The following is a 57,671-nucleotide window of genomic DNA, read 5'->3' on the forward strand; positions in this document are numbered from 1 at the left end:
TGCGGTTCCAGTCGATGTCGTGATGGCGCGGCCGGTTAACGCGGGCGCCGCGGTCGAGGGCGCCGGTGAGGGTGGCCCGGGTGCGGGTGGCGAGCCGCTTCTCCAGGTCCTCGACGACCTTGCGCACGACGGCCCGCGCGGTCTCCTTCGTCGTCTCCGGCATCGCCTTGTTGAGCGAGAGCAGCGTGCCGACGAGGTGCACGTCCGCCTCCACCGCCTCGAGCATCTCCGGCTCCAGCAGCAGCGTGGACAGCCCGAGCCGGTCGATGGCGTCCCGCTGCATGACCTGCACCACGGAGGACGGGAAGTACGTCCGGATGTCCCCCAGCCACCGCGCCACCGACGGCGCCGAGGCTCCGAGCCCGGCCGAACGCTCCCGCCCCGTACGCGGCTTGTCCCCCGAGCCGTAGAGCGCGGTGAGCGCCCCGTCCATCGCGGCGTCCCGTCCGGACAGCGCGCATCCGGTGCCGTCGGCCGCGTCCCCGCCGAGCACGAGCCGCCAGCGGCGGAGCCGCTCCTGCGCCGGGTCCGCGACGTCGTACCCCTCCGTCCCCGCCGTCCCGTCCGCCGTCGCCCCGCTCACCGTCATCCCGCCCTCCGCATCGGCTCGTCCCCCGTGTCCGCCCGCGCTCGCCCGTCGCCGTCCAGCCCCAACAGCAGCCGTACGACCGGCAGTACGGCGTCCGCGCGCTCGGTGTCGAGGCCGGCGGCGAAGCCGGGCGTCCCGCCGGCCGTCGTGGCCCCGGTCGCGCCGGGCCGTCCCGGACCGCGCCGGACGAGCTCCCCGAGCGTTCTGCGGACCCCGGGCTCGTAGGCCGAGAAGGTGCGCCGCAGCAGCGGCAGTACGTCCGTGAACGCCTCCTGCGGCACCCCGGTCAGCCAGGCGTCGACCAGCCCGAGCAGCCGCTCGTCGTGGACCAGCAGCATCCCGCCACCACCGCCCACGAAGCCCTCGATCCAGGCGGCCGCGTCCGCCGGCGGCGTGCCCGGCGAGAGCACGAGCCCCATGAGCCGGGCCGCCCGGTCCGGCTCCACCTCCCCGTCGTCCAGCAGAAGCCGCACCGCCCGTCCTCTGACGACGCCCGGCACGGTGTCCCGTTCCGACAGGAGCCGGAGCACGCCCTGCCAGCGGGCGCGCAGGTCGCCGCGGCCGGCCTCCGGGGTGTCACCGAGCAGCCCGACGGCCGTGTGCACCGCGTCCACGTGGCGCCGCATCTCCTCGGCCGCGTCCGCGTCCAGCGAGGCGCAGGCCGGAGGCAGGCCGACGAAGATCCGCTCGGCCAGTCCCGCGGCGACCTCCGCCAGGGCCCGGGTGTCGGTGCCGCGCACGTCGCCGTAGCGCAGGGAGCGGACCAGGGCCGGCAGTGCCTGGGCGAGGTGCCCGACGTCCGTGTCCAGCGCCGCGCGGTCGGCGAGCACCCGCATCACCACGGGCAGCGCGTCCGGGAGTTCGGCCGGCAGGCAGCGTTCGGCGAGCGCGGTGACCTCGGCGAGGGACCGCGCCGCGACGGCGTCCGCCTCGGCCTTGGCGGTCGCGGCGGCGAGTACGGTCGTCCCCCACACCCCGGCCTCGGCGACCCGCACGGACAGCTCCGGCTCCCAGCGCAGCCGCCAGGTCTCCCGGAACGTGCCCGTGCTGCCCCGCGAGGCGGCGGGCTCGCCCCAGCCGACGCCCAGCATCCGCAGCCGGTGCAGCAGTCTGCTGCGGCCGGCGTCGGTCTCCTTGCGCAGGTCGAGCTCCAGCTCCCGCTCCAGCGCCTCCGGTTTGAGCCGCAGCCGCCGCTGGAGCCGGGTCAGGTCGCGCTGCAACGGCACCGCGGGCGCCGACTCCGGCACCTCGCCCAGCACGTCCCCGACGACCAGCCGGTCGTGCACCAGGGCCAGCGGGACGTCCGAACCGTCGCACATCACCGCCCGCACGGCGTCCGTCGTCTCGCTCAGCCCGGGCAGCGGGCGGCCGCGCATCGCGGCGAGCGTGCCGGCCAGCCGCACCGCCTCGATGACGTGCGCGGAGGACACGATCCGGTCCTCCTCGCGCAGCAGTCCCGCCACCTTGGTCAGCCACCGCTCGACCGGCCGGTCGGGCGCGTGGAACAGATGGGCGTACCACCCCGGCGAGTCGATGCCCGCGCCGTAGCCGCCGGCCCGGGACAGTCTGCGGTGCGTCCACGGCACCCAGGTCATGTCCACCTTGACCTTGGGCAGCCCCTTCAGCAGCGCCCGGTCGGCGGCGACGGCGGCCTTCCGGCGCAGCGCGGGCACGTGCCAGGCACCGCACACCACGGCCACACCGTCGCCGAACTCGCGCTGCGCCGCCCGCACCTGGAGCCGCATGTACGCCTCACGGACGAGATCCCGGTCGTGGCCCGCGGCGCCGAACGTCTCCCGCAGCGCCTCCATGGCCTCCTCGAGCACGGCGAACGGGGCGAACACGTCTCCCTCGCCCGCTCCCCGGTGCTCGACGACGTCCTCCCACCAGCGCTCGGGATCGTCGTATCCGGCGGCCTCGGCGAGTGCGGCGAGCGGGTCCACGCGGATCCCGGCCCCGTCCGGCCGCTCGGCGCCCCCCTCTCCGTCCGCGAAGTCCCCGGAGTCCCCCTCCTCGCTCCCCCGGCGGCCCGCCTCCTCCGGCGCACCGCTCCCCTCGCCCTGCGCCCGGCTGCCCTCCCCCGGCGCGGGGCTCTCACCGCCCGGCCCGGGGCTTCCTTCCTCCGGTCCTTGGCCGGAGTCGCCGCTCTCCCAGGCCAGCGTGTGCGTGGCCGGCAGGTCGATGAAGCGGGCCGGGACGTCGTGCTCCAGGGCCCAGCGGACGGCGACCCACTCCGGGGAGAACTCGGCCATCGGCCAGAACGCCGACCGGCCGGGCTCGTCGACGGCGTGGCCGAGCAGCGCGACCGGCGGCCGCATGGTCTCGTCCGCGGCGAGCGGGAGCAGCGTGTCGGCCTCAGGCGGGCCCTCGATCAGGACGACCCGCGGCCGCGCCGCCTCCAGGGCGGCGCGCACCGCCCGTGCGGACCCGGGCCCGTGGTGGCGGACGCCGAGCAGCAGCAGCCCCGTGCCGGGCCACCGGCCGCCGCCGGCCCGGTCAGTGCCCGCCACACCGTCCCCCTCGTCCCCCGGTCCAGCTCGGGTCCTCGCCGGAACTCGCCCTCGCCATCGCGTCCTCCCCCTCGGTGGCGCCCGTCACCGGCCTGCCGTACCCGCTCCCCCGCGACCGCACGTTCCCGCTCATGCGCTCACCTCCCGGCACGCCCGGTAGAAGTCCTTCCAGCCGTCGCGCTCGCGGACGACCGTCTCCAGGTACTCCCGCCAGACGACCCGGTCGGCCGCCGGATCGCGGACCACGGCGCCGAGGATGCCCGCGGCGACGTCAGCGGGCCGCAGCACGCCGTCGCCGAAGTGGGCTGCCAGCGCGAGGCCGTTGGTCACCACGGAGATCGCCTCGGCCGTCGACAGGGTGCCGCTGGGCGACTTGAGCTTCGTACGGCCGTCGGTGGTGATCCCGTCGCGCAGTTCGCGGAAGACGGTGACGACGCGGCGGATCTCGTCGATGCCGTCGGGCACGGCCGGCAGGTCGAGGGAGCGGCCGATCTGGTCGACGCGCCGGGAGACGATGTCGACCTCGGCCTCGGGGGTCTCCGGAAGCGGCAGGACCACCGTGTTGAACCGGCGGCGCAGGGCGCTGGACAGGTCGTTGACCCCGCGGTCGCGGTCGTTGGCCGTGGCGATCAGGTTGAAGCCGCGGACCGCCTGCACCTCGTCGCCCAGTTCCGGTATCGGCAGGGTCTTCTCCGACAGGATCGTGATCAGAGTGTCCTGCACGTCGGCCGGGATGCGGGTCAGCTCCTCCACGCGGGCGGTCATCCCCTCGGCCATGGCCCGCATGACCGGGCTGGGCACGAGGGCGTCGCGGCTCGGGCCGTGGGCGAGCAGCCGCGCGTAGTTCCACCCGTAGCGGATGGCCTCCTCCGGCGTGCCCGCGGTGCCCTGCACCAGCAGCGTGGAGTCGCCGCTGATCGCCGCGGCCAGGTGCTCGGACACCCAGGTCTTCGCCGTGCCCGGAACGCCCAGCAGGAGCAGGGCCCGGTCGGTGGCGAGGGTGGTGACGGCGACCTCGACGATGCGGCGCGGGCCGACGTACTTCGGCGTGATCACCGTGCCGTCCGGCAGTGTGCCGCCGAGCAGGTAGGTCGCGACGGCCCACGGCGACAGCCGCCAGCGGGCCGGGCGCGGACGGTCGTCCTGCGCGGCGAGCACGGTGAGTTCGGCGGCGAAGGCGTCCTCGGCGTGCGGCCGCAGCGCCGCGGACTGCGGCACCTCGGACTCTCCCTGTTCCGCGCCCGTGTTCGCGGGCGCGGAGTGGTTCCGGCGTGGTTCGGCGGACGTCGGTTCGACGGACACGGACATGGCTGAGGCCCCCTCCAGCTCGGCCGGTTCGGATCTGGTGACCACACTGCACCACCCCACTGACAATCCACTCTGACCTGCGGAAACGCTCTCGCGAGGCCGATTGTCAGTGGGGGGATCTACCTTCGATGTCATGACTCAGCAGGGGGTGCGCTGGACCGCGGACCAGGTGCTGGCACTGGCGCCTGACGACGCGTCACGCAAAGCGGGAAGCAAACTCGGCGCGGCCGGACCGTGGTCCGAGGCGGGCAGTGCGGACGAGGGGACGGTGTGGGGGCTGTGCAAGGGCAGCGGCAGCAGGCCGTATCAGACGGTGGTGGACCTCTCGGAGCCGACCGGGCCGGCGTACAAGTGCAGTTGCCCGAGCCGTAAGTTCCCGTGCAAGCACGCGCTCGGGCTGCTGTTGCTGTGGGCGGGCGGCGACGGCGCCGTACCGGCCGGGCAGGCGCCGCAGTGGGCCGGGCAGTGGCTGGCGGGCAGGCGCGGACGGGCGGAGGAGAAGCGGACGGAGGGCACGGCGGGTTCCGGGGCCGGCTCCGCCGATCCGCAGGCTGCGCGGCGCCGGGCCGAGCGCCGGGCCGAGCGGATCACCGCGGGGGCCACGGAGCTGGAGCAGCGCCTGGCCGACCTGCTGCGCGGCGGCCTGGCCGGGGCCGAGCAGGCGGGGTACGGGCTGTGGGAGGAGACGGCGGCCCGCATGGTCGACGCGCAGGCGCCGGGGCTCGCCGCGCGCGTGAGGGAACTGGGAGCGGTCCCGTCGTCCGGGCCCGGCTGGCCGGTGCGGCTACTGGAGGAGTGCGCCCTGCTCCATCTCCTCGACCAGGGCTGGCTGCGCCGTGAGCGGCTGCCGGACGGGCTGGCGGCGACGGTCCGGTCCCGGGTCGGCCTGCCCGGCACCGCGGACGGCCCACCGGTGCGCGACCGCTGGCTCGTCCTCGCCCAGTACGACACGGCGGACGCCAAGCTGGTCACCCGCCGTATCTGGCTGCACGGGGCAGAGACCGGCCGCACGGCCCTGCTGCTCTCCTACGGCGCCGCGGGCCGCGCACCGGAGCAGACGCTGCCGGTGGGGCTGGTGCTGGACGCCGAGGTCTCCGCCTATCCGGGCGCGGGCCAGGTGCGCGGGGCGCTGGGAGAGCGGTTCGCCCCGCCGTCCCCCACGCGGGCCCGCCCGCCGGGGGTGACCACGGCGCGGGCGGCCGCCCGCTACGGCGAGGCCCTGCGGGACGATCCGTGGCTGGAGTCGGTCCCGGTGACCCTCGGCCGGGTGATCCCGGTGCCGGACGGCGACTCCTGGCAGCTGGTGGACGCCGACGCCGACTCCGCGCTGCCCCTCACCCCGGCGGCCCGCGCCCGCCCCGGGCTGTGGCGCCTGGTCGCCCTGTCGGGCGGCGCCCCGGTCACGGTGTTCGGCGAGTGCGGCCACCGGGGCTTCACCCCGCTGACCGCCTGGCCGGAGAGCGAGGGAGAGGCCGTGACCTTGTGCTGATCACTGGGATACGCACCGCGACATCGCCCGATCGGCCCCGCACCGGCCGCGCGGGAGCGGCGGGAGCGGCGGGACCGGCCGGGACGCAGGGATCCGCCCGGACCCCCGGGAGCACCGGCCCCCGGGACCGCCGAGATCGCCGAGGCCCCCAGCCGCCGGAACCCGAAAGGAGGACCCCATGGCAGCACGCACCCGGCCGCCACCTGCACAGGGCGCGAGGCGGCCGCCCGTACGGGCGCGTACGACGTGGAGCCTCACCCGACCGGAGCACATGGACCGGTGCGCGCCCCGCGCGGGGCGCACATTGGCAAGCACCAGCGTTCCGCGCACCACACCCGCCACGAACGCCCCGGGCGCGTACCCCACAGGGCCCACCAATCAGCCCTTTCTCACCGGAATCACGCATTTGTTACGCACCACGGGAAACCCGATCAGCGTGACCCTTCAACCACTCCCCGGCACCCGGCCACGGAAAGGAAGCTCATGATCAGGACCTCCGCCCCTGTGGAGGCGCCCGCGTCGGGCGCCTGGGAGGAGTTGGTCACGACGGCCCTGCTCGGTACGGACCGCCGTACGCCCCCGAGCGCCCAGGGCCACGAGGCACCGGCGGCACCCCGGGAGGCACCGGTGGCGCTGCTGGACGCGGCGGCCCTGGCGACCGTACGAAGGCGGGCGGGGCTGCTCCCCGCCCCCGCGGCCGAGCGCCCCGAGCCCGCGCCCGCGGACCCGCGTCCGCCGCTGCCCGCCGCGGCGGCCCGCAGGCTCGCGATGCTGCTGGCCGACCGGCCGGGCACGGGTGGCGGCCGCCGGGGCATGGCGCCCGACCTCATGGAGCTGCTGCCCCAGTGGCTGGCCGCGGCGAACGCACGCGGGTTCGCCGCGCCCCCGCAGACCCTGCCCGCGCTGCTGGACGCGGCCCGGGGCCGTACGGACCTGCGGCCGGCGGTGCTGGCCTTCGCGGGCCCGCGCGCCCTGTGGCTCGCGCGGCTGAACGCGGACTGGCGCTTCGCCCTGCGCGCGGCCCCCGGAGGCGGTTCGTCGCTGCCGGGCCCCGAGGACACGGAACGGATCGGGCTGCTGTGGGAGGAGGGCCTGTTCGCGGAGCGGGTCGCGCTCCTCGGAGCCGTCCGCGCCCACCGGCCCGCGGCCGCGCGCGAGCTGCTCGCCGGCAGCTGGGCGGCGGAGCGGGCCGAGGACCGGCTGATGTTCCTCGACTCGCTGCGGGCAGGCCTGGGCCCCGACGACGAGCCGTTCCTGGAACAGGCCCTGTCCGACCGCAGCCGGAACGTACGGGCGACGGCGGCGGAACTGCTGTCGGCGCTGCCCGGGTCCGCGCTCGCCGCGCGGATGGCGGACCGGGCCGGGGCCTGCGTGGCCGTCGACCACACGCAGCTGACGCCGACGATCACGGTCGAGGCCCCGCACGAGTGCGACACGGGGATGGAGCGCGACGGGGTCGTGCCCAAGGCGCCCGCGGGCCGGGGCGAACGGTCGTGGTGGCTGGGGCAGCTGGTGGAGGCGGCACCGCTCGGGACGTGGCCGGCGCGGCTGGGCGGACGCACGCCGCGGGAGATCGTGGCTCTGCCGGTGGCGGACGACTGGCGGGGCGAGCTGCACGCCGCGTGGTGCCGTGCGGCGGTGCGGCAGCGGGACGCGCGGTGGGCACGGGCGCTCCTCGGGGCCCCCGCGGCACCCGAGGCGGGCGGGCCGGGCGCGGTGTCCCTGGCCGAGCGCGCCAAGCTGCTCGGCACGCTGGACGCCGGAGAACGGGCCGACTGGGTCGCCGGGTTCATCGCGGCGCACGGTCTGTCCGAGGCGTTTCAACTGCTCGGGGTGTGCGCGGTGCCGTGGACCGCACCGCTCGGACGAGCGGTCGTCGACGCGCTCAACATCGCGCGGGATGCGGGGAGTTACCCATGGAGTTTCAGTGGAGTAATGGGACTGGCCGAGCGGTGCCTGGACCCCGCGGAGGCGAGCAGGCTGGACGGGCTGCTGGCCGCGCCGGAAGAGGCGGAGGACTCGTCGCCGGGGGCCGGGGGGTACTGGGCGGAGGCGTTCCAGCGCCTGGTGACCACGTTGCGGCTGCGCTCCGCGATGACCGAGGAGCTGGGCCCGCTCCCGACCGACTGCGCCCCGCCACCGGCGGGCTGAACTCCGACCTCAGCCGACTGCGACCCGCCACCGGCGGGCTGAACTCCGACCTCAGCCGACTGAGCCCGGCCGCCGGCCGACCCAACTCCGCGCTCGGCCGACTGGACACTGCCTCCGGTCGCCTGAACTCCGCCACCGGTCGACCGAACGCCGCCCCGGCCGGGGCGAAGCGGGACGCCTACGCGCCTCCGGCGCCCCCGGACCGCCGACGCCCTCGCCCACGGACGCCGGACGGGACGACCGTGCCCGCCCGGCCCCGGGAAGCCCTACGCCTGGGCGGGCTGACGCACGTTCGCCCGGACCCAGTCCACGATCGACTGGGTGGTCGCGCCGGGCGTGAAGATCTCCGCGACGCCCTTCTCCTTCAGCGGCGCGATGTCCGCCTCGGGGATGATCCCGCCGCCGAACACCACGATGTCCTCGGCGTCACGCTCCCGCAGCAGGGCGATCACGGCGGCGAACAGCGTGTTGTGCGCGCCGGAGAGGATGGACAGGCCGATCGCGTCGGCGTCCTCCTGGATCGCCGTGTCGACGATCTGCTCCGGGGTCTGGTGGAGCCCGGTGTAGATGACCTCCATACCGGCGTCGCGCAGCGCCCGCGCGATCACCTTGGCGCCCCGATCGTGGCCGTCGAGCCCCGGCTTGGCCACCACCACGCGGATCGGACCGGCTGCCACACCCATCACTGCCTCCATGAAGCGACTACATCCATCCGTACCGTCAAGTACCGCACATGTCGAGCGCATCGAACATGCCGGGCATACCACATGTTCGACGGCTTCCGCCGCTCATCGCACCGGTTGCGCCTCTACGGCACGGGCGCCCCGCACCACATCGTCCGGGGAAGTGAACGAACGTTATCGCCAGCATCCCGCAACCGGCAGTTTCACGGTGCACACCGAGGGGGAAATCACACGGTGGGACACTCCCCCGGGCTTGTCGAGCCGGGGGGACCCCCGCGCCGCGCGGAGTTCCGCGTCCTCGCGGCCCACGGGCCGCACTCTTCCGCGGCACGGGGCCCGCAGCGGGCACAAGCGCCACGGGAGCCGCAACGAGGTCGTCGTACCACCGCGCCGCAGGCCGCGCGCCGGGGCGGTACGGCGCATCGGCGAGGGCAGGAAGGGCACACAGGGCAGGTACGGCACGACAGCGGGGGGCCTCGCCGCCACACCGGCGGGCAGCCGCGTCGAACCGGCGGCGCCACCGGCGCCGCACGCCGGACCCACCCCAGGTGCCCCTCGTATGTCCCGCCGAGCACCCTCGTGGCGGCCGCCCACGAGGACACACGGGGGACGACGCCGTCCTGCCGCGTGTCGACAGGAGGTCGGCCATGAAGGTCACCAGGGTCGCAGATCCCATTGTTCCGCTCTGCCAGCGCCTGCTCCCGATCCGGCTGGCGGGGCTCTCCCTGTCCCTCCTGAAGGCGACCGCCCTGGAGCTGGCGATCCTCGCCGGCCACCTCCTGCTGTACCCCTCGGGCATCATCCAGGAGCGCCGCGGGCCGGCCTCCCCGCTCCCAGCGCCCGACGGCGCCGCGCAGCTGCCGACGGAGGCCAAGCCCCCGGTGGTCCTGCTGCACGGCTTCATCGACAACCGCTCGGTGTTCGTCCTGCTGCGCCGCAGCCTCGCCCAGCACGGCCGGCAGCAGATCGAGTCCCTCAACTACTCCCCGCTGACCTGCGACATCCGCACCGCGGCCGAACTGCTCGGCCGGCACATCGAGGAAATCTGCGAGCGCACCGGAAGCGGACAGGTCGACGTCGTCGGGCACAGCCTCGGCGGCCTGATCGCGCGGTACTACGTGCAGCGGCTCGACGGCCACCTCCGGGTCCGCACCCTGGTCACCCTGGGGACCCCGCACTCCGGCACCCGGGTGGCACCGCTGGCCAACGCTCATCCGATCGTGCGCCAGATGCGCCCGGGTTCGGAGCTGATCGAGGAGCTGTCCCAGCCCGCGCCCGGCTGCCATACACACTTCGTGAGCTTCTGGAGCGACCTCGACCACCTGATGGATCCGCTGGACTCGGCCTGCATCGAGCACCCCGACCTGTCGGTGGAGAACGTGCGGGTGAGCGGCATCGGGCACCTCGCCATGCCGGTGCACCCGGCCGTCGCCGCCGGCATACGGCAGGCCCTCGACACCGTCCGGCCGAGGGACCGGTCGGCCCGGCGCCGGGGCGGCCTGACCGTGGCGTGAGCGCGGTGCGGCCGCGCCGCGGCACGAGTCGACCGTGCCGCGAGCACGCAGTGAGCACGCGGTGAGCACGCGCCGACCGTTCGGAGAACACGATCCGACCGCGGGATGAACCGCGGTGCGGCGCCAGGAAGACACGGCCGGCACCCGTCGGCGGGCCGCCTCCGGGGGCCGCAACCCCCGACCGCGGCGGCCGACTTCAGGCGTCCACCGCCGCCCCGACCTCGAACGAAACTCGAACACAGAGCCAAGCCGTGTCCGCACTCCCCCGAAACACGGGCGATTGCCCCCGTTTCCCGCGCGGGAAACCTGCGGAAGATTGTCGCGCCCGCGTACCGCCGGGTACAGTCGCCGCACTGCTCTGGCAGCCCCTGTTGTCGAGGCGAAAGAGAAGTCGGTGAACGACCGCCATCCGTCGGGGACCATGACCACCCCGGCTCCGGCCTCCGATGCCGCCTCGGCGCCGTACGCGTCGTACGGCGGACCGGACGCCGTCCACGGCGACTTCACCACGTACGGCGACTACGACGCCACCGGTTTCCACACCGGTACGGACCTCGCGCACGGCACGGCCGGCTACGCGTCCGACCCCCTCTTCGGCGAACTCCCGGACGGCGGCCACTCCACGGGTGCGTACGACACGGCCCACTGGACCACGGGCAGCCACCAGACCCAGCACTACGACGCGTACGCGGCCCAGCACCACGCCGCCTACGACACCGGTGCCTACGAGACCGGTGCTTACGAGACCGGTGCTTACGACGCCACCGCCTGGACGGTCGGCCACCAGCCGCTGACCGCCGTGCCCCCGCAGAGCGCCCCCGTCGACGCCCTCTCGGACGCCTCCGGCCAGTGGGACGCGAACGACTGGCTCCAGCCCGGGGCCCACCAGCCCGACCAGCCCGGCACCGGCACCGCCCTGGACGGGACGGCCCCGGACGGGGCGACTCACTGGGACTGGGGCACGCAGACCTTCGACACCGGCGCGTACGACGCCACGCAGTGGAACACCGCCGGTACCACCGCGGACGCACCGGGGGCCGACGGCTTCGACGAGGTCACCGGCGCGCCGGCCACCGCCACCTTCGACCAGGTCGCCTACGACGAACCCTCCGCCGTGGACGACGAGTTGAGCACCACCGGCGCACTGCCGCCGGTGGGCCCGCTGCTCGACGACCAGGAAGAGGCCGCTCCGGCCCCGCGCTCGGCCACCCGCGCCGCGGGCCGTTCGCGGCGCCGCACGCCGACCAAACGCTCCGCGCTGCTGACCGTGGCCGTGCCCTCGGCCTGTGTGATGGGCGTCGCCGGGATCGCCGCCGCCTCTGTCGGCGGACTGACCGACGACAGCACGGAGACCACCGCCTCCGCGTCCGACGCGCACTCCGTGCGGCCGTCCACCGCCAACAACAAGCTGGACACCCAGTTGCAGAGCCTGTCCGCCGGCGCGGACGACTTCGCCGACCGGGCCAGCCGCACGCAGGAGCGCATCGACCTCAAGGCGCAGCAGGTGGCCGAGGCGAAGAAGGCGGCGGAGGATGCGGCCCGCAAGGAGCGGCTGCGCCCCAAGTTCGTGCTCCCGGTTCTGCAGAAAGGGCTCAGCGCCTATTTCGGCCAGGCGGGCGTGAACTGGATGTCCGTGCACACCGGCATCGACTTCCCCGTCTCGTACGGGACCACGGTGATGGCGGCGACCGACGGCACGGTCCGCACCCAGTGGAACAGCGCCTACGGCAACATGCTGATCCTGACCGCGAAGGACGGCACGGAGACGTGGTACTGCCACCTCTCCAGCTACCGGGTCCCCTCCGGCACGGTGGTGAAGGCCGGCACGCCGATCGCGTACTCGGGCAACTCCGGCAACTCCACCGGCCCGCACCTGCACTTCGAGGTGCGGCCGGGCGGCGGTGCGGCGGTCGACCCGCTGCCGTGGCTGCGCAGCCACGGCCTCGACCCGACCTGAGCCGGCGGAGGGGCAGCACCCCACCCCCAGCACCACCCCACCTGATCAGGCGAGCACCCAGCACCACCCCACCCGATCCGGCAAGCCGGCACCCCACCTGATCGGACGCGGGCACGACCCGGCCCGACCAGGCGCGGGGCCTGCCCTCAGAGCTTCTCCACCGGCGCGTACCGCAGCAGCAGCCGCTTCGGCTTGGTGTCGCCGAAGTCGATCGTCGCCTCGGCGTTCCCGCCCGTGCCCTTGACCGCGACGACGGTGCCGAGCCCGAACTGGTCGTGCGTGACCCGGTCGCCGACCGCGAGCGAGACCACCGGCTTCTCGGAGGTCCGGCGGGTGGCGAAGCCGGACGCGCCGGACGCCGACGAGCGCGAGCGGGAGGACGACAGGGAGGCGGCCGGACCCGACGCCGGACCGGAGGACACCGGTGCCGCGGCACCCGTCCGCTTCCAGTCCACGTGCATGGCCGGAATCTCCTCGAGGAACCGGGAGGGCGGGTTGTACGAGGGCTGGCCCCAGGCGCTGCGCATCGCCGAGCGGGTCAGGTAGAGCCGCTCCCGGGCGCGGGTGATGCCGACGTACGCCAGGCGCCGCTCCTCCTCCAGCTCCTTGGTCTGGCCGAGGGAGCGCATGTGCGGGAAGACGCCGTCCTCCATGCCGGTCAGGAACACCACCGGGAACTCCAGACCCTTGGCGGTGTGCAGGGTCATCAGCGTGATGACACCGTCGCCGTCCTCCTCGTCGGGGATCTGGTCGGAGTCGGCGACCAGGGCGACCTGCTCCAGGAAGTCGGACAGGGTGGCCGCCTCCCCCTCGCCGCGCTCCTGCTCGAACTCCAGCGCGACGGCGGCGAGTTCCTGGAGGTTCTCGATGCGGGTCTCGTCCTGCGGGTCGGTGGAGGCCTGCAACTCGGCCAGGTAGCCGGTGCGTTCGAGGACGGCCTCCAGGACGGTCGCCGGTCCCGCGCCGGACTCGACGATCGTCCGCAGGTCCTCCATCAGCGTGTTGAACCGCTTGACCGCGTTGGTGGAGCGCGCGGCCATGCCGTACGCCTCGTCGACGCGGCGCAGCGCCTGCGGGAAGCTGATCTTCTCGCGCTGGGAGAGGGCGTCGATCATCGCCTCGGCGCGGTCGCCGATGCCGCGCTTGGGCACGTTGAGGATGCGGCGCAGCGGCACCGAGTCCTCGGGGTTGGCCAGGACGCGCAGGTAGGCGAGGACGTCCCGGACCTCCTTGCGCTCGTAGAAGCGGACACCGCCGACGACCTTGTAGGGCAGGCCGACGCGGATGAAGACCTCTTCGAAGACGCGGGACTGGGCGTTGGTGCGGTAGAAGACGGCGACGTCGCCGGCCTTCGCGTCGCCCGCGTCCGTCAGCCGGTCTATCTCGTCGGCGACGAACTGCGCCTCGTCGTGCTCGGTGTCGGCGACGTACCCGGTGATGCGGGCGCCGGAGCCGGCGTTGGTCCACAGGTTCTTCGGGCGGCGCGACTCGTTGCGCTCGATGACCGCGTTGGCGGCGCTCAGGATGGTCTGGGTGGAGCGGTAGTTCTGCTCCAGCAGGATCGTGGTCGCATCCGGGTAGTCCTCCTCGAACTGGAGGATGTTGCGGATGGTCGCGCCGCGGAAGGCGTAGATCGACTGGTCGGCGTCACCGACCACGCACAGCTCGGCCGGCGGCAGGTCGTCCTGGCTCGGCGGGACGTCCACGGGGTGCTCGGAGGTGCCGACGAGCTCCCGCACGAGGGCGTACTGGGCGTGGTTGGTGTCCTGGTACTCGTCGACGAGGACGTGCCGGAAGCGGCGGCGGTAGTGCTCGGCGACGTCGGGGAAGGCGCGGAGCAGGTTGACCGTCGTCATGATCAGGTCGTCGAAGTCGAGGGCGTTGGCCTCGCGCAGCCGCGACTGGTACAGGGCGTAGGCCTGGGCGAGGGTCTTCTCGAAACCGTCGGTGGCCTGGGCGGCGAAGTCCTCCTCGTCGATCAGCTCGTTCTTGAGGTTGCTGATCTTGGCGCTGAAGGACTTCGGCGGGTAGCGCTTGGGGTCGAGGTCCAGGTCGCGGCAGACCAGGGCCATCAGGCGCTTGGAGTCGGCGGCGTCGTAGATCGAGAAGGAGGAGGTGAAGCCCAGCTTCTTGCTCTCGCGGCGCAGGATGCGGACGCAGGCGCTGTGGAAGGTCATGACCCACATCGCGTTCGCGCGCGGGCCGACGAGCTGCTCGACGCGCTCCTTCATCTCGCCGGCAGCCTTGTTGGTGAAGGTGATCGCGAGGATCTGGCCGGGGTGGACGCCCCGCTCGCCGAGGAGATGGGCGATGCGGTGGGTGAGCACGCGGGTCTTGCCGGAACCGGCACCGGCCACGATGAGCAGGGGGGTGCCGGAGTGGACGACCGCCGCGCGCTGGTTCTCGTTCAGCCCCTCGAGGAGGGCGGCCGGGTCCACCGCCGGGCGTGGCGCGCCGTCGCGGTAGTGGGTGTCCCGGTCCGGCGGCAGGTCGAACTTCCCGCCGAACAGATCGTCCGGAACCGGTTCCGGAGCGTGATCGTCCTCGGGCGGCGGCGGAGGTTCCTCCTCGTGGCCGCGGGGGGCCTGGAGGTCCGCCAGGAAGCTGTCGTCAAAGAGGCTGCTCATCTCGCTACGAGTCTAGGGCGCCCCACCGACAACCCGGGGCCGCCCGCGGAACATCACACGATCCCGGCGCCCGGCGGCCTGCCCCGCCCACGGGGGCGGACCCGGGGCAGGTCTCGCAGGCAGGCCCCTGGGGCAGCTCCCTCACGCTGCGGAGCGACCCCGTCACGTCCACCGCACAAGTGATGCGAGGTCACGAAAATGTATCGGGCATATCGCGCATCAACCTTCACAGGAGCCACACGAGTTGGCTAGCGTGCCGTCAGGCCGCACGACCTCACCGGCGAACGACGCCGGGCCGCGCGGCCTCCGCCGAGTCCGGTCCCGCCGCCAGGCGATCCGGAGCCGGGGACCCACACCGACCTTGGGGTGAATCGGTCCGTGCCTCCCAGCGGGCGCGGACCGTAGGGCAACCCTTCCGAACCACCCGCCCGAACCCGACAGCTAACCCGGTAGGCGGACGATGGAAGGAGTCGCCTCCCTTGGCGTCGCACCGCAAGTCCCGCCCCGCCGTTCCGGGCGTAGCAGGCATACGCACGCCGGCCCTGGCCACGGCCGCCCTCACCTCCGTGGCCCTGCTCTCCCAGACGGCCGAGGCCGCCCCCGCGCCGGACGGCAGACCGAGCATCGAAGAGGTCGAGAAGAAGGTCGACGACCTGTACCGCCAGGCGGAGTCGGCCACGGAGAAGTACAACGAGGCCAAGGAGACGACCGGCAAGCAGCGCACGCGGGTGGCCTCGCTCCTCGACGACGTCGCCAAGCGCACGGACCGGCTCAACAAAGCGCGCGAGGAACTGGGCTCGTTCGCCGCGGCCCAGTACCGCACCGGTGCCGCCGCCTCCGGCACCGCCACCTTCCTGCTCGCGGACACTCCGCAGGACTACTTCGACCAGTCGCATCTGATGGGACGGCTCACCGACCGGCAGAAGGGCATGGTCGACGACTACGTCACCCAGCAGTCCGCGACCATGGAGAAGCGGCGGGAGGCCACCCGAAGCCTGGAGACGCTCACCGAGTCGCAGCGCGACATCAGGACGGCCAAGGCCACCGTCCAGAAGAAGCTCGCCGACGCCCGCGAACTGCTGTCGAAGCTGAACGCCGAGGAGAAGGCGCGGCTGGCGGCGATCGAGAAGCAGAAGCAGGAGGAGGCCGCGCGCAAGGCGGCGGAGCTGGCGAAGAAGCAGGCGGCGGAGCAGGCCGCCGCCCAGCAGCAGGCCGCCGCCCAGCAGCAGGCCGCCGCCTCGGGCTCCGGCACGTCGTCGGACTCCACCGGGTCCACCGGGTCCACCAGCTCCACGGGCACCTCGGGCTCCTCGACGTCCGGCACGTCGTACGCCACCAAGGCCGACAAGGCGCTCGCCTTCGCCCGCGCCCAGATCGGCAAGCCGTACGTGTGGGGCGCGACGGGCCCCGACTCCTACGACTGCTCGGGCTTCACCCAGGCCGCCTGGAAGGCCGCCGGCGTCTCCCTCCCGCGCACCACCTACGACCAGGTGAACGCGGGGACGACGGTCTCGCTCTCCCAGGCGCAACCCGGTGACCTGGTCTTCTTCTACGACGACATCAGCCACGTCGGCATCTACATCGGCAACGGCATGATGATCCACGCCCCTAAGCCCGGCGCGTATGTGCGCGAGGAGTCGATCTACTACGACGGCGAGTCCGCGATCCACAGCGTGGTGCGGCCCGCCTGAGGCCCCACAGCAGCCCTGGAGGCGGGGCGGGAACGGCGCACCGTGCCGTCCCCGCCCCGCACTCGTTCGACCGCCGCCCGCCCGTCGCCCTTCAGCGCGCCGTCCCGCCCGCACCCTTTCGCGTACGCCCCGGCGCGTGCCCCGCGTGTGCGGCGCGCGAAGATCCTTAGCATCGGGCCATGCCCCGCACCTCTTCCTTCGGCGCCTGGTGGGTGCACCGTCCGTCGACCGCCGGGTCCGCCGTCATGGCGACCGGCATCCTGTCGGCCGGCCTGCACACGACGGGCTACGAGGCGCTGTCCTGGATCGCGCTGGTCCTGGCGTGCGCCGCCTGGCTGGGGCTGGCGGCCGGCTTCGTGCTGCGTCTGGTGCGCGAGCGGTCGGAGTGGCTCGCGGAGGCGGGGACGCCGGGCGCACTCACGGCCGTGGCCGCCACGGCCGTGCTGGGGACCCGCTTCTCGGAGCTCGGCGCGCGGATCCTGGCCGAGGCGCTGCTCGCGCTGGCCGTCGTGCTGTGGCCGGGGCTGCTGCTGCGGGTGCTGCGCAGGGTCGGCCGCCGGATGCCCGGGTCGGTGTTCCTGGGCTGCGTGGCCACCGAGGGGCTGGCCGTGCTGGGCGCGGCCGTGGCCGGGGCGGAGACGTCGGCCTGGCTGGCGCACGCGTCGCTGGTGCTGTTCTGGCTCGGGCTGGCGCTGTACGTGTTCGCGGTCGCCCGGTTCGACCCGGTGCAGGTGATCGAGGGGGCCGGGGACCAGTGGATCGCGAGTGGCGCCGCGGCGATCTCGGCGCTGGCCGGGACGCAGCTCATGACCGCGGCCGGGTCGGGGATGTACCTGTGGGACAAGGACGACAGCGGCGTCCTGCGCACCGTCACCGTCGCGCTGCTGATGCTCGACCTGTTCCTGTACGGCGTCCTGCTCGCCGCCGAACTGGCCTGGCCGCGCCTGCGCTACGACGTGCGCCGCTGGGCGACCGTGTTCCCCCTGGGCATGACGGCGGCGGCGACGCTGTCCGTCGCCGCCGTGGTCGGCGTGCCCTCGCTGGAGGTTCCCGGGGAGCTGCTGCTGTGGGTCGCGGTGGCGGCGTGGTCGGCCGTCGGGACGGGCTCCGTCAGGGCCGCGCGGGCCGAGCTGCGGGCCGCTCGCTGACCGGCGCGCCCGTGAGGGCGCGGGGAAGGCGACCGCCCGGATCCGGAGAAGGGCGGCTACCGCTCAGGTCCACAGCACCGCGATGAAGATGTTGACGGTGGTCAGCAGGCCGACCAGGCCGAACAGGCTCTTGTCCGCCTTCTCCTCGTCCCGCTTCACGTAGACCAGGCCGAGGATCACGATCAGCAGCGCCAGCTTCACGCCGATCTTGATGTTGTCGACGTGGTGGCCGTCGGCCTGGTTGAGGCCGACCAGGACGGCACCGGTGACCAGCATGGTCAGCGCGCCGTGCAGCATTCCGGGCACGAACCGGGCGGTGCCCCGGCCCATCGCCTTCACCTGGGTGAGGAAGCCGCCGAGCAGAGCGGCGATACCGACGATGTGGAGGCCGACGAAGAAATGGATGAGTACGTCCATGAGGCCGGAGCCTAGCCAGCGGCCCCGACACCCCCGCACACCGGGTAAGGGCACCGGGAGAAACACCTTGGGGGCCGGGGGTGTGCGGGCGCTCCCGGGCCGCCCGGCGCATATGTCCCGGGCCGCCCGGCGCATATATGCGGCCCGCTCATAGCACCCCGCCCGCGCCGTCCGCCCGCGAACCGCGGCATCGGTCATCACTCCGCGTGAAGACGGCGGCCTCGCGGCGGGCCGGCGGTCACATGCGGTCACCAGGCGATCTGCTCGCACCACTTCCGTACATTCCGTCACCGGGCCGTCACGGAGAGGTTTAGCGTCCTCCTCCAGGTGACCGGCTCCCCACCGCCGCCCGGGCGAGGGCGGCAGCCGGACACCTTCGCCGAGAAGGTCCGGCGGCGGCCTGCTCCCCCCGTGTGAGCCGCCGCCGGACGCGTCTCGGTCCGGCGGTCGGACGAAGGGACGTGACGGTCCAGGTGGCAGTGCACCGCAAGCCCCGACAGCGCTCACTCGGCGGCGGCCCGGCCCGTACCGTCCGTACGGCCGTGACGATCGCGCTGGCGGGCGTGGCGACCACGACGGGCTTGGAGGGGACCGGCCACGCCGCCCCGCGGCTGACGCCGGAGCAGGTCAGGGCCAAGGTCGAGCAGCTGTACCAGCAGGCCGAGGTGGCCACCGAGAAGTACAACGGCGCGAAGGAGAAGGCGGACGCCGCCGAGAAGCGGATCAGGACGCTCGGCGACGAGGCCGCCCGCAGACAGCAGAACCTGAACGCGGCGCGCGACGCGCTCGGTTCGGTCGCCGCGGCGCAGTACCGGGACGGCGGCTTCGACCCCGCGCTGCGCCTGATGCTCTCCGACGATCCCGAGCGGTACCTCGACGGCGCCGAGTTCACCGAGCGGGCAGGCGTCCGGCAGACGGCGGCCGTGAACAGGGTGCGCCGCCAACTCAGGGAGATCGAGCAGCTGCGCGGGGCCGCGCACGTCCAGCTCACCTCGCTCCAATCGCGGCAGACGGAGCTGAGACGGCAGAAGAGGACGGTCACCGGCAAGCTGGCCGAGGCCCGGCGCCTGCTCACCCGGCTGTCCCCGGAGCAGCGCGCCGCACTCGGCGAGGGGGAGGGCGGGTACGGGGTCACGGGACGGACCTCGCGCGCCGCGACCGGAGCGCGGGGCGCGCCGGCCGCCCCCGGAGCGGTCGCGGTTCCCAACTCCCGCGCGGCGGCGGCCGTCGCATACGCCCGGCAGAAGCTCGGCAGCCCCTACGTGTGGGGCGCGACCGGGCCCGACTCCTTCGACTGCTCGGGCCTGGTCCAGGCCGCCTACCGCTCGGCCGGGATCTCCCTCCCCCGCACCACCTACGCCCAGATCGGCGCGGGCCGCCGTGTGTCGCGGTCCGCGCTGCTCCCCGGGGACCTGGTGTTCTTCTACTCCGGCATCAGCCACGTCGGCCTCTACATCGGCGACGGCCTGATGATCCACGCCCCGAACCCCTCGGCCCCGGTCCGGGTGGCCCCGATCGACCAGATGCCGTTCGCGGGGGCGACCCGGGTGGTGTGACGGTCCGGGCCGCCCGCCGGGCACCAGCCCGGCTCACACCAGCCGGCGCGCCGTCGCCCAGCGGGTCAGCTCGTGCCGGTTGGACAGCTGGAGCTTGCGCAGGACCGCCGAGACGTGGGACTCCACCGTCTTCACCGAGATGAAGAGCTGCTTGGCGATCTCCTTGTAGGCGTAGCCCCGGGCGATGAGCCGGAGCACCTCGCGTTCGCGCTGGGTGAGGCGGTCGAGGTCCTCGTCGACCGGCGGGGCGTCGGTGGAGGCGAAGGCGTCCAGGACGAAGCCGGCCAGCCGCGGGGAGAAGACGGCGTCGCCCTCCTGCACGCGGAAGATCGAATCGACGAGGTCGGCGCCGGTGATCGTCTTGGTCACATAGCCCCGCGCGCCGCCGCGGATCACGCCGATCACGTCCTCCGCCGCGTCCGAGACGGACAGCGCGAGGAACCGGACGGGCCGTTCGGCGTCGGCCGTCAACGCGGCGCAGCGGCGCAGCACTTCGACGCCGCCGCCGCCGGGCAGGTGCACGTCCAGGAGGACCACCTCGGGCCGGGTCGCGGTGATCACCGTGACCGCCTGGTCCACGTCCGCGGCCTCGCCGACGACCTCCACGCCGGTCTCCTCGGTCCGGCCGATCTCGGCCTGGACCCCCGTACGGAACATGCGGTGGTCGTCGACGAGGACCACGCGCACGCGCCGCCCGCCCGCACCGCCGTCCGCCTCCCCCGCTCCCGCCGTACCGTTCGCCTCGGTCGGGTCGCTCATCACGTGTTCTCCGCCCTCTCCATCTCCAGCTCGACCTCCGTGCCGCCGTCCGGCACCGCGCGCAGCCGCGCCGTGCCCCCGTGGCGCTCCATGCGGCCGATGATCGATTCTCTGACGCCCATGCGGTCGGCGGGTATCGCGTCGAGGTCGAACCCCGGTCCGCGGTCCCGGACGGACACGAAGACCGTCCTGCCCTCGACTTCGGCGTAGACCTGTACGGCACCCCCCTCGCCACCGTACTTGGCGGCGTTCACCATGGCTTCCCGCGCGGCCTGCATCTGCGCGCCGGTGCGCTCGTCCAGCGGGCAGTCGCCGACCACGACCACCTCGATGGGCACGCCGTGCTTGTCCTCGACCTCGGCGGCGTTGCGCTTGACCGCGTCGGCGAGGGTGGCCGGTTCGTCGGCCTCGTCCTTGCCGGTGCCCCCGGGCCTGTAGAGCCAGGCGCGCAGGTCGCGCTCCTGGGCGCGGGCGAGGCGGCGCACCTCGTTCGCGTTCTCCGCGTTGCGCTGGATCAGGGTGAGGGTGTGCAGCACGGAGTCGTGCACGTGGGCGGCGACCTCGGCGCGCTCCTGGGCGCGGATGCGCATCAGGCGTTCCTCGGACAGGTCCTGGGTCATGCGCACCAGATACGGGCCGGCGAGCAGGGTGACGCCGACGAGGACCGCCAGCGCCGCCTGGAGCAGCGAGCCGAGGTGGGCGGTGGAGCCCTGGAGGACGAAGATGCCGGAGACGCCGGCCGTGACCAGCAGGACGCCGCCGCCGGCACGCAGCAGCGTGAGCGTACGACGACGGCGGCCGACCTCGACCCAGCGGGCCCGGCGGGCGTTGTCCGCCTGGCGCCAGACGAGCGCGACGCCCGCGCCGACCAGGACGGCGGGCAGGAGGTAGGCCTTGGCGCCGCTGCCGAGGTCGACGCTGCCGACGAAGACCATGGCCACGACGACCATGAGGAGCAGTGCGACGATCTGGCCCTTGTCCGGCTTGCGGGCGACGAGTCTGCGGCGGCCGTCCGGCGAGGTCTCCGTGGCGACGAGGGACGGGGGCCGCCGGCCGCCCACGCCGCCGACGCCGCCGACGCCGAGCGGGACGAAGAACCAGAACGCCGCGTAGAGCAGGGCGCCGAGGCCGTCGGCCAGGAACAGCCCGACGAAGACGAGCCGCACCCAGACCACCGGCAGCCCGAGGTGCCCGGCGAGGCCCCGCGCGACACCGCCGAGCCAGCGTCCGTCGCTGCTGCGGTAGAGCTTGCGCGGCGGCCTCGGGTCGTCGAGGGGCAGGGCTGCGGCTTCCGGCATGTCACCGATGGTCACACGCGCGCGGGAACGGAGCATCAGGGTCGGCCCCGGATACTCCCCTGATCTCCCTCCCCGATCTTCGGCCCCGCGGCCGGCCCCCGCGCGGCCGGTCCCGGCTCAGGGGCGAATTCAGGGTTCGACCAGGGTCGTACCGGCTGCCGCGGCGGCGGCACGCCCGTCACCATGGACCCATGACGAACCACCAGCACGCCGCGCCGGGGCCGGGGCCCGGCACCGGGCCCGCGGACGCCGGGCCCGGCGGGGGCGCGGCGGCCGGGCGGGCGGAGGCCGGGGAGGAGACGGCGGCGGGCCCCGGGTCCCCCACGCGGTTCCGGCGGGACCGGCGGCACAAGATGATCGCCGGGGTGTGCGCGGGGCTCGGGCGGCAGTGCGACATGGACCCGGTGATCTTCCGGATCACCCTGGCCGTGCTCGCCGCGACCGGCGGCATCGGCCTGCTCTTCTACGGCTTCGCCTGGCTCTTCGTCCCCTTCGACGACGAGGACGAGAACGAGGTCCGCAAGCTCCTCACCGGCCGGGTCGACGGCCCGGCGCTCGCGGCCGTGCTGTTCGCGCTGGTCGGCTGCGGGGTCTTCCTGTCGATGCTGAGCAACGGCAGCGTGCTGACCTTCGCCGTCGTGCTCTCCCTGCTCCTCGCGGGCGCCGGCTACTGGTCGCGGTACCGCGGCGCCCCCGACCCCGACCCCCTGGCCGCGCAGGCCGTCGCCGACGCCCCGCCGGAGGCGCAGGCGCCCCCGGTGCCCGCCGCCCACCCCTCCTGGTGGCGCGACCCGATCGTCAAGGACGGCACCCACGTCGGCGGTACGGGCTATCTGTGGGGCCCGGCGGACACGCGGGACCAGGACATGGCGGCCGCCGCCGACCTCGGCCGCGGCGCCGGAGCCGGCCGGCCGGCCGGCGTTCCGCGCTCCGCCCCGAGCCGGCCGCGCGGCCCGCGCCGGATCGGCGGCTGGGTCTTCCTGCTCGCCCTTCTCGCCGAGGCCCTCGGCACGGGCCTGGCCTGGGACGACCACGCGCTCGGCGCCAGTCTCCAGGCCGGTCTGTCCGGTGCGCTCGTGGTGTTCGGACTGGGCATAGCGGTGAGCGCCTTCCTCGGCCGCACCGGCGCCGGTTCGGTCCTGCTGGCGATCGTCACGGCGGCCCTGCTCGCCGCGTCGGCGGTGCTCCCGCAGGACATCGGCACACGGTGGGCGCACCGGACCTGGCAGCCCGCCGCGACGAAGGACGTACGGCAGAGCTACGACCTCGGCACCGGCGAGGGCACCCTCGACCTGACCCGCCTGCACCCCGGCAAGGACCGGACGGTGAGCACGCGGGCACGGGTGGGCCTGGGACGGCTGCGCGTGATCGTCCCGGAGGGCGTGACCGTCCGGGCGACCATCGAGGTGGGCCTCGGCGACGTCCAGCTGCCGGGCGACCGCCCCCAGGACGTGGACGTCGCGCCGAACAAGCGCCAGCGGGTGATCCTGCCCCCGGCGGCCGGCGCGAGCCGTGCCGGAACACTCGACCTCGACCTGCGGGTCGGCCTGGGACAGGCGGAGGTGAGCCGTGCTGCGTCATGAGTTCCAGCCCGGGAAGCTGGTCGCCGGTCTCTTCGTCACCGCGGCGGGAGTCGCCTACGCCGGGGACGCGGTGGATGCCTGGCGGGTCCCGTGGTTCGCGGCGCTCCCCCTCGTGGTGGGCGGCCTGTGCCTGGCGGGCGCGGTGGCGGTCCTGAACCGCGGCCTGCGCAGGCGCGGGGGACCCCGCGCGGAGGGGACGGGCTGACCGACCGCACGGCCCGCCGGCCCCCGGACGCCGGGCGGCCCGCCTCTCCGCCTCTCCGCGGCTCCGGCTCCGGGGACGGGGACAGGGACGGCCTAGCGGCGCCCGGCTCCGGACTGCCTACCGGTCACCGGCGCCGGACGACCTGCTGGTCACCGGTCCCCGGACCGGCCCTCAGTCCCCACTGCAGGTCACCGATCCCCGGACCGGCCCTCAGTCCCCGGAGGCCTGCCAGCCCCCGGCCGGCCTACCAGTCCCCCGCCCGCCGCCGTCGCCGGGCGCGCAGCGCGGCGTCCAGGGAGAGCATCGGCGTGCCGGCCAGGACCAGGGGCAGCCAGGCCATCAGGTACGCGAGGTCGTTGCCGTAGTAGTAGGGGCTGGTCGCCCAGCTGACCGTGAGCCACAGGCTCAGGGATATCAGCGCGCCGCCCAGCGCGGCCAGCCGGCCCAGCAGCCCGACCAGGATGCCGAGGCCGACGGCCAGTTCACCGAAGGCGATGGCGTAGCCGAAGCCGACGGGGTTCCTGAGGGCCAGGTCGACCAGGGCCGGGACGGCGGAGGAGTCGCGGACCGCGCGCATCGTGTCCCCGATCGACCCCGCGCCACCGCTCTTCATGAACGCGCTGTCCGTGAGCTTGTCGAGCCCGGCGTAGACGAAGGTGACGCCCAGGAAGATCCGGAGCGGCAGCAGGGCGTACCGGGCGGCGGCCTCCGGCCGGCCCTCGCCCCGGTGGTCCGCCGGGAAGGTGTAGGAGTCCGTGGGAACGCCGTAAGTCATCGCTGTCAGCCGCCTCTCACCGCCGAGCGGAGTGCCCTCACCGGAACATACGGACGGCAGGGGCGGCCGGCTCACCTCCGCGGGACCGTTTTTCCGGCGAACGCGTGGTTCGTCGCCGTCTGTCCCGCCCGCCGGGCAGGCACGCGTCAGTCCAGCACGTCGATCGCGTACCGGTTGGTCTCGACGCCCGCGGCCGTCACCACCTGCACCTCCACCCGGCCCGGCTCCACGTCCGCCGGCACCGGCACGGTCAGCACCATGTCCGTGGGGTTGCTGAAGCCGCCCGCCACCGGGACCAGGGGGACGTGGACGTTCACCGGCCCGATGCGGACGACCATCCGCGACAGGCGGTCGGCGCCCTGCGCGCCCGGCGGGACGAACCCGGTCCCGCGGATCTCGATGTCGTCCCCGGTGCGGATCGGCCCGTCCAGGTCACCGGCCTCCCGGGCGCGCACCACGGAGAGGATCATCGCCCGGCCGCCCTCGGCGTACTTGCCCGCCAGATAGGTCGCCGCCGACACCAGCACCAGCACCGCCAGTCCCCAGGGCAGGTCGGGCAGTTGGTCGGGCCGCCGGGCCAGCCGTACCGCGGCGAACGCCACCGCCACGGCGCCGATCACGACGTACTGGATGTCGGCGAAGGTGCCCCGGCCGGCGTCGTCGGTCAGCAGGTCCGCCGCCCGGGGCCGGTCCGCGCGCACCTTCTGCAGCCGCTGCCCCTGCACCCGCAGCCCGACCACCCGGCGCACCAGCACCGCGATGCCGCACACCACGGCGAGCACGGTCACCACACCGGCCCCGCGGGCCAGTTCCAGGCCGGAGATCAGCGCGTCCCGCTCGGCGTGGTCCGAGGCCGCCGCCAGCCGGCCCACCAGCACCAGGACCGCGTACACGACGAACAGCACCCAGACCGCGGCCACCGTCCGCGAGGTGGAGAGCCGGTTGTCCTCGCCGACGACCGGAGCCAGCACCCCGCCGCGCGCCCGGTGGAACCACGAGGCGGCGGTCAGCGCCCCGCCCACCAGGACCGCGGCCAGCAGCCCCGCCGTCCGCGCGGCGGTCCAGCCGGCGCCGATCGCGGTGAGCGCCTGGGCCAGGAGCAGCAGCACGACCGCCGCCCACACCGCGCCCGCGGTACGGCGCCACAGCCGCGCGAGCCACGCCTCGCCCTCGGCGCGGCCGCGTGCGGCGACGAGTTCCGCGGACTGCGTCAGTTCCTCCGAGACCCACTGCCGGGAGGCCGACGCCGAGTGGGCCACCGCCGCGGGCAGCCCCTGCCCGGCGGCGAACTCGTCCCGCTTGAGCAGGAACGCGGCGACCGCGCGCCGATGCCCCGCCCGCGCCCCGTGCGGGCAGTCCCCGCAGGCGCAGCCGCCCTCGTGGGCCGACCCCGCGCCGTCTCTCGCTTCCTGGACCGCCACGCCCGACGCCCGCCTTCCCCAACACACCCGGAACAACACCCCTACGCCGAAAGCGAATTGTGCCCTACACCACCCGCCCCCACGGCCGCCAGGCCCCCTGGGCGCGGGTGAAGCCCGGGCCATCGGGTTGACCGGGCTGCGAGAATTCCCTTATGGCCGAGATCATCCAGCGTGACGGGACCTGGGCCTTCGACGGCAGCACGGTCCGGATCACGCCGGGACTGCACCGCTCCGTGCCGCTGTTCCGACAGACGTACGGCGAGGTCGCCGTGCCGCTGGAGGCGGTGGCCGACGTGGTCCACGAGCCGGAACGCAGGCGCGGCCGGCTGCGCCTGCGGCTTCGGGAGGGTGCCGATCCGCTGCTCCGGGCGACCGGGGGGCGGCTGCCGGACGCGGCCGACCCGTACCGGCTGCTGGTGGACCTCGACCGGGCCGGAGCCGCCGAGTACGTCGCGGAGGAGATCCGCCGGGCCCTGCTCCTGGACCAGATCCCCAAGGGCCCCGCCCGGACCTATCTGCTGCCCGGGCCGCCGGTGCCGGTCTCGGTCCGCTCCTCCGACGGCACCGTCTCCTTCGACGGCGCCCAGGTCCGCATCGACTGGGCCGACACCTCCGACCGGGTCAAGCGCGCCACCGGGCCGCGGATCATCGCGGTCGACGACGTCGTGCAGGTGGAGTGGCTGCCCGGCTCCGGCTACGAGGACGGCTTCCTGCGCTTCGTGACCCGCGAGACGGCGTTCTCCAAACTGCCGCCCGAGAAGGACCCCTACGCCCTCGACCTGTGGGGCAACGCCCGCCGGGACCTGCTCACGGCCCTGGTCGCCACCGCGGTCACCGCCCGGCTGCCGCACCCATCGGTCCGCGCCGGAAGTGCGGCCGCGGATCCGGGCGAGCGCGCCGGTGCCGGGGCGCCGCGCGCCGCCCACCACGACGTGCTGCTGCGCCGGCTGCGCGAGCTGGGCGAGCTGCACCGGGACGGGGTGCTCACGGACGAGGAGTTCGCCCGGACCAAGGCGGTCGTGCTGCGCGGCTTCTGACCTCCCCCGGCCGCTCCCGCGCGTCCCCGGCGCGACCCGCGCCCCCATCCGCACCCGCACTCCCCGTGCCGTACCGGCGCCTCCTCAGCTGAGCAGGTCCGGCTCGCTGCGGCTGATCTCCTGCCAGAGCGGCTGGTAGTTGATCCACGCCACCAGGTCACCGCCGAGCTGCTCCCGCGTCGCCGCCGCCAGTTTGTGGTCGATCAGGACCGGCCGGCCCGCCGCCTGCGCGGTGAGCTGCACCTGGCAGGAGCGCTCCATCGACAGGAACCACCAGGCGGCCGCGTCCACCGAGTCCCCGACCGTCAGCAGTCCGTGGTTGCGCAGCACCAGCGCCTTGCCGGAGTCCAGCGCGGCCGCGATCCGGCGGCCCTCCTCGGTGTCGACGGCGACACCGGAGTACGAGTCGTAGAGGGCGTGGTCCTCGTAGAAGGCGCAGCTCTCCTGGGTGATCGGCTCCAGCAGGCCGCCGAGCGCCGCCAGGGCCCGGCCGTGCACGGAGTGGCAGTGGGCGACCGCGACGACGTCCGGGCGGGCCGCGTGCACCTGGGCGTGCACCGTGAACGCGGCCTGGTTGACGTGGTAGCGGCCCTCGATCACCTGCCCGTCCTGGTTGGCGAGCACGAGGTCGCTCACGGTGACGTGCCGGAAGGACATCCCGAACGGGTTGACCCAGAAGCAGTCGGTGAACTCGGGGTCGCGGGCGGTGATGTGCCCGGAGACGCCGTCCTCGAGTCCGGACCGCCCGAAGATCCGCAGCGCGCCCGCGAGCCGTTCCTTGCGGTGGCGGCGTTCGTCCTCGACCGACTCGTGCATCGGCGGCATCGCGAACCGCAGCCGGTCGGTGGGCAGGGGCGGGGGCGGCGTGGGGCCGTGCATGGGTCCTCCGGCGCTGGATCGACGTACGGGCCGGAACGTACCCCCGGTCGGGCCAGGATGACAGCGCCGGTTTGTAAAGATGCCGCGCATCGGGGACGGTCCGGCCGCGATACCCGACAGAGGTTGTCCGGTTTCGGCGTCACACTCGCCGTATGGCAACGAACTGGGCGGCCTTCGCCGCCGCCGAACCCGAGCTGGCCGCGACCGTGGAGGAGCGCTTCGGCGCGTTCACGCACCACGTCCTCGCCACCCTGCGCAAGGACGGCTCCCCCCGCACCTCCGGTCTCGAGGTGCGCTTCCTCGACGGCGAGCTGTGGTTCGGCATGATGCCGGACTCGATGAAGGCGCTCGACCTGCGCCGGGACGCGCGGTTCACCCTGCAGGCCAATCCTGGGCCGGGCACCGGGATGGGCGGCGGCGACGTGCGCGTCGGCGGGCGGGCGGTCGAGGTGACGGACCCGGAGACGAAGGGCGCGTACGTGAAAGAGGTGGAACCGCCGCAGCCGTTCCACCTCTTCCGCACCGAGCTGACCGAGGTCGTGCGTACCCACGTAGAGGACGACACGTACCTGGTCACCGAGGTCTGGCGGCCCGGAGCGCCGGTGCGCACGCTCAGGCGCAGGTGAGCCGGGGGCTCACTCCCACTCGATGGTGCCCGGCGGCTTGCTCGTCACGTCGAGGACGACCCGGTTGACGTCCCGGACCTCGTTGGTGATCCGGGTCGAGATCCTCGCCAGCACGTCATAGGGCAGGCGCGACCAGTCGGCGGTCATCGCGTCCTCGGAGGAGACGGGCCGCAGCACGATCGGGTGGCCGTAGGTGCGGCCGTCGCCCTGGACGCCGACGCTGCGCACGTCCGCGAGCAGGACCACCGGGCACTGCCAGATGTCCCGGTCGAGGCCGGCCGCCGTCAGCTCCTCGCGGGCGATGGCGTCGGCCTCGCGCAGCAGGTCCAGGCGCTCCCTGGTGACGTCGCCGACGATGCGGATGCCGAGGCCGGGGCCGGGGAACGGCTGGCGCTGGACGATCTCCTCCGGCAGGCCGAGCTCCTGGCCGACCATGCGGACCTCGTCCTTGAAGAGCTTGCGCAGCGGCTCGACGAGCTGGAACTCGAGGTCCTCGGGGAGGCCGCCCACGTTGTGGTGGGACTTGATGTTCGCCGTGCCGGTACCGCCGCCGGACTCGACGACGTCCGGGTAGAGCGTGCCCTGGACCAGGAACTCCACCGCGGGACCCTGGTCCGCGATGATCTCGGCCTGCGCCTGCTCGAAGACCCGGATGAACTCGCGGCCGATGATCTTCCGCTTCTCCTCGGGGTCGGAGACCCCCTTGAGCGCGGTGAGGAAGCGCTCCTCGGCGTCGACGACCTTCAGCTGCACGCCGGTGGCCGCGACGAAGTCCTTCTCGACCTGCTCGGTCTCGCCCTTGCGCATCAGGCCGTGGTCGACGTAGACGCAGGTCAGCTGGGCGCCGATGGCCTTCTGCACCAGGGCGGCCGCGACGGCGGAGTCCACGCCGCCGGACAGGCCGCAGATCGCCCGCCGGTCGCCGACCTGCTCGCGGATGGCGGCGACCTGCTCCTCGATCACGTTGCCCGTGGTCCAGGACGGGGTCAGGCCCGCGCCGCGGTAGAGGAAGTGCTCCAGCACCTGCTGGCCGTGCGTGGAGTGCATGACCTCGGGGTGGTACTGGACGCCGTAGAGCCTCTTCTCGTCGTCCTCGAACGCGGCGACCGGGACGACGTCCGTGGAGGCCGTGACGGTGAAGCCCTCGGGGGCGGCGGAGCAGGCGTCGCCGTGCGACATCCACACGTGCTGCTCGGCCGGGGTGCCCTCGAAGAGGGTGGAGGACGTCCGGGAGACGTGCAGGTCCGTACGGCCGTACTCGCGGGCGCCGGTGTTGTCGACGGTGCCGCCGAGGACCTGTGCCATCAGCTGGAAGCCGTAGCACATGCCGAAGACGGGGACGCCGGCCTCGAAGAGCGCGCGGTCGAGACGGGGGGCGCCCTCCTCGTACACGGACGAGGGGCCGCCGGAGAGGATGATCGCCGCGGGGTTCCTGGCGAGCATCTCCGCGACCGGCATGGTGCTCGGCACGATCTCGCTGTAGACCCGCGCCTCGCGGACGCGACGGGCGATGAGCTGGGCGTACTGGGCGCCGAAGTCGACGACCAGGACGGTGTCGGTGGCGGCGGCAGCGGGGGTCGCTGATGACACGGGGTGCCTTCCGGCGGGTCGGGCGGGGGTCTTGTGCGGCCGAGTCTACCGGGGCGGCCGTGGGGGACCTCGCCTTCGTCCCCGGGGCCGCGCCCGCGGGCCCCGGCCCATGTCCACCACCCGGCACCCGGCACCCGGCTCGCTCGGACACGGAGGCACCGGCGCACCGTGGCATACTGGCCTCATGTTCGCGCAGACGACCTTCTTCTTTACCTATGGCGACCGGCCCGCCGGCTGCCATGGTCGTGCTGCTTGAGCGAACCGCCGAGCGACTTACCAGGCGCCCCGGGCCGACAAGGCCCGGGGCGCCTGTCGTTTTCCGGGTCCTGCCGTACCGGGGCACCGAGTCCGAACCGACGAGGAGCCCCCTAGATGTCCGTCACCCCCGCAGAGAAGACCGGCGCGCGCACCGACGAGGCCGCCGACGTGATCAACGGTGCGCGCGAGCGCATCGACTCGCTCGACGACCGGATCATCGGGCTGATCCAGGAACGGATCGCCGTGTCCGCCGTGATCCAGGAGGCCCGCGTCACCTCCGGAGGCCGGCGCGTGAGCCTCTCCCGCGAGATGGAGATCCTCGAGCACTACAGGGAGGCCCTGGGCAGGCCGGGGACCTCCCTCGCCATGACCCTGCTCGAACTGTGCCGCGGTCGCATCTGAGTTCGGGCCCGCACTCACCCGTACGGCGCGTGACCGTCCCGGGCGGCCGGTCGTTGGTCCCGGTGTCCGTGCCAGCCAGGGGCGGGCCCGAAAGAACCACGCGTGGCTCTCCGGAGCGATGAGACGTGCGGATCGCGCCGTGCGTCGTGGGACCTCGCTCCGGGGAAGTGGCCGGACGGCAGGGGACAGCAGCCCGGTCACCCAACTGACGGCCGGCTCCGGGGACGCCCGGGGCCGGCCGGCGGAAAACAGAAAAATGCACAAGGCTGGGTCAAACGGTTGCGGGCACCGCGTTCGTCCAGCACGATGCGTAGCAAGCCCCGGACCCCAAGTCCCCGTGCGGGCAACCGCATTGCAGTGCACCGCAGGACCGCCAGAGGTCAAGACCGGCCGCGCACCCCCGGGTGTGCCGGGGAGCCGGCCGAGGCGCACGAGACCAGCGGCGCAACCCCCCGGCGCCGCTCCTCAGGCACCGGCGCTGCCCTGACGTCGGTGCTGACGAGAAGAAGGGCCCCGCGGCTCGCCCCGCGGGGCCCTTCGCCGTACCGCCTGTGACGCAGCCCACAGAAAGCCGTCGTCGGATGCGGCACAACCCTTTGGCGCCCTGCCGGGTCACACCAGCAGAACCAAGGGCCATGCCCGCGCCCCACACGCGGAGGCCTCCCCCAGCACGTACCGCGGTGCAGCGGTACGCCGGACTCCCCGAGGTCTTCATGAAGCTCCGCCGTGTCATGGCCGCAGCAGCCGCGACGGCCGCGATAGCCCCGCTCGCACTGCTCGCGGCGCCGGCCGCGTTCGCGTCCGACGATCCGACCTCCACGGCCAGCGCGAGTGTCGGCGCCGACGAGACGGCCGCCGAGAGCGAGTCGCCGGCCACGGACACGGCCGCCACCGAGTCGCCCGCGGACGACACGACCGAGACCGCCGAGGCCGGCCAGTCCGCCCCGGCCGACGGGGACGCCGGCGCCGACGCCGCCGCCTCCAGCTCCGCCTCGTCCTCCGCCTCCTCCTCGGCTTCGGCCTCCTCCTCGGCGTCCGCGTCGGCGTCGGCCGGCGAGTCCGCCGAGCCCACCGCCGAGCCGACGCCCTGCACGGACGGGCTCGAGGACCCCGACTCGCAGCTGTCCCTCTCGGTCTCCGGCCTGCCCGGGAAGATCGTCGCGGGCAGCGGCTGGCACAACTTCACGCTCACCGCGGCCAACCACAGCAGCCAGGCCCTCGGGCAGGTGCAGTGGCTCGCGGTCGTCGACAACGACTCGATGAGCGACAACGAGAAGGACTGGCTGAGCACCTACGCCCTGGTCGAGTACTACAACCCGGCGACCAAGGCGTGGGAGTCCCTCGCGGACCAGATCGGCAACGGCATCTACTTCGGTGAGACGCCGCTCGGCCCCCGGCAGACGGTCGACATCCAGCTGCGCGTGAACATCACCGCCAAGGCCCCCGCAGGCGCCGGCTACACCGTGGGCCTCGGCGGCTACATCGACCAGGAGAAGAACTGCGTCCACAGTTCCTTCGCCTACTACGAGTTCACCGTCCTCAGCCCCGGCAGCCCCAACCACGACCCCGGCCACGCCAAGCCGGGCAAGGGCCACAAGCCGGCCGGCGGCAAGGAGCCGCAGGGCGGCGCGAAGGAGATCCCGCCGACCGGCAGCCTGGCCTCCACCGGTTCGAGCTCCGCGCTCCCGATGATCGGCCTGGTCGGCGGTGCCGCCGTCGTCGCCGGCGCCGGGACCGTGGTCGTGGTGCGCCGCCGCAAGGCGGGTGCGTGACGCGTTGCGCGTGACGCGGCCTTAGGCCACCGCAAGAGGAGAAGGACCTGCGCCAGGAGGGGGGCGCAGGTCCTTCTTCTTCGGTGCGGTGCTTCCGCGGGTCACTTCCTGTTCGGTGCGGTGCTTCCGCGGGTCACTTCTTGGGCGGTACCGCCGGCATCCCGAGGAACGGCAGCCGCAGCGCGCCGAAGGCGTCAGCCGGGACCGCCGGGGAGTTCGGCTCGACCGGGCGGAGGCGCTGGTATTCCGCGCCCTGCTCAGGACGCCGGTCGGCCTCGCCCTTGTTGGGCCAGAACGCCATCGCCCGCTCGGCCTGCGCGGTGATGGTCAGGGACGGGTTCACGCCCAGGTTCGCCGAGACGGCGGCCCCGTCCACGACCGAGACGCCGGGGTGGCCGTAGAGCCGGTGGTACGGGTCGATCACACCGGACTCGGCGGAGGCGCCGATCGGGCAGCCGCCGAGGAAGTGCGCGGTGAGCGGGGTGCCCATCAGCTCGCCCACGTTCGAACCCGCGAAGCCGTTGATCTCCGCGGCGAGCGCCGAGGCGCCCTCCGTGGCCGCCCTGATCTGCTTGGGGTTGGGGGACCCGTGGCCCTGGCGGGCGGTGAGCAGGCCCTTGCCCACGCCGTCCGGCTTCAGGTACGTCGTCAGGGAGTTGTCCAGGGACTGCATCACCAGGCCGATGATGGTCCGCTCCGACCAGCGGCGGTTGGACAGCGAGCGCAGGACCAGCAGCGGATGCCGGGCGGCGTTCCGCAGCCAGGCCGCGACCCGGGAGGAGCCCTCGGCGTACGGGACCTGGAGGATCGACAGGCCGCCCATCGAGTTGGAGCCCTTGCCGTAGCGGACCGGCTCGATGTGGGTGTTCTCGTCGGGGTGGATGGAGGAGGTGATGGCGACGCCCCGGGTGAAGTCCGCCCGCGCCTCGCCGGTCGCCTTCCGGTAGCGCCGGTTGTCGGTCTGGGCGCCCACCAGCGCCTCGGAGTTGGTGCGGGTCAGCTCGCCCAGCCGGGCCGAGAGGTAGGGCAGCTGACCGCCGGCCTTCATGCGGTGCAGCAGCGTCTGGGTGCCGTAGGTGCCGGCCGCGAGGACCACCCGGCGGGCCGTGAACATCCGGCCCTCGCCCTTCTTCCTGGCGTCCGTGGGCAGGGTCGCGATCGCGTACCCGCCCCGGGAGTCGCCGGTGACGGAGACGACCGTCGTCATGGGGTGCACGACGGCGCCCGCCTTCTCGGCGAGGTAGAGGTAGTTCTCGTTGAGGGTGTTCTTCGCGCCGTGCCGGCAGCCCGTCATGCACTCGCCGCACTCGGTGCAGGCGTTGCGCTCCGGTCCCGCGCCGCCGAAGTAGGGGTCCGCGGCCTTCTCCCCCGGCCGGGCCTTCGCGGTGCCGTCGGCGTCCTCGCCGTCGCCGAAGAACACCCCGACCGGCGCCATGTGGAAGGTGTCGCCCACGCCCATGCACTCCGCCGCCGCCTTCAGGTGCACGTCGGACGGGGTCATCGTGGGGTTGAGCCGCACACCGAGCATCCGCCGCGCCTGGTCGTAGAACGGCTCCAGCTCCTCCTGCCAGTCGGTGATGTCCCGCCACTGCGGGTCGTCGAAGAACTGCCGGGGCGGTACGTAGAGGGTGTTGGCGTAGTTGAGCGAGCCGCCGCCGACCCCGGCGCCGGCCAGCACCATCACATTGCCCAGCAGGTGGATGCGCTGGATGCCGTACATGCCGAGCTTCGGGGCCCAGAGGTAGTTCCTCAGGTCCCAGGAGTTCCTCGGCAGCGACTCGCGGGTGAAGCGGCGGCCCGCCTCCAGGACGCCGACCCGGTACCCCTTCTCGGTCAGGCGGAGCGCGGAGACGGATCCGCCGAACCCCGATCCCACGACGATGACGTCGTAGTCGTACCCGTCCTCGTCCCGGGTCTGGACAGACTTCTCCTGTGCCACGTGCTCTCCTCGTTGAGAACGGGTGCTGTCGGGGGGGTGCGCTCCAGGGGGTGCGCCCTCGGGGCCTCTCGGTCCTAGCGGAAGCGGAAGGTCTTCATCAGCCTCAGGCTCCGGCTCATGAACGCCGCGTACTTCTCGTCGTCCATGCCGAGCGAGGGGGCCATGGGCAGCAGCCGCTGGTGGGCGACGGTCTGGGCCTCGGTGTACTTGAGGATGCCCTCGGAGCCGTGCCGGCGGCCGAGGCCGGAGTCCTTCATGCCGCCCATCGGGGACTGCACGCTGCCGTACGCGGGGGCGTAGCCCTCGTTGATGTTCACCGTGCCGGTGCGCAGCCGGGCTGCGACCTCGCGTCCGCGCCGGGCGTTCGTGGTCCAGACCGACGAGTTCAGGCCGTACGGCGTGGAGTTGGCGCGGTCGACCGCCTCGTCCTCGGTGGCGAACCGGTAGATCGAGACGACCGGTCCGAAGGTCTCCTCCGTGCACACCGACATCGGCGCCTCGACACCGTCCAGGATGGTCGGTTCGAAGAAGTAGGGGCCGATGTCCGGGCGGGCGACGCCTCCGGCGACGACCCGGGCGCCCTTCGCGACGGCCTCCTCGACATGCCGGGTCACGGTCTCCAGCTGCCGCTCGCCGACCAGCGAGCCCATGTCGGCGCCGTAGGCGAGGGAGGTGCCCAGGCGCAGGGCCCTGGTCCGGGCGGCGAAGCGCTCCAGGAAGGCGTCGGCGACCGACTCGTGGACGAAGAGCCGCTCGATGGAGATGCACAGCTGGCCCGCGGAGGAGAAGCAGGCGCGGACCGCTCCCGCGGCGGCCTTCTCGATGTCGGCGTCCTCGAGGACCAGCATGGCGTTCTTGCCGCCGAGTTCGAGGGAGACGCCGACCAGGCGGGCGGCGGCGCCCTGGGCGACCTCGCGGCCGGTGCGGGTGGAGCCGGTGAAGGAGACGTAGTCGGCGTGCTGGACGATCTCCGGGCCGACGACCGGTCCGTCGCCGATGACGACCTGGAAGACCTCGGCGGGCAGCCCGGCCTCGATCAGCAGGTCCCGGGCCCACAGGGCGGTCAGGCAGGTCTCCGTGTCGGGCTTCATGACGACCGCGTTGCCCGCGGCGAAGGCGGGGAGCGCGTCGCCGACCGACAGTTCCAGGGGGTAGTTCCAGGGCGCGATCTGGCCCACGACGCCGCGCGGGTGGCGCAGTTCGGTGACGCGGGTGAGGGTGGGCATGGCGCCGGCGTGCCGCTTGGGCCTCAGGTAGGCGGCGGCCCTGCGGCCGTAGTGCCGGGCCGCCACGGCGACGGCCTGCACCTCCTCGTGCGCGTGCAGGCGGGCCTTGCCGGTCTCCAGCTGGATCAGGTCGAGGACCTCGGCCTGGCGGGCGAGCACCAGGTCGTGGAAGCGGAGCAGGACGGCGGCGCGCTGGCGGACCGGGGTCCGTTCCCAGACCGCCTGGGCGGCGCGGGCCCGCTCGAAGGCGGTGGCGACGTCCTCGGGGGTGGACTCGGGCAGGTCGGCGAGTTTCTCGCCGGTGAAGGGCGAGTGGTTGGCGGTCCGGCCGGATCCGACGACGCCCTTGGTGAGCTGCGCGACCAGCTCGGGGGTCACCACGTCGGCGGCGGTGCGAGCACCCGTGGGGGCGGGGGCCAGGGGATTCGTTCCGGTCATGGCCGGGGCCTGCGAGTCCGTCATGACGCGCAGAGTATGCCGGAGCGCAGGCTTTGTGTACCCGTCGGTAATGGGGATTCACCGAGTGCTCACACGGCGCCAGCGATCACTGGCAACGAATGCGCTGATCAGGGCGTTGGGCCGGACATCGGAGGAGACATCGGGCGGGACGCCGGAGGGTTCACCGGGCGGGACGCCGGACGGTGCACTGGGCGGGACGCCATGGCGAATCCCCCGCTCTTGCGCCGGACCTCCACAGCACCGGACCCGCCGAAGTGTGCGGGGATCACCAACTCACGCTCGTCGGCCGCCCGTTCGAGCACCCGTCGCCGGGTGTCCGCCGCCTGCCGCGGGTCGAGGCAGAAGCAGCTGCTGCACTCGGGGCGGAGGATCTGCACCGGGCTGTGCAGCAGGTCGCCCACGAAGACCGCCCGCTCGCCGCCCGACTCCAGCCGCAGCACCGACGAGCCGGGGGTGTGGCCCGGGGCCGCCTCCAGGGTGAGGTGGTCGTCGATCCGGTACTCCCCCTCCCACAGCACGGACTGCCCGGCGCGGTGCACCGGCGCCACGCTGTCCTCGTACATCAGCCGGTCGTCGGGCCGCGCCCCGCCCGCGTAGCCGTTCGCCGGGCCGAAGTGGCGGTCGTCGGCGGCCGGGATCAGGTAGCGCGCGCGGGGGAAGGACGGCACCCATTCCCCGTCGGCGTCCCGGGTGTTCCAGCCGACGTGGTCGCCGTGGAGGTGGGTGTTGACGACGACGTCGACGTCCTGCGGCCGGACCCCGGCCCGCTCCAGACGGCCCGGGAAGTCCCCCTGCCGCCGGTGGAACAGCGCACTGCCGGGCCGCTCCCGGTCGTTGCCGACGCCGGTGTCGACGAGCACCGTCCGCCCGCCGCCGCGCACCACCCAGGTCTGGAGCGTCACCACGGCCCGCTCGCCGCCGGATTCCCGGTGGTCGGGGACGAGTTCGTCCTCGTGCTCCCGCCACACCTCGGGGTCGCAGTCCGGGACGAGGGTGCCTGCGGGGACGTAGGGGCCCTGCCACTCGACGATCCGGAGCACCTCGAGGTCGCCGATCACGAAACGCTGCGCGTTCTCCTCAGTCATGTCCCGGAGCCTAGGCGGAGGAGATGAGCGTTCCAATGCGCGAAAGGATCAGTTCGATACGAGATCGTCTCAGCCGCGTGCTGGAGGGTGCCGTACCCTGCCGTCATGGACGTGGTGAGCGACGCGATCTCCGCCGTGCGGGTCGGACGGCCCTCCTCCAACCGGCTGCGGGTGACCGGGCGCTGGTGCACCCGGTTCGACCCCTACGAGGGCGCCGGCTTCCACGTCGTGCTCGCGGGCGGCTGCTGGCTGCTGCCGGACGGGGGCGGGGACCCGGTGACGCTGAACACCGGCGACGTCGTGCTGCTGCCGCACGGCGCCGGGCATGTACTGGCCGACCGGCCCGCCGACGCGGCGGAGGTGGCGCGGGCGGTGCCGTTCGAGCAGGTGCGCGAGGGCGCCGCCGGAGGGGATGCCGTACGGGGTGCCGCCCGGCGCGCGGACGGGGGCGACGGCGAGGACGAGGGTGACCGCCGGGACGAGGGCGGGCGTGGGCCCGTGGTCGAGCTGCTGTGCGGGAAGTACCGCCTCGACCGCAGCCGGACGCACCCGCTGATGGCCGAGCTGCCCCAGGTGGTGCACCTGCCGCACCGGGTCGGCGTCCACCCAGAGCTGCGCTCCGCGCTCGACCTGCTGGCCCGGGAACTGGACGAGCGCCGCCCGGGCGCCTGCCTCGCGCTGCCGAGCCTGCTGGACCTCCTGCTGATCTACATGGTCCGCGCCTGGATGGCCGAGGCGGCGGCCGGCGCCTGGCCGGCGGTGCTCGACGACCCGGTGACGACGGCCGCGCTGCGCGCCCTGCACTCCGACCCGGCCGCCGCCTGGACGAACGACCGCCTGGCCGGCGCGGCGGGCGTCTCCCGCGCCACGCTGGCCCGCCGCTTCACCGCGCTCGTCGGCCGCCCGCCGATGGCCTATCTGACCTGGTGGCGGCTGACCCTGGCCGCCGCCCGCCTGCGGGACACGGACGCCCCGCTGGTGAAGGTCGCCCAGGAGACCGGCTACAGCAGCCCGTACGCCCTCTCGCACGCCTTCAGCCGGGAGTTCGGGATCACTCCGGGCCGCTACCGGGCCGCCCGATCCTGAACGGCCCGGGACAGCCGAGCGGGTCAGAGCGCGTCGACGTCCAGGTTCGTGATCGCGGTCTGCGCCACCTCGCGCCCGCGCCCGGTGAAGTCGCCCTTGCCGGGGTAGCTCACGACCAGCTTGTACAGGTCGCCCGCGGAGCTCTTGTAGTAGAGGATCCGCACCTCGCGCGGGAGCGGGTTCTGGCTGTCGGTGGTGGTGTAGACGACCGTGTTCTCGGCGGCCTTCCTGCCCTCGTACACCGACTCCCTGGGCCGGGTCCTCGGGTTCTCGGGCATCCCGAGGTTGTAGTCGCCGGACTGCTTGAACGTGCCGTCGTCGTCGTACATCTGGGCGGCCGCGGAGCCCTTGATGATGTGGCTGCCGTCCTCGGACTTCCGCACCAGCGTCAGGGCGACCCGGATGCTGCCGCTCCAGTCGCTGTAGGCCACCCAGTGGCTCTTGTCGGTCTTCCGGTCCGGCACCGTGCGCTGGTAGTCGCCGGGCACCGCGAGCGTGGCCGCCACGTCCTTCTCGTGACGGTTCCGCCAGTCGTCCGGCAGCGGACCCGCGAACGGCCGCGCGACCAGCAGGTACGCCGTCGCCGCGGCCGCTACGACCGCCGCGCCGAGCCCGAGCCGCGCCCCGCGCCCGAACCGGAGCCGGCGCCGCGCGCCCCCGGCCTCCCCGGTCTCCCCCGCGCCCTCGGGGTGCGCCACCACCTGGGTCGGCGCCGGGGCCGGCGGGGCGGCGGCCGCCTCCAGCAGGGCGCGCACCCGGGCGGCGTCCGGGCGGTGCGCCGGGTCCTTCTGCAGCAGGCCGGTGACGGCCTCGGCGAGCGGCCCCCGCGCGGCGGCCGGCGCCGCGGGCACGGCGTTGAGCACCGACTGGAGCGTGGCCGGGGTGTTGCTGCGGCGGAACGGGGAGACGCCCTCCGTGGCCGCGTACAGCACCACGCCGAGCGACCACAGGTCGGAGGCCGGGCCGGGGCGCCGGCCCAGCACCCGCTCCGGCGCGATGTACTCGGGGGAGCCGACGAAGCCGCCGGTGTCGGTCAGGCTGGTCTCGCCCTCGATCTGGGCGATGCCGAAGTCGGTGAGGACGATCCGGCCGTGCCGGCCCAGCATGATGTTGTCCGGCTTCACGTCCCGGTGCAGGACACCCGCCGCGTGCGCGGCCTCCAGCGCGCCGAGCACCTCCAGGCCGACCCGGGCCGCCTCGCGCGCGTCCAGCGTGCCCTCCTGCATGGCGCTGCCCAGCGAGCGGCCGTGCACCAGCTCCATGACGATCCACGGCTGCCCGTCGACGACGGCGACGTCGTGGACGGTGACGACGGCGGGGTGGTCGAGCCGGGCCGCGGCGCGGGCCTCGCGGCGCATCCGCTCGAAGGCGTTGGCGCGTTCGCGCTCGGGAAGGTGGTCGGGGACGCGGGGCTCCTTGACGGCGACCTCGCGGTCCACGGTCTCGTCCTTGGCCCGCCAGACGGTCCCCATCCCGCCGTGCCCGAGCTTGGCGAGCAGCCGGTACCGCCCGGCGATCAGCCGCCCGGCGCCGGGATCCCCGGACCGCGTGGCGCTGTCGTCCCGCACCGGTGTGGCGTACGGGTTCTGCGGGTGGGGCACCCGCACCTGCGCGTCGGGCGGTCGCAGAACGAAACTCGTCGGCTCTTCGGACTCGTGGCGGGCTCCCCCGTCGTTGCTCATGAGTCCATCCATATCGCGACCGCCGCCGACGTCTCCACCGTGTGGGCCCGGCGGTCACAGACCCGTGACCAACGGGGGACGGCCTACCCGGGGGTGAAGGTGTCGAGGGCGACGTCGAAGTGCTCCTTGGCCTCACGCACCTTCCCGACCGGCGCCGACAGCCACACGTCGTACATCCGCCCGCCCTGCTCCCAGCACAGGTCGTAGGTGTGCCGGGGGCCCTCCGCCGCGCTGAAGCCGTTCCAGCTGAACTCCCAGAGGGCGGCGGGGTGTCCGGCGTGCGTGGTGGCGGTGACCCGGCCGTCGTGGTAGCCGGGGTTGGTGGTCGGGCCCTGCGCGTCCGACCGGCGCATCACCGCGAGCGGGCCGCCGGTGCCGGGTCCGGTGACCTTGATGCCGAGGCGGAAGATCTCCCCCGGTGACAGGTAGAAGATCCGCTCGCCCTGCGGGCTGCGGGTGAAGCCGTCCGGGACGGCGAGCGAGAAGCCGGCGGGGTCCCGGACCGCGTGGTAACCCGAGGGCGCGGTGGGGCCGTTGACGGCGGGCGCGGCGGACCGCGTGACGGTGACCGTGGAGGCCGGGGTGGTGGGCCGCGAGGGCGGCCCGGGGGTCGAGGGCGCCGTGCTCGCCGAGCCGCTCGCGGACGGGCGCGGCGCCGAACTCGTCGGAGTGCCGCCCCCGCCCCCGCTCCCCTGCATCAGCAGCGCCGCGGCGGACACCCCCGCCCCGGCCATCGCGGCGACCAGCAGCGCCGCGACCAGCACCCCCCGGGTGGAGGACCGGGCGGGGGGCTCCTCCGTCCGGGCCTCGGCGGTGGGCGCGGGTCCCGGCCGGGGCAGGTCGCGCTGGGTGGCCGTGTAACGGGCCGGCGGCCGCGGTGTCCGCCCCGAGTCGAGGAAGGCCCGCAGCATCCGTTCCGCCTCGGCCGCGTCCAGCCGCAGATCCGGATCCCGCTCCAGCAGCCCCCGTACGACGGGAAGGATGGGCGCGGCCTGCGCCGGCGGCCGGATGTCGGCGGAGACGACCGCGTGCAGAATTCCCCCCAACGAGTCGCGTCGAAAGGGTGATTCACCGCTCAGGGCCGTGCACAGCAGCGCGCCGAGCGACCACAGGTCGGACGCCGGGCCGGTGCGGGACCCGGACATCCGCTCGGGCGCGGTGTACTCGGGGGAGCCGACGAAGGAGCCCGTCTCGGTGAGCGTGGTGGCGCCCGCGACCTGGGCGATGCCGAAGTCGGTGAGGACGACGCGGTCGGTGCCGGCCTCCGTCAGCACGTTGGCCGGCTTGATGTCGCGGTGCAGCACACCGGCCGCGTGCGCCGTGCGTAGCGCGCTCAGCAGGGCGATGCCGATACGGGCCGCCTCGCCCGCGTCGACGGGGCCGCGTGCCGCGATCCGGTCGGCGAGGGAGCCACCGTCGACCAGCTCCATGACGATGAAGGGGCGTTCGTCCTGCTCCACGACGTCGTGGACGACGATGATGTGCGGGTGGCGCAACTGGGCCACCGCGCGGGCCTCGCGCAGGGTGCGGTCGCGCTGGAGTCGGGCCTCCTCGGCGGACAGCGTCTCGTCGAACGGCAGTTCCTTGACCGCCACCTGACGGCCGAGCAGCTGATCGGTCGCCCGCCACACGACACCCATGCCCCCGCGCCCGAGCCGGGCCTGGAGGCGGTAGCGGCCCGCGATGACACGGCAGTCGTCCCCCTCGGTCCCCATGCGCCCCATCATGCCGCATCGGACGACCCGGTTCCGGGGCGCTGACCGGCCAAGCCACCGACGTGAACGAGCCGCCCGCCCGCCTCACTCCGGCGCACCACCGGTGAGACCGCACCCGGCGCCCGACGCCCGCCCGGCGGCCCCGCCCCGGCGCGGGACGCGACCCCGCCCGCCTCAGCCCGCGTCCGGTCGCCAGCTCTGCAGCACCGACCTGAACTGCTTCTCCGCGGTGGGCCAGTCCGCCGCGGGCGAGGACATGTAGATCGCGTACTCGACGCCCTCGCGGGACACGTAGGTCTCCTCGGCGGCGTGGCGCGGCCCGGGATAGGGCGTGTCCTTGGACAGCGCGGTCCAGGTGTACTCCCACAGGGAGCCCCGCCGGTCGCGGTAGGTGTTGGCCCGCAGGGTCACCCGCCGGTAGTCGACCAGCCGGTGGAGCTGCTGTTCCAGGTCGTTCTGGTGGTCGTGCGGGTCGGCGAAGTCCGGCGAGGTGTCGACGGCGATGCGGAGGAAGTGCTCGCCGCCGTCCGGCGTGTAGTCGACCTGGTGGGTCGCCTCGTCGAACACCGTCCGCGTCCAGTTCTCGCCGGGTACGGCGACGCTGAAGCCGTAGGGGTCGTCGCGGCGCACCCAGCCGGCCGGGAGGTTGTCGCCCGAGACGGTGCTCGGGCCGGGCGTGGGGCTGGACTTGGAGCTCGGCGCGGGCGACCCGGACGTGGCGGTGCTGGGCTGCCGGCGGGTGTCGTCCCACTTCTGCAGCGCCACCGCGGTGCCGCCGCCGATGACCGCGGCGAGCGCCACCACCAGCGCGAAGGTGCGCAGCCGGCGGTGCTTCGACGGCACGGCAGCGGTCGGCGGGGCGTGGCCGGGGCCGACCGCGGTCGGGCCGGTCGCCGGGGGGTAGGGCGTCGTGGCGGACGGGTCCGGCCCAGGACGGCCGGCCGGGTCCCGCACCGTGCCGGCCGGCTGGGCGCCGACCCGCTGGGTGGGGACGTAGGCCTGCGCGGCGTCCGGCCGACGCCCCTCCGCGGCCTCCGCGAGCATCTGCTCGGCCTCGTCGACGCCGGGACGGGCGGCCGGATCCTTGCGCAGCAGCGCGGTGATGACGGGCGCGAGCGGACCGGCGGTCCGCGGCTCGCGGGGCTCCTCGTCGACGACGGCCTGCATGGTGGTCAGCGGTGAGGTGCGGCGGAACGGCGACAGGCCCTCCGCGGCCGTGTAGAGGGTGGCGCCGAGCGCCCACAGGTCGGAGGCCGGGCCGGGGTCGTGGCCGCGGACCCGCTCGGGGGCGAGGTAGTCGACCGAGCCGACGACCTCTCCGGTGCGGGTGATGGTGGTGTCGCCCTCTATCTGGGCGATGCCGAAGTCGGTGAGCAGGACCCGGCCGTCCCGGCCGAGCAGCACGTTGCCGGGCTTGACGTCGCGGTGCAGCACCCCGGCGGTGTGCGCGGCGCGCAGCGCGCGCAGCACCCACAGGCCGATCCGGGCGGCCTCCGTGGGCTCCAGGCGGCCCTGTTCCTTGACCGCGTCCGCGAGGGAGTGGCCCTCGACCAGCTCCATCACGATCCACGGGCGGCCGTCGTGCTCCAGTACGTCGTGCACGGTGACGACGGCGGAGTGGTTGATCCGCGCGGCCGCGCGGGCCTCGGCCCGGGTGCGCGCGAGGAGGACCGCCCGGTCGCTCTCGGAGACGTACAGCGCGGCGGTCAACTCCTTGATGGCGACGGCCCGGTGCAGCACCTCGTCGTGCGCCCGCCACACCCGGCCCATGCCGCCGCTGCCGATGGCGTCGGCGAGCCGGTAGCGGCCCGCGAGGAGCAGGCCCTGCATCTGATTCACGTTTCCCCGCAATGTTCTTGTCAGGGGTCAGCGTAAGGACAGGCCCTCGAACTGGGAACCTGAGGGGTGCCAAGGAAACCGCACTGTGACGGTTGTCGCTTCCCGGGGCGGGCGGGAACCGTTCGGCTCAGCCGGTGAACCGGTAGGTGGCGGACGCCTGCTCGTACAGCTTGGTCACCTGGTCCTTCTGGCTCTCCGGACCGCGCACCTGGACCACGTGGTACTGGCCGTCCTGGAGGATGGCCAGATTTCGCACGAACAGCGCCCGTCCGCTCGCGTCGGTCCAGGTGAACTGCCCCTCGGCCATGGTCCGTCCGCCCACCTGGATGGTCCGCATCCCGGAGGAGGTGGCCCAGCTGGAGTCGCGGTAGCCCCGCAACTCGGTCTCCTTCTCCCGCTGGTACGTCATCGGGTCGCTGCCGAACTCGGCGGCGCTGTCCCGGCCGGGCACGACGATGAGCTCGAAGCCGCCCCGGGAGTACACCACCTGGTCCCGGTCGTTCCGGGGGGTGCGGCTCCAGCCCTCGGCGACGGCGACCTGGAAGCCCTCGGCGTCCTTGCGCAGGGCGAAGCCGTCGGCGACACCGGGGTCGGTGGTCTGCGTCTCGGCCGAACCGGCGGACCGCGAGGGGCTGTTGCCGGGGTCCGGCGAGGACTTGCCGCCCCCGGGCGCGCCGCTCGCGTCGCCCCCCGAGGGGGCCGGGGCGGGGGACGCGTCACCGGCGGTCGAGGTGCGGTCGGTCCCCGACGCGCCGTCCTCCCCGGCCTTCGGCATGAACAGCGTCGCGTAGGCGACCGCGGCGGCCAGCAGGAGCAGGATCAGCAGGATCAGGGTGCGGCCGAGGCTGCGCGGCGAACGAGACTCCTGCCTGGCCCGCTTGTGCCGCCCGTGCGGTGCGGGCAGCCCTGCGCGCCGCCGCCGCACCAGTTCGCCGCGGCGGCGGACGATGGGCAGCCGGCTCGGGTCGGTGGGCGGGGCGGCGACGACGTGCGCGCCGGCGTCGGGTTCGGGCGCGGAGCGCACCAGCGAGCGCAGCCAGCCGCGCAGTTCCTCGAAGTCCGGTCGCTCGGTGGGGTCCTGACGCAGCAGCGACTCCACCACCGGGCGCAGCGGTCCGCACTCCTCGGCGAAGGCGGGTGGCTCGGCGCACACCATCTGCACGAGCTCGGCCGTGGACTCCTCCGGGTACGGGGCGTGCCCCTGGACGGCACGGAACAGCAGGGCGCCCAGGGCCCAGAGGTCGGTCGCGGGCCCGATGGGCGCGGCGAGCTGCCAGTTCTCGTGCACGGGCCCGGCCTGTTCGGGCGCCCAGCGCTCGGTGACCGGTCCCACCACGGTCATCCGCGCCTGCCGCGCCCGTTCGGCGGCGAGCGCGGTGGCGGGACCGCGCCGCGCGGCGGCGGTGCCGTCCACGAGGTCGTCCCAGCGGGCGGCCGCCGGGCCGGGGGTACGGGCGGCGCCGCTCGCGAGCTCGGGCGCCCCGGACACGGGGAGGGCCCCGGCGGCGGGACCGGCCGTACCGGACGAGGAACCGGGCCCGAGTGCGCCCGCCGCCGGGGCGGCGCCGGGGCGGGGGGCGGCCCCGGGCGCGGGGACGTACGGATCGCTGCCGGGCCCAGGGGCCGTACCGGACCCGGGGGCGAACGGACCACTGCGGGGCGCGGGGGCTCCGGGCGCCGGGGCGTACGGTCCGCTGCCGGGACGTGCGCCGTTCCAGGGTGGGGGCTGAACACCGTAGGGGTCGGCGATCCGGCCGGGGGGCGTGGTGCCGGTCCCCGGCTCCTCGGGCGCTCCCGGGGCGTACGGCTGGTCTCCGGGGGTGCCGGCCAGGGCGACGCCGTCGGCGGGCGGCCTGGCGGCGGGCAGCGCGGCGCGTGTGCTCTCCTGCGCCTCCTGCACCCGGGCCGCGGCCCGCGCTCCGGCGCGGTACGCGGCGATCGCCCCGGCCCGCGCCGCCCGGGCGTCCCCGCCGCTCTCCACAGCGCGCCGGGCGACCGCGCCCGACGGCCCGCCGCCGCGCGCCGGATCGGCCCCGGCGCCGGACCCGGTCCCGGGCAGCCCTCTGGCCTCCCGCGCCTCGATCGCCGCCCGTCGCGCGGCCTCGGGATCCTCCGCGGCGTATCCACCGCCGCCCGCGGAGCCCCCGGCACCGACGCCGGGGAAGCCCCCACGCCCGTCTGGGCCGCGCACACCACCGCCGAAGCGGTCCGAGCGGTCCGAGCGGTCCGAGCGGTCCGAGCGGTCCGAGCGGTCCGAGCGGTCCGAGCCACCGAAGCGGTCCGAGCGCTCCGAGCCGCCGAAGCGATCGAAGTCGCCGGAGTGGTCCAAGTGGCCCGGGGCGTCCCCCGGGTCGCCGCCGGCCTGTTCGTCCGGCGCCGGTACGGGGTCGTACCCGCACAGCGCCTCCTCCGCCGCGCCGACCGCGAGGCCGGTCAGCATCACCCGGCCGTCGTCGCAGACGAGGACCGTGCGGGCGGTGATGTTGCGGTGCACCCAGCCGTGGGCGTGCAGCACACGCAGGGCCATGAGGACGTCGGAGGCGACCTCGGCCGCCCGGTAGGGCGTCAGGGGCCGCTGGGCGAGCAGGGCCGCCAGGGGCCGCGCCGCGACCAGCTCACTGACGATCCACAGCGAACCGCCCTCGGCGAACACGTCGAAGACCTGGTCGAGCCGCGGATGGTCGGGGATGCGCGCCGCCGCCTGCGCGGCCTCCACCGCCCGCCGCACCGCGGGATCGGTGGGCCGCCGTGTCGCCGCCCGCGCCGGGGACCGCCGCGGGGAACCGTCGCGGGCCGTGAACCCGGCGGGCAGCCCGTCCGCGTCGAGCACCTCCGCCTCGACCACCTCCGGCAACGGCACCTGGCGGACGAGGACTTCCTGCCCGCTGTAGGTGTCGAAGGCCCGGGTCTCGGTGAGTTCGTACTCGTCGGACGGGGGCAGCGGCAGGCGGTAGCGATCGGCGAGCACCCGGCCCGCATAGTCGTCCACGTTGCCCTCCCCGGCCCCACGGTCGGTCAGTTCCGTTCGTGACGCGCCCCGTTCACGCCGCTTACGGTCCGCAACCACTCACGATACGTGCCCCGGGCAACCCGCAGAGAGGGGATGCCGGATCTCGCACCGCGAACCGGGGTCCGTCGGCCTCAGGACTTCGGTTCGAAGGTCTTCGTCAGCGTCTGCCATGTGTTCTTGCGCAGCCCGCTGTCCCAGTTCGCGTCCTTCGCGGTGTACATCAGGGCATGTCCGAGATGGTCGTTGACGACGAAGCCACGGTCGATGGTGTGGTACCCGATCCCGCCGTCGGAGTAGGTGAACTCCCAGTCGGCCGTGTTCCAGCCGCGGTACTCCACCTTCTCGATACGGATCCGGTGGTACTGCGGACGCACCATGTACCGTTCCTGGTTCTTCCAGTCGGCGACCGGGTCGTCCTTGGGCGTCGAGGTGTAGGCGACCAGCAGCTTCTGCCCGTCGGGGCCGGTGAAGCGGACGCCAGCGGAGTCCGTGGCCGCGTACTTCCACCCCGCGGGCAGCCCGATGGAGAAGCCCTGGGCGCTCTTGTACGTCGACGCCGCCCCGTCGCCGCCCTTGGAGCCAGAGCCGGAGCCGCCCGAACCGGAGTTGCCGTCGCCCGGGGTGCCGGAGGCACCGCTCGCACTCGGCGTGCCGGCTCCCGCCGACCCGGAACCCGGCTGGGCCCCGCCGCTCGGGTCCTTCTTGGTCGAGGGCCCGGCGGAGGCGGAGGAACCCGCGGACGTGCGGCCCGCGCCGCCCTCGGCTCCCTTCCCGCCGTCGCCGCCGAGGGTGAGCCAGAGGACGGCGCCGATCACGGCCAGCGCCACGACCACCGCGATGATCACCAGCGTGCGCCGCGGGACGACGTCGGTGAGCGGCGCCCTGGGGGCCGGGCGCGGCGGCAGGTCCGGCGGCGGCACCACGGGCCACCCGGAACTGGTTCGTCCGCCCTGGGCAGGGGCACCGCCCGAGGACGTCGCGGTCCCGGTGCCGGCCGCGGCCCCGGTCGCGGCGGCACCCGGCGTACCGGCCTCCGCCTTCTCCGCCGAGTCGGCCGCGCCCGCCGCCTTCGCCGACGCAGCCGACTCCGCCGCCTTCGCCGACTCAGCCGCGGAACCCTCTCCGGAGCCCGCCGAACCGGCGCCGTCGGTGGCCGTCTTGGTGCGGGCCGCGGCGGCCGAGGCGGCCACCCCGGCCGCCCCGGCGGCCTTGCGTACGGAGCGCAGCGCCCCGCGCAGCCGCTCGCCCGACTCCTCGCCGCGCTTGCCGCCGGAGGCCTTCGAGCCGGCCCCGCCCTCAGGCCCGCCGGGCTGCTCCGGCAGCGGTACGACCTTGGTCGCGTCCGCCGGCGGCTCCGGCTCGGTCTGCTTCGTCGCGGGCGACCGCAGGACGCGGTGCAGCATCGCCCGGGCGCCCGCGTCGTCGAGCCGCTGGGCCGGATCCTTGCTGAGCAGCCCGTAGATGACGTCCCGCAGCGGCCCCGCGTTCTTGGGCTCCTCCAGTTGCTCGGTCATCACCGCGGTCAGGGTGGCGATCGCCGACCCCTTGTCGTACGGGGGGACGCCCTCGACCGCCGCGTAGAGCAGGCCGCCGAGCGACCACAGGTCCGCCGCCGGGCCCGGCTTGTGCCCGCGGGCGCGCTCCGGGGAGATGTAGGAGGGGGCGCCCACGAGCATTCCGGTGGAGGTGATGGACGGGTCGCCCTCGACCTGCGCGATGCCGAAGTCGGTGAGCACCACCCGGCCGTCGTCGGCGATGAGCACGTTCGACGGCTTCACGTCGCGGTGCAGGATGCCCTGGCGGTGCGCGGAGCGCAGCACGTCGAGGATCGCCAGTCCGACCTCCGCCGCCCGCACGGGCTCCAGCACGCCGTCCTCACGGATGACCTCGGCGAGCGACTTGCCCTCGACGAGCTCCATCACGATCCACGGCCGGTCGTCCTCGTCGACCACGTCGTAGACCGTCACCGCGCTGGTGTTGCGGATCCGCGCGATGGCCTTGGCCTCGCGCAGGGTGCGCGTGATCAGGCGCCGCTTCTCGTCCTCGTCGATGTTCGTCGGGAACCGCAGCTCCTTCACGGCGACCGTACGGCCGAGGGTCTCGTCCTCGGCGCGCCACACCGTGCCCATGCCGCCGCGGCCGAGCACGTCCCCCAGCCGGTACCGCCCGGCGAGAAGACGCCCGTGGTTGTCCTGACGAGTGTCCTGACGGGATGTCCCCGCCCGCTCCGGCTCCGACATGCGTCCCCTCATGCAACCCGCCCTGACAGAGCCCCCATTGTCTCTCACCCGACAAGTGCTCGACGCCCAGGGTGCCCCTGGACACGCCCTGAGTCGCACGTGAACGACGGTTCACGTGAGGCGGGATGACGGCCCGTGACAAAGGAGCACCCTCGGGTGCCGACCCTTCGGACACTTCCGGCCATACCCCGCGCCGCCTCCGTCGTCCCGCACACGACAACACCTGCCCGGCCGTCCTTCGTTCACACCGCTACAGCGGCACGATGTCCGGCGCCCCCAGCCGTGCCGCGTCGGCCGTCAGGTCGTCGGGCTGGCGCTGCGACTCCCGCTCGGCCTCGACCCGCTTCTCGTAGTGCTCGACCTCGCGCTCTATCTGGTCCTTGCCCCAGCCCAGCACCGGCGCCATCAGCTCGGCGGCCTCGCGGGCGCTGAGGGTGCCCCGGTCGAACGTCTCGATGGAGATGCGGGTCCGCCGGGTCAGCACGTCGTCCAGATGGCGGGCGCCCTCGTGCGAGGCGGCGTAGACGACCTCGGCGCGCAGGTAGTCGTCGGCCGCCCGCAGCGGCGCGCCCAGGGACGGGTCGTCGGCGATGAGGTCGAGGACCTCCCCCGCCGCGGTCCCGTACCGGTTCAGCAGGTGCTCCACGCGGACCACGTGGATGCCGGTCTCGGCGGCGATGCGCGCCCGCGCGTTCCACATCGCCCGGTAGCCCTCCGCGCCGAGCAGCGGGACGTCCTCGGTGACGCACTCGGCCACCCGCATGTCCAGCCCGTGCACGGCCTCGTCCACCGCGTCCTTGGCCATCACCCGGTACGTCGTGTACTTGCCGCCCGCAACCACCACGAGCCCAGGCGCCGGGTGGGCGACGGTGTGCTCGCGCGACAGCTTGCTGGTGGCATCGGACTCGCCGGCGAGCAGCGGGCGCAGACCCGCGTACACGCCCTGGACGTCGTCGCGGCCGAGGGGCACCGCGAGCACCGAGTTCACATGCTCCAGCAGGTAGTCGATGTCGGCGCTGGAGGCGGCCGGGTGCGCCTTGTCGAGGTCCCAGTCGGTGTCGGTGGTGCCGACGATCCAGTGCCGTCCCCAGGGGATCACGAACAGCACGGACTTCTCGGTGCGCAGGATCAGCCCGCTGGTGGAGTTGATGCGGTCCTTCGGCACGACCAGGTGGACGCCCTTGGACGCCCGGACGTGGAACTGGCCCCGCTCGCCCACCATCGCCTGGGTGTCGTCGGTCCACACGCCGGTGGCGTTGACGACCTGCTTGGCGCGGATCTCGTACTCGCCGCCGCCGTCCACGTCCCGCACCCTGGCGCCGACGACGCGCTCGCCCTCGCGCAGGAAGCCGGTGACGCGGGCGCGGTTGGCGGCCTTCGCGCCGTACGACACCGCGGTGCGCACCAGGGCGGTCACGAAGCGGGCGTCATCGACCTGGGCGTCGTAGTACTGCAGCGCGCCGACGAGCGCGTCCTTCTTCAAGCAGGGCGCGACCCGCAGGGCGTGACGGCGGGTCAGGTGGCGGTGCAGGGGCAGGCCCCGGCCGTGTCCGCGGGCCATCGACATGGCGTCGTAGAGCGCGACGCCCGATCCGGCGTACAGGCGCTCCCAGCCCATGTGCTGGAGCGGGTACAGGAACGGCACGGGCTTGACCAGGTGCGGGGCGATCCTCTCCAGCAGCAGGCCGCGCTCCTTGAGTGCCTCACGGACGAGCGCGAAGTCGAGCATCTCCAGATAGCGCAGTCCGCCGTGTATCAGCTTGCTGGACCGGCTGGACGTGCCCGAGGCCCAGTCGCGGGCCTCGACCAGGCCCGTGGCCAGGCCGCGCGTCGCGGCGTCGAGGGCCGTGCCCGCACCGACCACGCCCGCGCCCACGACCAGTACGTCCAGCTCGCGCTCGGCCATTCCCGCCAGGGACTCGGCGCGCTGCGCCGGCCCGAGTGTCGCTGTCCTCACTGCCGCCTCCCGCTGTCGGTCGCGCCGGCCGCACCCGTCGGGCGAAGCCCGTTCCCGTTGCTCTCTTCGCTGCTGTTCCCGCTCCGGTTGCCGTTCCCTTCTTCCCCATGCCCAAATTCTGACCGCCTCGCCCGACTTCAGCCACCAGTCGCCCCCAGCCTGTGGACAACCCTCCCCGCCACACCGAGAAACACGCTGGTCAATCCCACAAAACGGTCATATTTACTCCTAGTCTGACATTGCGCTCGCTCGTTCTGTCCACAGGGCTTGCGCACCTGCCCCACCTCGGTTATTGGGAAGGACGGCCCACGCCATGCCCGCAGACCTCGCCGTCATCGGACTCGGTCCTTTCGGCCTGCCCCTGGCCCAGGCCGCCGTCGCCGCCGGCATCCCGACCCTCGGGTACCGGACGGGCGCCGAGGCCGGCTCCCTGAGCCCCGCCGAGGTGCGCCGGATGCTCTCGGGGGGCTTCCGGCACGCCAGCAACCCGGCCGAGCTGGGTCGGGTGCGCACCGCGGTCATCTGCGCGCCGACCCCGCGGGGTGCCGACGGCGGGCTCGACCTGAGCCAGGTGGAGACCGCCGCCCGCACCCTCGCCGGGCAGCTGCGCCCGCACACCACGGTGATCCTGGAGTCGCCCGTGTACCCGGGCACCACGGAGGACGTGCTGCGGCCGCTGCTGGAGAAGGGGTCGGGACTGCGCGCGGGGCGCGACTTCCACCTCGCCTACTCGCCGAGCCGCGTCGACCCGGGCAACCGCGAGTTCACCCCGGCCGGCACGCCGAAGGTGATCGGGGGCCTCACCCCCGCCTGCACCGAGTCGGCCGCCGCCTTCTACGGGCGGCTCACCGACAAGGTCGTCCGCGCGCGCGGGCCGCGCGAGGCGGAGACCGTGCAGCTCCTGGAGACCAACTACCGGCACGTCAACATCGCCCTGGTCAACGAGATGGCCGTGCTCTGCCACGACCTGGGCGTGGACCTGTGGGACGTCGTGCGGTGCGCGGAGACCAAGCCGTTCGGCTTCCAGGCCTTCCGGCCCGGCCCCGGCGTGGGCGGCCACGGCCTCCCGCTGGACCTGACCGGGCCGGCGGGCCGCGGACTGCGCATGGTCGAGCTGGCCCAGCAGGTCAACAGCCGGATGCCGCGCTATGTCATCCAGCGCGCCGCCGCCCTGCTGAACGAGCACGGCAAGTCCGCCCGCGGCGCGCGCGTGCTGCTGCTCGGCGTCACCTACAAGCCCGACCTGGCCGACCTCCAGGGGACGCCCGCCCGGGAGATCGCCGGCCGGCTGATGGAGCTCGGCGCCTCCGTCAGCTACCACGACCCGTACGTGCCGTCCTGGAGCGTCCTGAACCGCCCGGTCCCCCGCGCGGACTCCCTCTACGAGGCGGTGGCCGACGCCGACCTCACGATCCTGCTCCAGCACCACCGCACGTACGACCTCCAGGGCCTGTCGGTGAAGGCCCAGCTCCTGCTGGACACCCGGGGAGCCGCGCCGACGGGGGCGGCGCACCGGTTGTGAAGGGGGGCGCGTGCGGCAGCGGCCTCGTGGGCTCCGCCTGTTTTCGTACGGTACCGGCGTACAGCACCGAGTGCCAGCGACCTCTGGCCGGTCACGGACGTTACCGACCCGGCACGGCCGCACCTCGCGCATTCGGGCCCGAAGGCAACCGTGCGCCCCCGACCGCGACACGCGCCCCCACCTGGGCAGACCCGGCGCATACGAAGGGGCCCGGACACCCACCTGTGTGAGTGTCCGGGCCCCTGGCGGGAGCGCTGTCGGGGCTACCGCCGGTGCTGCGAGTCCGCGACCGTGACCTCCACCCGCTGGAACTCCTTGAGCTCGCTGTAGCCGGTGGTGGCCATGGCGCGGCGCAGGGCGCCGAAGAAGTTCATGGAGCCGTCGGGGGTGTGGGACGGGCCCGTGAGGACCTCCTCGATGGTGCCGACCGTGCCGAGGCCGACCTTCTGGCCGCGCGGGAGCTCCTCGTTCACGGCCTCCATGCCCCAGTGGTGACCCTTGCCGGGCGCGTCCGTGGCACGGGCCAGCGGGGAGCCCATCATCACCGCGTCGGCGCCGCAGGCGATCGCCTTCGGCAGGTCGCCGGACCAGCCGACACCGCCGTCGGCGATCACGTGCACGTACCGGCCCCCGGACTCGTCCATGTAGTCGCGGCGGGCGGCGGCCACGTCGGCCACGGCCGTGGCCATGGGGACCTGGATGCCCAGCACGTTGCGCGTGGTGTGCGCGGCGCCGCCGCCGAAGCCGACCAGGACGCCCGCCGCACCGGTGCGCATCAGGTGCAGGGCCGCGGTGTACGTGGCGCAGCCGCCGACGATCACCGGGACGTCGAGCTCGTAGATGAACTGCTTCAGGTTGAGCGGCTCGTGCGAGGAGGAGACGTGCTCCGCCGACACCGTGGTGCCGCGGATGACGAAGATGTCCACGCCGGCGTCCACCACGGCCTTGGAGAACTGCGCCGTGCGCTGCGGGGAGAGCGCGGCCGCGGTGACCACCCCCGCGTCGCGCACCTCCTTGATGCGCCTGCCGATCAGCTCCTCCTTGATGGGAGCCGCGTAGATCTCCTGCAGGCGCCGGGTGGCCCGCTCCGCAGGCAGCGCGGCGATCTCGTCCAGCAGCGGCTGCGGGTCCTCGTGCCGCGTCCACAGGCCCTCGAGGTTCAGCACGCCGAGGCCGCCGAGCTCGCCGATGCGGATCGCGGTGGCCGGGGAGACGACGGAGTCCATGGGGGCGGCCAGGAAGGGCAGCTCGAAGCGGTAGGCGTCGATCTGCCAGGCGATCGAGACCTCCTTCGGGTCCCGCGTACGGCGGCTGGGGACGACGGCGATGTCGTCGAAGGCGTACGCCCGGCGGCCGCGCTTGCCGCGCCCGATCTCGATCTCAGTCACGTCTGTGGCCTTTCCCTGATGCGTTTCAGCGTCTTCCAGTATCGCCGACGGACACGACAGGGGCGGCCCCGGAGGACCCGGGGCCGCCCCTGAACGGCCTTCACGCGCCGCACGCGCGCCCGTGCGTCAGTCCTTGTTGCTGTAGTTCGGCGCCTCGACCGTCATCTGGATGTCGTGCGGGTGGCTCTCCTTGAGGCCCGCGGAGGTGATCCGGACGAAGTGGCCCTTGGACTCCATCTCCTCGACGGTGGCGGCGCCCACGTAGCCCATCGTCTGGCGCAGTCCGCCGACGAGCTGGTGCAGCACGTTGGACAGCGGACCGCGGTAGGGCACCTGGCCCTCGATGCCCTCGGGCACGAGCTTCTCGTCGGCGGTCACATCGGCCTGGAAGTAGCGGTCCTTCGAGTACGACCGGCCCTGGCCGCGGGACTGCATGGCGCCCAGCGAGCCCATGCCGCGGTACGACTTGAACTGCTTGCCGTTGATGAACATCAGCTCGCCCGGGGACTCCTCGCAGCCGGCCAGCAGGCTGCCCAGCATGACCGTGTCCGCACCGGCGGCCAGCGCCTTGCCGATGTCGCCGGAGTACTGCAGACCACCGTCGCCGATCAGGGGGACGCCGGCCGGACGGGCGGCGCGGGAGGCCTCGTAGATGGCGGTGACCTGGGGGACGCCGATGCCGGCGACCACACGGGTCGTGCAGATGGAGCCGGGGCCGACGCCCACCTTGATGCCGTCGACACCGGCGTCGATGAGCGCCTGGGCGCCGTCGCGGGTGGCGACGTTGCCGCCGATCACATCGATGTTCACGCTGGACTTGATCTTCGACATCCAGCTGAGGGCGTTGCTGTTGTGGCCGTGCGAGGTGTCGACCACCAGGAAGTCCACACCGACCTCGGCGAGCGCCTGGGCGCGCTCCAGCGCCTCGGGGCTCGCGCCCACGGCGGCACCGACGAGCAGCCGGCCCTCGGCGTCCTTGGCGGCGTTCGGGTACTTCTCCGCCTTGACGAAGTCCTTGACCGTGATCAGGCCCTTGAGGACGCCCTGGTCGTCGACGAGCGGCAGCTTCTCGATCTTGTGCTTGCGCAGCAGCTCCATGGCCTCGGGCCCGGAGATGCCGACCTTGCCGGTGACCAGCGGCATCGGGGTCATGATCTCGCGCACCTGACGGCTGCGGTCGGACTCGAAGGCCATGTCGCGGTTGGTCACGATGCCGAGCAGCTTGCCGGCCGGGTCGGTGACCGGGACGCCGCTGATGCGGAACTTGGCGCACAGGGCGTCCGCCTCGGCGAGCGTGGCTTCCGGGTGCACCGTGATCGGGTCGGTGACCATGCCGGACTCGGACCGCTTCACCAGGTCGACCTGGTTGACCTGGTCCTCGACGGAGAGGTTGCGGTGCAGCACGCCGACGCCGCCCAGCCGGGCCATCGCGATCGCCATGCGGGACTCGGTCACCTTGTCCATCGCCGCCGACAGCAGCGGGATGTTGACCCGGACGTTGCGGGAGATACGGGACGAGGTGTCGACCGCGTTGGGGAGCACCTCGGATGCGCCCGGCAGCAGCAGCACGTCGTCGTAGGTCAGCCCGAGTGTCGCGAATTTACCGGGCACTCCGTCGACGTTGGCAGTCATGACACCTTCCCCAAATGGCCTTGATCGGTGCGGATGTCCATGCTAGCGGGAAGCGCGGCTGGCTTATTCCACGGTCCGGGGAGGCCTACGGCTTCGTATGTTCGTACGGAAGCGGGTGGACGCCCGTTCACCGGCCGCCCCATCGGCCGTTGCCGGGCAAGGGGTTGCCGCGCGGGAACCGGCAGGCGCTACTGCTCCGCCAGCGCCCGGAGCCTGCTCAGCGCCCGGTGCTGGGCCACGCGCACCGCTCCCGGTGACATTCCCAACATCTGACCCGTCTCCTCGGCCGTCAAGCCCACGGCGATGCGCAGCAGGAGCAGTTCGCGCTGGTTCTCGGGCAGGTTGGCCAGCAGCTTCTTGGCCCATTCGGCGTCGCTGCTGAGCAGGGCGCGCTCCTCGGGGCCGAGGGAGTCGTCCGGCCGCTCGGGCATCTCGTCGGAGGGGACGGCCGTGGAGCCGGGGTGCCGCATCGCCGCGCGCTGCAGGTCGGCGACCTTGTGGGAGGCGATGGCGAAGACGAACGCCTCGAAGGGGCGGCCGGTGTCCCGGTAGCGCGGCAGGGCGAGCAGGACGGCGACGCAGACCTCCTGCGCGAGGTCCTCGACGAAGTGGCGCGCGTCGCCCGGCAGCCGCGTCAGACGGCTGCGGCAGTAGCGCAGCGCCAGCGGGTGGACGCGGGCGAGCAGATCGTGCGTGGCCTGCTCGTCACCGTCGACCGCGCGGTGGACGAGCGCACCGATCTGCCCTTGGGCAAGTGCCGCCTCGTCGTCACGCATCGGTCCATGGTGCCTTGGCCGCGCAGCGTCCGCGGCACCGCCTCCGTGGTTGTGCACCGAAGCGTTATGAGCAGGTGCGCCGGAACTCATCCCCTGCGCCCTCCTCTTCCGCTCGACCGACTTGTCCCCGAGGAACTCCACACCTCAAGGATGCGGCATCCGCGGCGAAACGAGCAGCGCGCGCCCGGCGGGCCGCCTTGCCACAGGCGTTCGGCCGGTGCAGGGCGTCGGCGCGGGCGGCCCGGCCACCAGCGCTTTCCGGCACCACGGCGAACGGCGCTTCCTGCCCGGGCAAATCGACCTCTCCGACCTCTCGGCGACCTCTCCGCGGCCTCTGTACAGCTGCCGTGCGTGCCGCTCGCCGAACCGTGCGGTTCCCGCGCGCCGCGCCCCTCGACGGGACGGCGGGACGGGACCACCCGGCGGAACCGCCCGACGGCACGCCGTTACGGCCGTCTGGGAGCACCCGCGATCACCCGCGGCCGCCTCCGGCAGGCCGCATCGGCCGCCGGTGCCGGCGACGCCGGTCCGGCCGCCCGCATGGACCGGATGCATGGACCGCATGCACGGACCACCCGCATCGACCGCCGCCGGAGAGTACCCGGTGTCGCCGCAGGGCACGGAATCCGGGGGTCCGCTTAAGCCGTACGTGCGAGTCCGGGGCCCGGAGGCCCGGGGAGGCCCGCCTCCACCGGAGGGCAGGTCGCCCCAGGGACCGCAGGGACCGCATGGGCCCAGGGCACCCTGGGACTCGGAGCCCGGGGACGCGTAGTCCCTGGGAGCACGAAGACCCGGAACCCGGTGCCGTACGGGCCGGCGCTCCCCCACGCTCGATGTTCGATGCCGCGCATGGGGGCGCCGCCGCGTGTGTGGCTCCTAGCGGACCAGGCCCCACCGGAAGCCGAGCGCCACCGCGTGCGCACGGTCCGAGGCGCCGAGTTTCTTGAACAGGCGGCGGGCGTGCGTCTTGACGGTGTCCTCGGAGAGGAACAGCTCACGGCCGATCTCCGCGTTGGACCGCCCGTGGCTCATGCCCTCCAGGACCTGGATCTCACGCGCGGTGAGCGTGGGCGCGGCCCCCATCTCGGCGGACCGCAGCCGGCGCGGGGCGAGCCGCCAGGTGGGGTCGGCCAGGGCCTGGGTCACCGTGGCCCGCAGTTCGGCGCGCGAGGCGTCCTTGTGCAGATATCCCCGGGCCCCGGCGGCGACGGCGAGTGCCACGCCGTCGAGGTCCTCGGCGACCGTGAGCATGATGATCCGCGCACCGGGGTCCGCGGACAGCAGGCGCCGGACCGTCTCGACACCGCCCAGGCCGGGCATGCGCACGTCCATCAGAATGAGGTCCGAGCGGTCGGCGCCCCAGCGGCGGAGGACTTCCTCGCCGTTGGCCGCCGTCGTCACACGCTCGACGCCGGGCACGGTGGCGACCGCGCGGCGGAGCGCTTCTCGGGCAAGCGGGGAGTCGTCGCAGACGAGGACGGATGTCATGGCCGTCCTCCGCAGCTGATGCGCGTCACCTTGAGCCTCCAGGCTGGTACGAAATCGTCACCTGTGCGGTCGACCGTCTCGGACGCCCGCCCGAGCGCTTGTGTTCTCAACCGCCTCCGCACTCTCAACGACGGTCACTCGAAAGAGTTACGGGGCTGTGTGCCATCTTCGGCACTCTACGTGAGGAAGCGGACACAGTGCAGACATGCCCGCCAGGCCCTCAACTTTTCATCACAAGCAATGCCCCGTTCGGCCCTTTTTCTTCCCGTTTCATGGTGTCTGGGGCTAGATTCGCAATGAGTCATATTTTCATCTCCTTAGATCGGAGATGTACGGTCGTTGGTACGTATCCGCCACGAACGGCTACAAGGGGTCACGTAAT

Annotated in this window: 41 protein-coding genes and 1 riboswitch (2 of these 42 only partly in view); of the genes, 16 read left to right on the plus strand and 25 right to left on the minus strand. The window is 73.8% G+C overall.

Translation table 11 applies throughout. The annotated features are described in order from the left end of the window. The 3 genes from ACIQ9G_RS13005 to ACIQ9G_RS13015 form a co-directional block, all read right to left on the minus strand. A protein-coding gene (locus ACIQ9G_RS13005; RefSeq protein WP_403608533.1) for a vWA domain-containing protein crosses the window boundary here: on the minus strand, positions 1-589 show its beginning. 617 nt of this gene lie to the left of the window's left edge; the window shows 589 of its 1,206 coding nt (coding positions 1-589); its start codon is at positions 587-589; the stop codon falls past the left edge of the window. Beyond that, positions 586-3,099: a DUF5682 family protein gene (locus ACIQ9G_RS13010; protein WP_403608534.1), complete on the minus strand. Its 2,514-nt coding sequence runs from the start codon at positions 3,097-3,099 to the stop codon at positions 586-588. Before ACIQ9G_RS13010 ends, ACIQ9G_RS13005 begins: the two co-directional genes overlap by 4 nt. Before the next feature lie 129 nt (positions 3,100-3,228). Continuing rightward, positions 3,229-4,407, minus strand: coding sequence for an AAA family ATPase (locus ACIQ9G_RS13015; protein WP_403608535.1), 1,179 nt, complete (start codon positions 4,405-4,407; stop codon positions 3,229-3,231). Between the two features lie 133 nt (positions 4,408-4,540). On the opposite strand from ACIQ9G_RS13015, the gene ACIQ9G_RS13020 reads away from it, so the two are divergent. Continuing rightward, positions 4,541-5,896 (plus strand): SWIM zinc finger family protein, encoded by a 1,356-nt coding sequence (locus ACIQ9G_RS13020; protein ID WP_403608536.1) that lies wholly within the window; start codon positions 4,541-4,543, stop codon positions 5,894-5,896. 483 nt (positions 5,897-6,379) lie between these two features. Next, positions 6,380-8,047, plus strand: coding sequence for a DUF5691 domain-containing protein (locus ACIQ9G_RS13025; RefSeq protein WP_403608537.1), 1,668 nt, complete (start codon positions 6,380-6,382; stop codon positions 8,045-8,047). Positions 8,048-8,313: 266 nt separating this feature from the next. Here ACIQ9G_RS13025 and ACIQ9G_RS13030 read toward each other — a convergent pair whose 3' ends face one another. Further along, positions 8,314-8,730: a cobalamin B12-binding domain-containing protein gene (locus ACIQ9G_RS13030; protein WP_356182317.1), complete on the minus strand. Its 417-nt coding sequence runs from the start codon at positions 8,728-8,730 to the stop codon at positions 8,314-8,316. Between the two features lie 647 nt (positions 8,731-9,377). Between ACIQ9G_RS13030 and ACIQ9G_RS13035 the strand changes: the two genes are divergently transcribed. Together ACIQ9G_RS13035 and ACIQ9G_RS13040 are read left to right on the plus strand one after the other, a co-directional pair. Continuing rightward, a complete protein-coding gene (locus ACIQ9G_RS13035; RefSeq protein WP_403608538.1) occupies positions 9,378-10,244 on the plus strand; it encodes a lipase family alpha/beta hydrolase in 867 nt (288 codons plus the stop codon). Between the two features lie 394 nt (positions 10,245-10,638). After that, positions 10,639-12,201 (plus strand): M23 family metallopeptidase, encoded by a 1,563-nt coding sequence (locus tag ACIQ9G_RS13040; RefSeq protein WP_403608539.1) that lies wholly within the window; start codon positions 10,639-10,641, stop codon positions 12,199-12,201. A 146-nt stretch (positions 12,202-12,347) separates the two neighbouring features. Here the strand turns inward: ACIQ9G_RS13040 and pcrA are convergent, their stop codons facing one another. Beyond that, a complete protein-coding gene (gene pcrA, locus ACIQ9G_RS13045; protein ID WP_403608540.1) occupies positions 12,348-14,828 on the minus strand; it encodes a DNA helicase PcrA in 2,481 nt (826 codons plus the stop codon). A 312-nt stretch (positions 14,829-15,140) separates the two neighbouring features. Further along, positions 15,141-15,300: riboswitch (cyclic di-AMP (ydaO/yuaA leader) on the plus strand. A gap of 7 nt (positions 15,301-15,307) precedes the next feature. Here pcrA and ACIQ9G_RS13050 point away from each other — a divergent pair. Both ACIQ9G_RS13050 and ACIQ9G_RS13055 read left to right on the plus strand, forming a co-directional pair. Continuing rightward, on the plus strand, positions 15,308-16,519 hold the full coding sequence (locus ACIQ9G_RS13050; protein ID WP_403608541.1) for an NlpC/P60 family protein: 1,212 nt from the start codon (positions 15,308-15,310) through the stop codon (positions 16,517-16,519). Positions 16,520-16,698: 179 nt separating this feature from the next. Beyond that, positions 16,699-17,667, plus strand: coding sequence for a hypothetical protein (locus ACIQ9G_RS13055; RefSeq protein ID WP_403608542.1), 969 nt, complete (start codon positions 16,699-16,701; stop codon positions 17,665-17,667). A 63-nt stretch (positions 17,668-17,730) separates the two neighbouring features. Here ACIQ9G_RS13055 and ACIQ9G_RS13060 read toward each other — a convergent pair whose 3' ends face one another. Continuing rightward, a complete protein-coding gene (locus ACIQ9G_RS13060) occupies positions 17,731-18,084 on the minus strand; it encodes a hypothetical protein (protein WP_403608543.1) in 354 nt (117 codons plus the stop codon). Between the two features lie 473 nt (positions 18,085-18,557). On the opposite strand from ACIQ9G_RS13060, the gene ACIQ9G_RS13065 reads away from it, so the two are divergent. Beyond that, positions 18,558-19,640, plus strand: a complete 1,083-nt coding sequence (locus ACIQ9G_RS13065) for an NlpC/P60 family protein (protein ID WP_403608823.1) — start codon at positions 18,558-18,560, stop codon at positions 19,638-19,640. A 33-nt stretch (positions 19,641-19,673) separates the two neighbouring features. Here ACIQ9G_RS13065 and ACIQ9G_RS13070 read toward each other — a convergent pair whose 3' ends face one another. Together ACIQ9G_RS13070 and ACIQ9G_RS13075 are read right to left on the minus strand one after the other, a co-directional pair. Continuing rightward, positions 19,674-20,399 carry a LuxR C-terminal-related transcriptional regulator gene (locus ACIQ9G_RS13070; RefSeq protein ID WP_402428319.1) on the minus strand — a complete coding sequence of 242 codons (726 nt, stop codon included), beginning with the start codon at positions 20,397-20,399 and terminating at the stop codon, positions 19,674-19,676. Beyond that, a complete protein-coding gene (locus ACIQ9G_RS13075; protein WP_403608544.1) occupies positions 20,399-21,697 on the minus strand; it encodes a PspC domain-containing protein in 1,299 nt (432 codons plus the stop codon). Before ACIQ9G_RS13075 ends, ACIQ9G_RS13070 begins: the two co-directional genes overlap by 1 nt. 191 nt (positions 21,698-21,888) lie before the next feature. On the opposite strand from ACIQ9G_RS13075, the gene ACIQ9G_RS13080 reads away from it, so the two are divergent. Both ACIQ9G_RS13080 and ACIQ9G_RS13085 read left to right on the plus strand, forming a co-directional pair. Further along, entirely contained in the window at positions 21,889-23,280 is a 1,392-nt protein-coding gene (locus tag ACIQ9G_RS13080; RefSeq protein ID WP_403608545.1) for a PspC domain-containing protein, read from the plus strand. Next, the gene (locus tag ACIQ9G_RS13085; protein WP_403608546.1) at positions 23,267-23,485 is read left to right on the plus strand and encodes a hypothetical protein; all 219 of its coding nucleotides are present in this window, start codon (positions 23,267-23,269) and stop codon (positions 23,483-23,485) included. The genes ACIQ9G_RS13080 and ACIQ9G_RS13085 overlap by 14 nt, the downstream gene beginning before the upstream one ends. A gap of 244 nt (positions 23,486-23,729) precedes the next feature. Here the strand turns inward: ACIQ9G_RS13085 and ACIQ9G_RS13090 are convergent, their stop codons facing one another. After that, positions 23,730-24,260 carry a DoxX family protein gene (locus ACIQ9G_RS13090; protein ID WP_403608547.1) on the minus strand — a complete coding sequence of 177 codons (531 nt, stop codon included), beginning with the start codon at positions 24,258-24,260 and terminating at the stop codon, positions 23,730-23,732. Between the two features lie 146 nt (positions 24,261-24,406). Continuing rightward, positions 24,407-25,681, minus strand: a complete 1,275-nt coding sequence (locus tag ACIQ9G_RS13095) for an IPT/TIG domain-containing protein (protein WP_403608548.1) — start codon at positions 25,679-25,681, stop codon at positions 24,407-24,409. A gap of 152 nt (positions 25,682-25,833) precedes the next feature. On the opposite strand from ACIQ9G_RS13095, the gene ACIQ9G_RS13100 reads away from it, so the two are divergent. Next, positions 25,834-26,718 (plus strand): DUF4429 domain-containing protein, encoded by an 885-nt coding sequence (locus ACIQ9G_RS13100; RefSeq protein WP_403608549.1) that lies wholly within the window; start codon positions 25,834-25,836, stop codon positions 26,716-26,718. A gap of 84 nt (positions 26,719-26,802) precedes the next feature. On the opposite strand, the gene ACIQ9G_RS13105 is transcribed toward ACIQ9G_RS13100, so the two are convergent. Continuing rightward, the gene (locus ACIQ9G_RS13105; RefSeq protein WP_403608550.1) at positions 26,803-27,597 is read right to left on the minus strand and encodes a class II aldolase/adducin family protein; all 795 of its coding nucleotides are present in this window, start codon (positions 27,595-27,597) and stop codon (positions 26,803-26,805) included. 152 nt (positions 27,598-27,749) lie between these two features. Between ACIQ9G_RS13105 and ACIQ9G_RS13110 the strand changes: the two genes are divergently transcribed. After that, positions 27,750-28,223: a pyridoxamine 5'-phosphate oxidase family protein gene (locus tag ACIQ9G_RS13110; RefSeq protein ID WP_403608551.1), complete on the plus strand. Its 474-nt coding sequence runs from the start codon at positions 27,750-27,752 to the stop codon at positions 28,221-28,223. A gap of 9 nt (positions 28,224-28,232) precedes the next feature. On the opposite strand, the gene guaA is transcribed toward ACIQ9G_RS13110, so the two are convergent. Then, a complete protein-coding gene (gene guaA / locus ACIQ9G_RS13115) occupies positions 28,233-29,813 on the minus strand; it encodes a glutamine-hydrolyzing GMP synthase (RefSeq protein WP_403608552.1) in 1,581 nt (526 codons plus the stop codon). 372 nt (positions 29,814-30,185) lie between these two features. On the opposite strand from guaA, the gene ACIQ9G_RS13120 reads away from it, so the two are divergent. Both ACIQ9G_RS13120 and ACIQ9G_RS13125 read left to right on the plus strand, forming a co-directional pair. Continuing rightward, positions 30,186-30,473: a chorismate mutase gene (locus ACIQ9G_RS13120; RefSeq protein WP_403608553.1), complete on the plus strand. Its 288-nt coding sequence runs from the start codon at positions 30,186-30,188 to the stop codon at positions 30,471-30,473. A gap of 731 nt (positions 30,474-31,204) precedes the next feature. Continuing rightward, a complete protein-coding gene (locus tag ACIQ9G_RS13125; RefSeq protein ID WP_403608554.1) occupies positions 31,205-32,245 on the plus strand; it encodes a hypothetical protein in 1,041 nt (346 codons plus the stop codon). 133 nt (positions 32,246-32,378) lie between these two features. On the opposite strand, the gene ACIQ9G_RS13130 is transcribed toward ACIQ9G_RS13125, so the two are convergent. The 3 genes from ACIQ9G_RS13130 to ACIQ9G_RS13140 form a co-directional block, all read right to left on the minus strand. Continuing rightward, on the minus strand, positions 32,379-34,184 hold the full coding sequence (locus ACIQ9G_RS13130; protein WP_403608555.1) for a GMC oxidoreductase: 1,806 nt from the start codon (positions 34,182-34,184) through the stop codon (positions 32,379-32,381). A gap of 74 nt (positions 34,185-34,258) precedes the next feature. Next, positions 34,259-35,872, minus strand: a complete 1,614-nt coding sequence (locus ACIQ9G_RS13135) for a succinic semialdehyde dehydrogenase (RefSeq protein WP_403608556.1) — start codon at positions 35,870-35,872, stop codon at positions 34,259-34,261. Positions 35,873-35,976: 104 nt separating this feature from the next. Next, the gene (locus ACIQ9G_RS13140; protein ID WP_403608557.1) at positions 35,977-36,954 is read right to left on the minus strand and encodes an MBL fold metallo-hydrolase; all 978 of its coding nucleotides are present in this window, start codon (positions 36,952-36,954) and stop codon (positions 35,977-35,979) included. A 105-nt stretch (positions 36,955-37,059) separates the two neighbouring features. Here ACIQ9G_RS13140 and ACIQ9G_RS13145 point away from each other — a divergent pair, with 105 nt between their 5' ends. Next, positions 37,060-38,040: an AraC family transcriptional regulator gene (locus ACIQ9G_RS13145; protein ID WP_403608558.1), complete on the plus strand. Its 981-nt coding sequence runs from the start codon at positions 37,060-37,062 to the stop codon at positions 38,038-38,040. Positions 38,041-38,063: 23 nt separating this feature from the next. Here ACIQ9G_RS13145 and ACIQ9G_RS13150 read toward each other — a convergent pair whose 3' ends face one another. The 6 genes from ACIQ9G_RS13150 to ACIQ9G_RS13175 all read right to left on the minus strand — a co-directional run bounded on the left by ACIQ9G_RS13150 (position 38,064) and on the right by ACIQ9G_RS13175 (position 50,483). After that, the gene (locus ACIQ9G_RS13150; RefSeq protein WP_403608559.1) at positions 38,064-39,722 is read right to left on the minus strand and encodes a serine/threonine-protein kinase; all 1,659 of its coding nucleotides are present in this window, start codon (positions 39,720-39,722) and stop codon (positions 38,064-38,066) included. Positions 39,723-39,805: 83 nt separating this feature from the next. Continuing rightward, positions 39,806-41,437, minus strand: a complete 1,632-nt coding sequence (locus ACIQ9G_RS13155) for a protein kinase (protein WP_403608560.1) — start codon at positions 41,435-41,437, stop codon at positions 39,806-39,808. A 174-nt stretch (positions 41,438-41,611) separates the two neighbouring features. Next, entirely contained in the window at positions 41,612-43,267 is a 1,656-nt protein-coding gene (locus ACIQ9G_RS13160) for a protein kinase (protein ID WP_403608825.1), read from the minus strand. A 136-nt stretch (positions 43,268-43,403) separates the two neighbouring features. After that, entirely contained in the window at positions 43,404-46,265 is a 2,862-nt protein-coding gene (locus ACIQ9G_RS13165; protein ID WP_403608561.1) for a protein kinase, read from the minus strand. 152 nt (positions 46,266-46,417) lie between these two features. Beyond that, a complete protein-coding gene (locus ACIQ9G_RS13170; protein ID WP_403608562.1) occupies positions 46,418-48,526 on the minus strand; it encodes a serine/threonine-protein kinase in 2,109 nt (702 codons plus the stop codon). 250 nt (positions 48,527-48,776) lie between these two features. Further along, positions 48,777-50,483 carry a glycerol-3-phosphate dehydrogenase/oxidase gene (locus tag ACIQ9G_RS13175; RefSeq protein ID WP_403608563.1) on the minus strand — a complete coding sequence of 569 codons (1,707 nt, stop codon included), beginning with the start codon at positions 50,481-50,483 and terminating at the stop codon, positions 48,777-48,779. Between the two features lie 313 nt (positions 50,484-50,796). On the opposite strand from ACIQ9G_RS13175, the gene ACIQ9G_RS13180 reads away from it, so the two are divergent. Next, positions 50,797-52,005, plus strand: coding sequence for a nucleotide sugar dehydrogenase (locus ACIQ9G_RS13180; protein WP_403608564.1), 1,209 nt, complete (start codon positions 50,797-50,799; stop codon positions 52,003-52,005). 263 nt (positions 52,006-52,268) lie between these two features. On the opposite strand, the gene ACIQ9G_RS13185 is transcribed toward ACIQ9G_RS13180, so the two are convergent. The 4 genes from ACIQ9G_RS13185 to ACIQ9G_RS13200 form a co-directional block, all read right to left on the minus strand. Then, on the minus strand, positions 52,269-53,393 hold the full coding sequence (locus ACIQ9G_RS13185) for a GuaB3 family IMP dehydrogenase-related protein (protein ID WP_403608565.1): 1,125 nt from the start codon (positions 53,391-53,393) through the stop codon (positions 52,269-52,271). A 126-nt stretch (positions 53,394-53,519) separates the two neighbouring features. Next, the gene (guaB, locus tag ACIQ9G_RS13190) at positions 53,520-55,025 is read right to left on the minus strand and encodes an IMP dehydrogenase (RefSeq protein WP_403608566.1); all 1,506 of its coding nucleotides are present in this window, start codon (positions 55,023-55,025) and stop codon (positions 53,520-53,522) included. Positions 55,026-55,213: 188 nt separating this feature from the next. Then, entirely contained in the window at positions 55,214-55,801 is a 588-nt protein-coding gene (locus ACIQ9G_RS13195; RefSeq protein WP_356182230.1) for a sigma-70 family RNA polymerase sigma factor, read from the minus strand. Between the two features lie 876 nt (positions 55,802-56,677). Continuing rightward, a complete protein-coding gene (locus ACIQ9G_RS13200; RefSeq protein WP_003948568.1) occupies positions 56,678-57,289 on the minus strand; it encodes a response regulator transcription factor in 612 nt (203 codons plus the stop codon). A gap of 380 nt (positions 57,290-57,669) precedes the next feature. Between ACIQ9G_RS13200 and ACIQ9G_RS13205 the strand changes: the two genes are divergently transcribed. After that, positions 57,670-57,671 carry a 2-nt sliver of a WhiB family transcriptional regulator gene (locus ACIQ9G_RS13205; protein ID WP_403608567.1) on the plus strand. 325 nt of this gene lie beyond the right edge of the window, so only 2 of the gene's 327 nt are visible here; its start codon straddles the right edge of the window (only 2 of its three bases are visible, at positions 57,670-57,671); its stop codon lies beyond the right edge, outside the window.

The sequence above is a fragment of the Streptomyces sp. NPDC096152 genome, from assembly GCF_044763235.1.
Lineage (GTDB): Bacteria > Actinomycetota > Actinomycetes > Streptomycetales > Streptomycetaceae > Streptomyces.

What these genes read in the sequence shown, in the direction of transcription:
- ACIQ9G_RS13015 (WP_403608535.1), bottom strand. Translation starts at nt 4,407, where the DNA reads ATGTCCGTGTCCGTCGAACCGACGTCCGCCGAACCACGCCGGAACCAC.
- ACIQ9G_RS13020 (WP_403608536.1), top strand. Translation starts at nt 4,541, where the DNA reads ATGACTCAGCAGGGGGTGCGCTGGACCGCGGACCAGGTGCTGGCACTG.
- ACIQ9G_RS13025 (WP_403608537.1), top strand. Translation starts at nt 6,380, where the DNA reads ATGATCAGGACCTCCGCCCCTGTGGAGGCGCCCGCGTCGGGCGCCTGG.
- ACIQ9G_RS13030 (WP_356182317.1), bottom strand. Translation starts at nt 8,730, where the DNA reads ATGGGTGTGGCAGCCGGTCCGATCCGCGTGGTGGTGGCCAAGCCGGGG.
- ACIQ9G_RS13035 (WP_403608538.1), top strand. Translation starts at nt 9,378, where the DNA reads ATGAAGGTCACCAGGGTCGCAGATCCCATTGTTCCGCTCTGCCAGCGC.
- pcrA (WP_403608540.1), bottom strand. Translation starts at nt 14,828, where the DNA reads ATGAGCAGCCTCTTTGACGACAGCTTCCTGGCGGACCTCCAGGCCCCC.
- ACIQ9G_RS13055 (WP_403608542.1), top strand. Translation starts at nt 16,699, where the DNA reads ATGCCCCGCACCTCTTCCTTCGGCGCCTGGTGGGTGCACCGTCCGTCG.
- ACIQ9G_RS13060 (WP_403608543.1), bottom strand. Translation starts at nt 18,084, where the DNA reads ATGGACGTACTCATCCATTTCTTCGTCGGCCTCCACATCGTCGGTATC.
- ACIQ9G_RS13070 (WP_402428319.1), bottom strand. Translation starts at nt 20,399, where the DNA reads ATGAGCGACCCGACCGAGGCGAACGGTACGGCGGGAGCGGGGGAGGCG.
- ACIQ9G_RS13075 (WP_403608544.1), bottom strand. Translation starts at nt 21,697, where the DNA reads ATGCCGGAAGCCGCAGCCCTGCCCCTCGACGACCCGAGGCCGCCGCGC.
- ACIQ9G_RS13080 (WP_403608545.1), top strand. Translation starts at nt 21,889, where the DNA reads ATGACGAACCACCAGCACGCCGCGCCGGGGCCGGGGCCCGGCACCGGG.
- ACIQ9G_RS13090 (WP_403608547.1), bottom strand. Translation starts at nt 24,260, where the DNA reads ATGACTTACGGCGTTCCCACGGACTCCTACACCTTCCCGGCGGACCAC.
- ACIQ9G_RS13100 (WP_403608549.1), top strand. Translation starts at nt 25,834, where the DNA reads ATGGCCGAGATCATCCAGCGTGACGGGACCTGGGCCTTCGACGGCAGC.
- ACIQ9G_RS13105 (WP_403608550.1), bottom strand. Translation starts at nt 27,597, where the DNA reads ATGCACGGCCCCACGCCGCCCCCGCCCCTGCCCACCGACCGGCTGCGG.
- ACIQ9G_RS13110 (WP_403608551.1), top strand. Translation starts at nt 27,750, where the DNA reads ATGGCAACGAACTGGGCGGCCTTCGCCGCCGCCGAACCCGAGCTGGCC.
- ACIQ9G_RS13120 (WP_403608553.1), top strand. Translation starts at nt 30,186, where the DNA reads ATGTCCGTCACCCCCGCAGAGAAGACCGGCGCGCGCACCGACGAGGCC.
- ACIQ9G_RS13125 (WP_403608554.1), top strand. Translation starts at nt 31,205, where the DNA reads ATGGCCGCAGCAGCCGCGACGGCCGCGATAGCCCCGCTCGCACTGCTC.
- ACIQ9G_RS13135 (WP_403608556.1), bottom strand. Translation starts at nt 35,872, where the DNA reads ATGACGGACTCGCAGGCCCCGGCCATGACCGGAACGAATCCCCTGGCC.
- ACIQ9G_RS13140 (WP_403608557.1), bottom strand. Translation starts at nt 36,954, where the DNA reads ATGACTGAGGAGAACGCGCAGCGTTTCGTGATCGGCGACCTCGAGGTG.
- ACIQ9G_RS13145 (WP_403608558.1), top strand. Translation starts at nt 37,060, where the DNA reads ATGGACGTGGTGAGCGACGCGATCTCCGCCGTGCGGGTCGGACGGCCC.
- ACIQ9G_RS13150 (WP_403608559.1), bottom strand. Translation starts at nt 39,722, where the DNA reads ATGAGCAACGACGGGGGAGCCCGCCACGAGTCCGAAGAGCCGACGAGT.
- ACIQ9G_RS13155 (WP_403608560.1), bottom strand. Translation starts at nt 41,437, where the DNA reads ATGGGGACCGAGGGGGACGACTGCCGTGTCATCGCGGGCCGCTACCGC.
- ACIQ9G_RS13160 (WP_403608825.1), bottom strand. Translation starts at nt 43,267, where the DNA reads ATGCAGGGCCTGCTCCTCGCGGGCCGCTACCGGCTCGCCGACGCCATC.
- ACIQ9G_RS13170 (WP_403608562.1), bottom strand. Translation starts at nt 48,526, where the DNA reads ATGTCGGAGCCGGAGCGGGCGGGGACATCCCGTCAGGACACTCGTCAG.
- ACIQ9G_RS13180 (WP_403608564.1), top strand. Translation starts at nt 50,797, where the DNA reads ATGCCCGCAGACCTCGCCGTCATCGGACTCGGTCCTTTCGGCCTGCCC.
- guaB (WP_403608566.1), bottom strand. Translation starts at nt 55,025, where the DNA reads ATGACTGCCAACGTCGACGGAGTGCCCGGTAAATTCGCGACACTCGGG.
- ACIQ9G_RS13195 (WP_356182230.1), bottom strand. Translation starts at nt 55,801, where the DNA reads ATGCGTGACGACGAGGCGGCACTTGCCCAAGGGCAGATCGGTGCGCTC.
- ACIQ9G_RS13200 (WP_003948568.1), bottom strand. Translation starts at nt 57,289, where the DNA reads ATGACATCCGTCCTCGTCTGCGACGACTCCCCGCTTGCCCGAGAAGCG.